This is a genomic window from Segatella copri, assembly GCF_026015295.1.
Classification (GTDB): domain Bacteria; phylum Bacteroidota; class Bacteroidia; order Bacteroidales; family Bacteroidaceae; genus Prevotella; species Prevotella copri_C.
The window spans coordinates 865,071-922,741 of the sequence record NZ_JAPDUW010000001.1; the positions used below are offsets into that span (position 1 = coordinate 865,071).

Annotated in this window: 48 protein-coding genes (2 of these 48 cut by a window edge); 33 read left to right on the plus strand and 15 right to left on the minus strand. The window is 46.8% G+C overall.

The features are described from left to right. The 6 genes from ONT18_RS03550 to ONT18_RS03575 all read left to right on the plus strand — a co-directional run. On the plus strand, window positions 1-1,101 hold the 3' portion of the coding sequence (locus ONT18_RS03550; protein WP_264904038.1) for an outer membrane beta-barrel protein. Its footprint begins 993 nt before the window's first position; 1,101 of the gene's 2,094 nt are visible here — the last part of the coding sequence; its start codon lies beyond the left edge, outside the window; the stop codon is at window positions 1,099-1,101. Between the two features lie 179 nt (window positions 1,102-1,280). Beyond that, window positions 1,281-1,436: a hypothetical protein gene (locus tag ONT18_RS03555; protein ID WP_264904040.1), complete on the plus strand. Its 156-nt coding sequence runs from the start codon at window positions 1,281-1,283 to the stop codon at window positions 1,434-1,436. Window positions 1,437-1,831: 395 nt separating this feature from the next. Next, the gene (locus ONT18_RS03560; protein WP_264904041.1) at window positions 1,832-2,434 is read left to right on the plus strand and encodes a hypothetical protein; all 603 of its coding nucleotides are present in this window, start codon (window positions 1,832-1,834) and stop codon (window positions 2,432-2,434) included. A gap of 137 nt (window positions 2,435-2,571) precedes the next feature. Next, window positions 2,572-2,961 carry a hypothetical protein gene (locus ONT18_RS03565; protein WP_264904043.1) on the plus strand — a complete coding sequence of 130 codons (390 nt, stop codon included), beginning with the start codon at window positions 2,572-2,574 and terminating at the stop codon, window positions 2,959-2,961. A 121-nt stretch (window positions 2,962-3,082) separates the two neighbouring features. Continuing rightward, complete coding sequence (locus ONT18_RS03570) at window positions 3,083-5,641, plus strand: hypothetical protein (RefSeq protein ID WP_264904044.1); 2,559 nt, start codon at window positions 3,083-3,085, stop codon at window positions 5,639-5,641. A gap of 24 nt (window positions 5,642-5,665) precedes the next feature. Next, the gene (locus ONT18_RS03575; protein ID WP_264904046.1) at window positions 5,666-6,226 is read left to right on the plus strand and encodes a DUF5675 family protein; all 561 of its coding nucleotides are present in this window, start codon (window positions 5,666-5,668) and stop codon (window positions 6,224-6,226) included. Between the two features lie 68 nt (window positions 6,227-6,294). Here the strand turns inward: ONT18_RS03575 and ONT18_RS03580 are convergent, their stop codons facing one another. Genes ONT18_RS03580 through rsmG form a run of 5 tightly spaced genes read right to left on the minus strand, consistent with a single transcriptional unit; the run spans window position 6,295 to window position 10,249 of the window. After that, the gene (locus tag ONT18_RS03580; protein ID WP_119229470.1) at window positions 6,295-6,804 is read right to left on the minus strand and encodes a hypothetical protein; all 510 of its coding nucleotides are present in this window, start codon (window positions 6,802-6,804) and stop codon (window positions 6,295-6,297) included. A gap of 30 nt (window positions 6,805-6,834) precedes the next feature. After that, window positions 6,835-8,325: an ATP-binding cassette domain-containing protein gene (locus tag ONT18_RS03585; protein WP_264904048.1), complete on the minus strand. Its 1,491-nt coding sequence runs from the start codon at window positions 8,323-8,325 to the stop codon at window positions 6,835-6,837. Window positions 8,326-8,330: 5 nt separating this feature from the next. Beyond that, window positions 8,331-8,906: a crossover junction endodeoxyribonuclease RuvC gene (gene ruvC, locus ONT18_RS03590; protein ID WP_006846693.1), complete on the minus strand. Its 576-nt coding sequence runs from the start codon at window positions 8,904-8,906 to the stop codon at window positions 8,331-8,333. 35 nt (window positions 8,907-8,941) lie between these two features. Then, entirely contained in the window at window positions 8,942-9,586 is a 645-nt protein-coding gene (locus tag ONT18_RS03595) for an MBL fold metallo-hydrolase (RefSeq protein ID WP_264904049.1), read from the minus strand. 36 nt (window positions 9,587-9,622) lie between these two features. Beyond that, complete coding sequence (rsmG, locus tag ONT18_RS03600; RefSeq protein ID WP_040552760.1) at window positions 9,623-10,249, minus strand: 16S rRNA (guanine(527)-N(7))-methyltransferase RsmG; 627 nt, start codon at window positions 10,247-10,249, stop codon at window positions 9,623-9,625. Between the two features lie 185 nt (window positions 10,250-10,434). Here rsmG and ONT18_RS03605 point away from each other — a divergent pair, with 185 nt between their 5' ends. The 14 genes from ONT18_RS03605 (at window position 10,435) to ONT18_RS03670 (ending at window position 28,338) form a co-directional block, all read left to right on the plus strand. Then, the gene (locus ONT18_RS03605) at window positions 10,435-11,118 is read left to right on the plus strand and encodes an HAD family hydrolase (protein ID WP_264904051.1); all 684 of its coding nucleotides are present in this window, start codon (window positions 10,435-10,437) and stop codon (window positions 11,116-11,118) included. A gap of 37 nt (window positions 11,119-11,155) precedes the next feature. Then, entirely contained in the window at window positions 11,156-11,974 is an 819-nt protein-coding gene (gene panB / locus ONT18_RS03610; protein WP_022120572.1) for a 3-methyl-2-oxobutanoate hydroxymethyltransferase, read from the plus strand. A gap of 68 nt (window positions 11,975-12,042) precedes the next feature. Continuing rightward, a complete protein-coding gene (locus tag ONT18_RS03615; RefSeq protein ID WP_264904053.1) occupies window positions 12,043-13,263 on the plus strand; it encodes an MFS transporter in 1,221 nt (406 codons plus the stop codon). Between the two features lie 188 nt (window positions 13,264-13,451). Then, window positions 13,452-14,447 (plus strand): AAA family ATPase, encoded by a 996-nt coding sequence (locus tag ONT18_RS03620; RefSeq protein WP_264904055.1) that lies wholly within the window; start codon window positions 13,452-13,454, stop codon window positions 14,445-14,447. 97 nt (window positions 14,448-14,544) lie between these two features. Further along, entirely contained in the window at window positions 14,545-15,414 is an 870-nt protein-coding gene (locus ONT18_RS03625) for a DUF58 domain-containing protein (RefSeq protein WP_006846686.1), read from the plus strand. Between the two features lie 28 nt (window positions 15,415-15,442). Then, complete coding sequence (locus tag ONT18_RS03630) at window positions 15,443-16,519, plus strand: BatD family protein (RefSeq protein ID WP_264904058.1); 1,077 nt, start codon at window positions 15,443-15,445, stop codon at window positions 16,517-16,519. Between the two features lie 86 nt (window positions 16,520-16,605). Next, on the plus strand, window positions 16,606-17,604 hold the full coding sequence (locus tag ONT18_RS03635; protein ID WP_006846684.1) for a vWA domain-containing protein: 999 nt from the start codon (window positions 16,606-16,608) through the stop codon (window positions 17,602-17,604). Between the two features lie 147 nt (window positions 17,605-17,751). Continuing rightward, on the plus strand, window positions 17,752-18,789 hold the full coding sequence (locus ONT18_RS03640) for a vWA domain-containing protein (protein ID WP_264904060.1): 1,038 nt from the start codon (window positions 17,752-17,754) through the stop codon (window positions 18,787-18,789). Between the two features lie 30 nt (window positions 18,790-18,819). Next, on the plus strand, window positions 18,820-19,557 hold the full coding sequence (locus tag ONT18_RS03645) for a tetratricopeptide repeat protein (RefSeq protein WP_118152850.1): 738 nt from the start codon (window positions 18,820-18,822) through the stop codon (window positions 19,555-19,557). 38 nt (window positions 19,558-19,595) lie between these two features. Then, entirely contained in the window at window positions 19,596-22,196 is a 2,601-nt protein-coding gene (locus ONT18_RS03650) for a BatD family protein (protein WP_264904062.1), read from the plus strand. A gap of 30 nt (window positions 22,197-22,226) precedes the next feature. Then, on the plus strand, window positions 22,227-22,931 hold the full coding sequence (locus ONT18_RS03655) for a phosphatase PAP2 family protein (RefSeq protein WP_118080385.1): 705 nt from the start codon (window positions 22,227-22,229) through the stop codon (window positions 22,929-22,931). 33 nt (window positions 22,932-22,964) lie between these two features. After that, the gene (locus ONT18_RS03660) at window positions 22,965-24,239 is read left to right on the plus strand and encodes an S-adenosylmethionine:tRNA ribosyltransferase-isomerase (RefSeq protein ID WP_264904065.1); all 1,275 of its coding nucleotides are present in this window, start codon (window positions 22,965-22,967) and stop codon (window positions 24,237-24,239) included. 52 nt (window positions 24,240-24,291) lie between these two features. Next, window positions 24,292-26,274, plus strand: a complete 1,983-nt coding sequence (locus ONT18_RS03665; protein ID WP_264904067.1) for an ABC-F family ATP-binding cassette domain-containing protein — start codon at window positions 24,292-24,294, stop codon at window positions 26,272-26,274. A gap of 30 nt (window positions 26,275-26,304) precedes the next feature. After that, window positions 26,305-28,338, plus strand: a complete 2,034-nt coding sequence (locus ONT18_RS03670; protein ID WP_264904069.1) for a M13 family metallopeptidase — start codon at window positions 26,305-26,307, stop codon at window positions 28,336-28,338. 154 nt (window positions 28,339-28,492) lie between these two features. On the opposite strand, the gene ONT18_RS03675 is transcribed toward ONT18_RS03670, so the two are convergent. The 3 genes from ONT18_RS03675 to ONT18_RS03685 all read right to left on the minus strand — a co-directional run bounded on the left by ONT18_RS03675 (window position 28,493) and on the right by ONT18_RS03685 (window position 35,818). After that, window positions 28,493-30,130 (minus strand): ABC-F family ATP-binding cassette domain-containing protein, encoded by a 1,638-nt coding sequence (locus ONT18_RS03675; RefSeq protein WP_022121988.1) that lies wholly within the window; start codon window positions 30,128-30,130, stop codon window positions 28,493-28,495. Between the two features lie 745 nt (window positions 30,131-30,875). Beyond that, window positions 30,876-34,454, minus strand: coding sequence for a pyruvate:ferredoxin (flavodoxin) oxidoreductase (gene nifJ / locus ONT18_RS03680; protein WP_118190767.1), 3,579 nt, complete (start codon window positions 34,452-34,454; stop codon window positions 30,876-30,878). Between the two features lie 173 nt (window positions 34,455-34,627). Next, window positions 34,628-35,818, minus strand: coding sequence for an ATP-binding protein (locus ONT18_RS03685; protein ID WP_117727939.1), 1,191 nt, complete (start codon window positions 35,816-35,818; stop codon window positions 34,628-34,630). Window positions 35,819-35,986: 168 nt separating this feature from the next. Here ONT18_RS03685 and ONT18_RS03690 point away from each other — a divergent pair, with 168 nt between their 5' ends. Then, complete coding sequence (locus ONT18_RS03690) at window positions 35,987-37,147, plus strand: hypothetical protein (protein WP_264904073.1); 1,161 nt, start codon at window positions 35,987-35,989, stop codon at window positions 37,145-37,147. Window positions 37,148-37,348: 201 nt separating this feature from the next. Further along, window positions 37,349-38,641, plus strand: coding sequence for a serpin family protein (locus ONT18_RS03695; protein WP_264904075.1), 1,293 nt, complete (start codon window positions 37,349-37,351; stop codon window positions 38,639-38,641). Between the two features lie 88 nt (window positions 38,642-38,729). Here ONT18_RS03695 and ligA read toward each other — a convergent pair whose 3' ends face one another. From ligA to ONT18_RS03710, 3 genes are all read right to left on the minus strand, one after another. After that, the gene (gene ligA / locus ONT18_RS03700; RefSeq protein ID WP_264904076.1) at window positions 38,730-40,712 is read right to left on the minus strand and encodes an NAD-dependent DNA ligase LigA; all 1,983 of its coding nucleotides are present in this window, start codon (window positions 40,710-40,712) and stop codon (window positions 38,730-38,732) included. 52 nt (window positions 40,713-40,764) lie between these two features. Beyond that, window positions 40,765-41,295: a GNAT family N-acetyltransferase gene (locus tag ONT18_RS03705; RefSeq protein WP_006846667.1), complete on the minus strand. Its 531-nt coding sequence runs from the start codon at window positions 41,293-41,295 to the stop codon at window positions 40,765-40,767. A 173-nt stretch (window positions 41,296-41,468) separates the two neighbouring features. Then, the gene (locus ONT18_RS03710) at window positions 41,469-42,767 is read right to left on the minus strand and encodes a CobW family GTP-binding protein (RefSeq protein WP_022120195.1); all 1,299 of its coding nucleotides are present in this window, start codon (window positions 42,765-42,767) and stop codon (window positions 41,469-41,471) included. A gap of 314 nt (window positions 42,768-43,081) precedes the next feature. On the opposite strand from ONT18_RS03710, the gene ONT18_RS03715 reads away from it, so the two are divergent. The 4 genes from ONT18_RS03715 (at window position 43,082) to ONT18_RS03730 (ending at window position 46,704) form a co-directional block, all read left to right on the plus strand. Next, window positions 43,082-43,978 carry a M48 family metallopeptidase gene (locus ONT18_RS03715; protein WP_264904077.1) on the plus strand — a complete coding sequence of 299 codons (897 nt, stop codon included), beginning with the start codon at window positions 43,082-43,084 and terminating at the stop codon, window positions 43,976-43,978. A gap of 51 nt (window positions 43,979-44,029) precedes the next feature. After that, window positions 44,030-44,479 carry an NfeD family protein gene (locus ONT18_RS03720; RefSeq protein WP_264904078.1) on the plus strand — a complete coding sequence of 150 codons (450 nt, stop codon included), beginning with the start codon at window positions 44,030-44,032 and terminating at the stop codon, window positions 44,477-44,479. A 48-nt stretch (window positions 44,480-44,527) separates the two neighbouring features. Further along, window positions 44,528-45,478 (plus strand): SPFH domain-containing protein, encoded by a 951-nt coding sequence (locus tag ONT18_RS03725; RefSeq protein ID WP_022120199.1) that lies wholly within the window; start codon window positions 44,528-44,530, stop codon window positions 45,476-45,478. Between the two features lie 116 nt (window positions 45,479-45,594). After that, the gene (locus ONT18_RS03730; RefSeq protein ID WP_264904079.1) at window positions 45,595-46,704 is read left to right on the plus strand and encodes a UDP-N-acetyl glucosamine 2-epimerase; all 1,110 of its coding nucleotides are present in this window, start codon (window positions 45,595-45,597) and stop codon (window positions 46,702-46,704) included. 191 nt (window positions 46,705-46,895) lie between these two features. On the opposite strand, the gene ONT18_RS03735 is transcribed toward ONT18_RS03730, so the two are convergent. Continuing rightward, window positions 46,896-47,804 carry a hypothetical protein gene (locus tag ONT18_RS03735; RefSeq protein WP_254971049.1) on the minus strand — a complete coding sequence of 303 codons (909 nt, stop codon included), beginning with the start codon at window positions 47,802-47,804 and terminating at the stop codon, window positions 46,896-46,898. A 148-nt stretch (window positions 47,805-47,952) separates the two neighbouring features. Here ONT18_RS03735 and ONT18_RS03740 point away from each other — a divergent pair, with 148 nt between their 5' ends. From ONT18_RS03740 to ONT18_RS03755, 4 genes are all read left to right on the plus strand, one after another. Next, window positions 47,953-48,729, plus strand: coding sequence for a peptidylprolyl isomerase (locus ONT18_RS03740; protein ID WP_118415364.1), 777 nt, complete (start codon window positions 47,953-47,955; stop codon window positions 48,727-48,729). 85 nt (window positions 48,730-48,814) lie between these two features. Further along, window positions 48,815-50,029 (plus strand): L-serine ammonia-lyase, encoded by a 1,215-nt coding sequence (locus ONT18_RS03745; RefSeq protein ID WP_264904080.1) that lies wholly within the window; start codon window positions 48,815-48,817, stop codon window positions 50,027-50,029. 142 nt (window positions 50,030-50,171) lie between these two features. Further along, window positions 50,172-52,229, plus strand: a complete 2,058-nt coding sequence (gene htpG, locus ONT18_RS03750) for a molecular chaperone HtpG (protein ID WP_153085526.1) — start codon at window positions 50,172-50,174, stop codon at window positions 52,227-52,229. A 205-nt stretch (window positions 52,230-52,434) separates the two neighbouring features. Next, entirely contained in the window at window positions 52,435-52,959 is a 525-nt protein-coding gene (locus ONT18_RS03755) for an RNA polymerase sigma factor (protein WP_118254759.1), read from the plus strand. Between the two features lie 65 nt (window positions 52,960-53,024). Here the strand turns inward: ONT18_RS03755 and ONT18_RS03760 are convergent, their stop codons facing one another. Then, window positions 53,025-53,411 (minus strand): hypothetical protein, encoded by a 387-nt coding sequence (locus ONT18_RS03760; RefSeq protein WP_203054858.1) that lies wholly within the window; start codon window positions 53,409-53,411, stop codon window positions 53,025-53,027. 67 nt (window positions 53,412-53,478) lie between these two features. Next, complete coding sequence (locus tag ONT18_RS03765) at window positions 53,479-54,939, minus strand: aminoacyl-histidine dipeptidase (protein WP_264904081.1); 1,461 nt, start codon at window positions 54,937-54,939, stop codon at window positions 53,479-53,481. A gap of 120 nt (window positions 54,940-55,059) precedes the next feature. Here ONT18_RS03765 and ONT18_RS03770 point away from each other — a divergent pair, with 120 nt between their 5' ends. From ONT18_RS03770 to nth, 3 genes are read left to right on the plus strand one after another with little or no spacing between them, the layout of a single operon-like run. Continuing rightward, window positions 55,060-55,254, plus strand: a complete 195-nt coding sequence (locus ONT18_RS03770) for a hypothetical protein (RefSeq protein WP_117586554.1) — start codon at window positions 55,060-55,062, stop codon at window positions 55,252-55,254. A 31-nt stretch (window positions 55,255-55,285) separates the two neighbouring features. Beyond that, a complete protein-coding gene (locus tag ONT18_RS03775) occupies window positions 55,286-55,897 on the plus strand; it encodes an OmpH family outer membrane protein (protein WP_264904083.1) in 612 nt (203 codons plus the stop codon). A gap of 5 nt (window positions 55,898-55,902) precedes the next feature. Continuing rightward, on the plus strand, window positions 55,903-56,550 hold the full coding sequence (gene nth / locus ONT18_RS03780) for an endonuclease III (RefSeq protein WP_006846651.1): 648 nt from the start codon (window positions 55,903-55,905) through the stop codon (window positions 56,548-56,550). A 68-nt stretch (window positions 56,551-56,618) separates the two neighbouring features. Here nth and aroC read toward each other — a convergent pair whose 3' ends face one another. Then, a protein-coding gene (aroC, locus tag ONT18_RS03785; RefSeq protein WP_153085524.1) for a chorismate synthase crosses the window boundary here: on the minus strand, window positions 56,619-57,671 show its 3' portion. It continues 72 nt past the right edge of the window; the window shows 1,053 of its 1,125 coding nt (coding positions 73-1,125); the start codon falls outside the window, past its right edge — the gene reads right to left on this strand; the stop codon is at window positions 56,619-56,621.

Sequence of the window (57,671 nt, forward strand, 5' to 3'; positions counted from 1 at the left end):
AGTGAGCAGACCATCAACAAATGGATGTTCACAGCCGATCAAACCCATTTGTTGGCACACGGCTGGGGATTGTCGTATGGTGTGAAAGGGCAATTCACAAGCAACAAGAGTTATCAGACCACAATAGATAAGGATGGAACCATCCAGCCCAATGGAACAAGTAGCGTGGACAACAATGAGCGGATATGGAACATATATGCTGGTTTCAGCAAGCAGATAAACAAGGTCCTTAGTCTTGAAGCATCCGTTGCCGCCGAGCAATACCACTCGCCGATTTGGGATAAGTGGCGCATCTATCCAACGCTTAATGCTTTGTGGCACGTCAACGATAACCACCTGCTCAATCTATCATTCAGTTCCAATTCGGAGTTCCCGAGTTATTGGTCGACCATGAGTAACGTTTTCTATTCTTCAACATACTCAGAGATACATGGCAATCCCGACTTGAAACCGTACTCTTATTATAACGTCAACCTGATGTGGCAGATAAAGAGACGTTATACGCTGATGGCTTTTGCAAGTCTGAAACCAGATTATTTTGTGCAGTTACCGTACCAACCAACAGATCGCATGGCGGTAATTTTGAAGGAAACCAACTTTAACTATGAAAACAGCTTTGGATTGCAAGCCTCTGCAATATTCAGCGCAGGCAAATGGCTCGATGGCAATGTGTATGTTGTTGGAATCTATAAACACAGCAAAAGTGACCATTTCTTCGATTTGTCATTCAACCGCAAGAAACTGACGGCTGTTCTTGGAGGTACTGCATCTATTAAATTTTGCCAAACACAAGGCTTGCGCCTCATACTCAACCCTTTCTTTCAGTCGAAAGTCATACAAGGAGTTTATGACGTAAGTCCAATCTTTAAGATGAACGCCAAATTACAATGGACTTCACATGATGGAAAATGGGGATTGCGCATCAATGGCAACAACATCTTCAACAATAAATACGAAACCCGTTCCGTGCAAGGCAACCAAGACTACCGTATGAAAATCAACTACAACTGGGCATCTGTCACCTTCGCAGTTATCTATAAGTTTGGTGGCTACAAGGAGAAGAAGGTCAAGGAGGTAGATACCTCGCGCATGGGACACTGAGGATGGTATAACTTTTAGCATGTAAATATAGAAATAAAAAGTGCTTCTCCAAGAAGTTCAAGTCTCTTGGAAAATAGGGAAGAACAGATGAAAGCCGAAAATAGGGAAGTAATAAGTTTACACCGCAAGGGGATATCTGCTACGTCATTGGCTACTATCTCTACAAGGAAATAGAGGCGGTGGAGAACTATAAGAAATATGTAAGGGAAAGGGAATCCAAGCTTACCATGCTGTATGAGATGAAAGAAAGATATAAGAAAATTTACGGAATGCAAGCCGCAGTGGTTCTCAACCTCATGCATAAGGGAAAGGACTTGCTGGCTTTTATGAAGTAAATATAAGTGAGTTTTTCCGCCTCACTATGTGTTAGCGAACTCATTTTGAGGCTAATTCTAATCTATAAATAAATACCTAAAAAAAAGAAAGTAAAAGATGATGAAATCGGAGACCAACTGTCCCCTAAGGGTGTATTCCCTTATAGTTCTCCTGGCATTTGCTTGTACCAGCAAAATTGTTAGCGCAAACAAATTCTAACGTCCTCTACTAAGGAACGAGCGACAAAGAACTTAATTACTGACTATTATAAATTTCGAATTATGGGGAGATTTATTATCAAGCTCGTGCGCTTGATACTGAAGTATGGGCGATTCGGCCTTTTTTGCGTGGTCATTCAATTAGATGGCAACAGCAAGTATATTGAGTATACTTACAATTTGAGGCGTTCCCTCCTATGGATATGAGCATACACGCACAATTACTGGTAGATGTTGCCATGCAGGAAAGAGATTATCATGATGCGCTCGTATTACGTCGATACTTGGAGACCTTTAACAGAATAGACAATCATTTGGTTGAAGCTGAACTTCCTAGGCTTGATGCCTATATCGCCACTCTGGATGGCTATTATGAATACCTGGAGCAAAGGAATAGAAAACCATTGAAAAATGGTACCAGAATCGGCCGAAAAAAAGAATACCTTTTTGTGTCTGATGAAGCATCTTCTGTAAAAGATGAAGAGACGACCGCCGAGCAAGCCTCTTTATTTATAGAATTTCTCACCCTAAATGGCCTAAATTCTATGTCTACCAGTGCGAGCAAGTCTTCACCAATGAATATCGCAATATTTGCGTTTATCAGATATTGGAGAAGAAGGGGTATCTTGGCACCGCAGCACATCGTTAGTGCCAATGCCATTTATCGATTTCTTACCGATGATTGCCATATACGAAAAGAAGTTACGATAAAATCGTTCTACAATGTCTTCAATCATTGTGAGGACATGAAAAATCAAGAAATGGATGATAAAGTGGCTGATTTCTTTGCCCATAGATGATTTTTTTATGGGACAAATATTAATCCTATTTTTCCTATTTTTCCCATAGGTGTTTTTGCCCTATCTTTGCACCCGTAATCAGACAAGTAAAGTCTGGTTGCGGGCATTATTCATCTTTTAAACAAGTTGTTACGATTATGAAACAAGCAGCAAAGAAGCAGCTCCTCAACGCCCAGAAGGTGGACGGAGCCATTATCAGTGAAGAAAACGGTACCATCGCCTTCCGCAAGGCGCCATGGAACGATACCGAGGTTATCAGCGAACAGCCTAAGGTGATACCGGGCAGAATGGTATGCTCTGGCGAGAAGGGAGGCGACGAGTTCGACTTCAAGCCTTATGAACGTACGGGCGAGAAGATCTTCGAGGAGATTTTCAAGACCAAGCATGCCGTGGTGCGCACCACCAAGCGCACGGTGCAGGTAAACTATACCTTCAGCCGTGACCTGGACAAACAGGACATGCTGCGCTACCTCAAGGTAGAGCACAAGGAACTGATTGCCGGATTTAAGGAGAATGTTGAATGTTGAGTGTTGAATGTTGAATTAGGCTAGCGCCTTTGCGACCGTTAGGCAATTCAACATTCAACATTAAATTCAACATTCAACATTAAATTCAACATTCAACACTCAACATTCAACATTCAAAAAAATGGAACATATTATAGCATATAATCCGTACAAGAATGGCAATAAGGGGAGCGTAAGCTCCCAGCCACTCTCGGTCTACGACAAGACCATCGCTTATCCCTGGATGGCAGACCTGGTAGCTGCCATCCGTGGGGGTAACGATGAACTGAAGAAGCAGTTGCCTTTCCGCTGCGCTCACTACTACCAGTTCCGAGACAACAGGCGCTCGCAGAAAAATGCCGTGCCCGAAAGCTTCCTCTTCCAGACCACCATCGATGTGGACGACAAGGAATATGTGGATAAGGCGATAGAGAAGGCACGAGAGCTGAACTGCGACGATACCATCTGGAACGGAGCCCTGCTGCACCTGGAGTACTCAGCCCGCAAGAAGTTGCACATCGACATCCGCATGCCCATCGGTATGACTATCGAGGAGACACAGCGAGCCTATTGCGAGGCGCTGGGCGTGCCCTACGACGAGAGCTGTATCACGCCAGAACGCATGCTCTTCATCACCGACAAGGCGTCGGAAATCTATCGCTCGCCCCACTGGTACGAGGTGCTGCCACAGGAAGAACTGAAAAAGCGCAGACAAGCCTACATGGACCGTGGGCTCACCATTGACGGAAGACAGCAACAGGGCACTCAGCCCCAACCATTCAACATTCAACACTCAACATTCAACACTCAACAAAATGTTCAAGACCATCGACTTCCGGGCTCTGACAGCCATCACGCTGTTTCTTCTGGCTCTGCTATTCAGCCTGCCCAACCTTGTGATAGCAATGCTGCTCATGCTGCTCATCTCAGCCCTGCTGGAGCTCATCAGGATGCTGGCACTGTGGCAACCGGCAAGAACCTAGCAGCCTTCGACCTCTTCCGCAATGCGGCTGGACTGAAGGATGTAGACATCAACACTCCAGGCTCCCGTCACTCATCGCTCCTGGCGATTATGAGCGCAGGCGCATCGAGAGTGATGCCCGAAGACGAACTGAAGGCGGTGGTGGCGCAGAAGATGCCTGCCTTCTCGCAGGAGCGTGACTGCCAGCAGCTCATCCACGACTTCTATGCGAAATATGGTGACAGTTCGAAGCCGATGTCGCAAGCCGTGATCCGCATCAATGCCCAGGCAGAGAAGTCCTCCCAGAAGGAAGCCGTGACATTCAAATCCGCAAGTTCCGTGGGTTCCGAGGGCGGCACGGATTCCAATGCGGAAGATGATAAATTAGCTCCACCTCCGATGCCCGAACATCTTCCCAAACTCGTGGAGCTGCTGTTATCGAAGACACCGGACGTATACAAGCCAGCCGTGGCACACGCCATCTTCCCGCCACTTGCTACACACCTCTGTAAGACCACCTTCAAGTATATCGACAATGTGGAGCACGAGGCTACCCTGATGTGCTGTCTGCTGGCGGGTACGGGCGCAGGCAAGAACTGTGTGCAGATGCCTATCAACATGATTATGGAGGACATCAGACAGCGCGACCGTGAGAACCTGCAACGGGAGAAGGAATGGAAAGAAGAGGTGACACGCAAGGGCGCCAACAAGGATAAGCGCAAGCGCCCGGAAAACCTCATCATACAGGAGATAGACGCCGATATGACCAATCCGGCATTCGTCATGCGCACGGCTGAGGCTCAGGAACATTTTCTCTATACATCGCTTAATGAGATAGACCAGTTCGACGCCCTCAAGGGGCAGGGCAACCAGCAGTTCAAGATCATGTGCCTTGCCTTTGATCCGGGCAACCAATACGGTCAGACTCGCGTGGGCACATCGAGTATCACCGAGCGCATCACCATCCGGTTCAACTGGAATGCATCGACCACCGTCCAGCTGGGGCAGCGATATTTCTCCAAGGTGCTCACCGACGGACCTATCAGCCGCATCAACTTCTGTACCATCCCGGAGCGGGAAATCGGTGCCGAAATGCCAGTATACGGCGAATACGACGATGCCTTCAGAGAGGCGCTCAGACCGTACATAGAGAATCTGTGCAAGGCGTCGGGCAGGATAGACTGCACTGAGGCTTCTGTCCTGGCAGAAAAGTTGAAGGATGAGAACGCCGACTTTTCGCGCATGTCGCAAAACAGGGTGTTCGAGAATCTCTCCTTCCGTGGCAACGTAATTGCCTTTCTCAAGGCTTGCGTGCTATACGTGGCAAACGGCTGCAAATGGGAACCCGAAATAGAAGAGTTCATCAGATGGAGCGAGAGCTACGACCTGTGGTGCAAGATGATTTTCTTTGGTGCAAGCATAGCCAAGGCTAATGAGGTAGGAGAGAAATCGAGCAAGCGAGGACCTGCCAACCTGCTGCAGCAATTGCCTGACACCTTCACCTACACGCAGGCTGAAATGGTACGTCTGCATAACGACTTCGGCAAGAAGGGTACGGCGACGATGCTGAGAAACTGGGTGAACCGTCATTATATCGAGAAAATTCCTCCGAAGGGAGTAAATGCCGACGGAGCTGACGGAAAGCAGGGCGGAAAGGTGTTCAGTATTCAGTTATTCAGTTTTAAGAAGCTATTATTCCGTTCTGACGGACTCGACCTGAGATGTTTCAACGCAAAATAGTTTAACACTTAACATTCAAACAAAATGGAAATAGTATTAAAGCGTATAGCTAAAAAGGGAACTTATACCATCGGCAGGCTCTATCTGCTGACCGATGCAAGTGTAAGTCGTAACTCGCTGCCGGGCAAGAAGAAAGACGACAAGTGCAAATTGATTCATACCTTTGACAGCCAGCTGTTGTCCAAAGATACATATCTCTGCGATACCATGGAGCCTACATGGCGCAATCTGCTGGGTATCAAGCTAAAGCCAGAGGAAGTGGATGCCCGCTATAGCCGCAAGAGCGGCGTGAAGGCTCGTAAGGTACCTGGTCATACTGCCATTCCTGAGGGTACTTATCCTGTGGTCATATCGTATTCTCCAAGATTCAAGCGTTGGTTGCCATTGCTGGTGGGTGTGCCGAATTTCGAGGGCATCCGCATCCATGCAGGCAATTATCCTGACGATACACAAGGCTGCATCCTTGTTGGAGAGAACAAGTTCGAGGGCATGGTGGTGAACTCCCGCATCTGGCTGCAGCGGCTCATCAACGCCATGACAGCGGCGCGCGACCGAGACGAAAGTATCTGGATAACCATCCTATAGACAAACAGCATCCCTGCATAAGGGATGCTGCTAATCTGTTTTTATATATTTTCTGACTGAAAACGTTCTTAAAGCTTTGACCAGTCGATGCTGCGGATAAATGCCAAGGTTGAAACCCAATCGCAGTCGAGGCAGAATGGAGTAGGAACATCCGGGGTGTTGTAATAAGCCAGGGTAAACTCTGTATCTGCATCCTTAAATGCCTTGTGGTCGATGGTTGCCTGCTTGAAAAACTGGGTTACGAGCGGCTTGTTCTTGTTTGAAGCCTCCTTCAGTCGCCTCTGATAGAGCGTAATATAAACGCTCATGGCGTAGGCCTGCTCGTTGAGATAGCGAACCTTGATGTTCAAGGTGTCCTTGCTCAGATTCTTGTCGAGCATTACATACGGTGGCAGAATCTTGCTGCGCATGTAGGTCATTGCGTCAAACTTGAAGAGGGCTGTACGGCGCTCGTCCATGCTCTTCGTGGTGTCGTTGATGATTGCATCAGAAGTGCGGAGCACCTCGTTTAATACATCCTGGGCGCTTGCCTTAGCTATGCTGAGGGTGAGCGCAAATAATAATATTATGTATCTCATCTTTCTGAAATTATTAATTATCAATTTTTTTTAATCGTTGGTGTGGCGCAAGAGGAAGATGCTGTGGTCGATGCACGCTGGCAATTCTTCCTTATAATGCGTTACCATGATCATGGTTTTGTTCTGGCGGCGACAGAAGGCTTCGATGACGTCTTTTACAAGACGGCGGTTGCGGTTGTCGAGTCCGTGGAGCGGTTCATCGAGAATCAGCAGTTCCGGATCCTTGACAAAGGCTCGTGCCAGGAGAACGAGGCGCTGTTCGCCGCTGGAGAGCTTCAGGAAACCACGGTCTTCAAGACCTTCCAGTCCGAAGACTTTCATCCAGAAGCGGCACTTGTCCATATCTTCTTCCTTCGGCTTTACATAGAGACCTACGGAATCCATCAGGCCGCTTGCTACGATGCGGATGGCTGGCAGGTCGCGCTGGTAAGAGCGGTGAAGCTCAGGCGATACGTAGCCGATGTGTTTCTTGATGTCCCAGATGCTTTCGCCGCTGCCTCGAGGATTGTCGAAGAGGGTGATGTCGCAGGCATAACTCTGCGGATTATCGGCACAGACCAGACTGAGGAGCGTACTCTTTCCGGCTCCGTTCTGTCCGCTCAAAGCCCATCGCTCGCCGTTCATCACGGTCCAGTCGAGGTCCTTGAGGATGATTCGCTCGCCATACTGTATGCGTACCTTGTTCATCTTCACCACTTCCTGGGTGTGATATTCGCGGTCGCTGTAAGGCTGGTCTACGATGGCCTGTACCATCTCCGGGCTCAGCACATGGGCAGGCACGGATTCTCTGCCGGCAAGATATTCGGCGAGGGTTACCTTAGGCTGAACCTTCATATCCTTCACTTCTACCACGTGGGTGATGAAATCGGGAATATCATCGCTCTTGCTCAGTACGAGGATAATCTGCAGGGCTCGTTCTGAAGAGAGGGTCTTGAGCAGTTCCTTGAGCTGGTCACGGGTTTCAGCATCGAGTCCGATAAACGGATTGTCCATGATGAGCACGCGAGGCTCTGAGAAGAGGGTAGAGGCAAGTTTGAACTTGCGGAGCTCGCCACTTGAGAGCAGGATGGTGTATTTGTCCATCAGGTGCTGCATGTGGAAGAGTTTGTAGATGTGCTGCTGCAGGGCTCTGCGCTCCGGAGTGTCTTCACCGGCCATCTGGTAGGCTTCTTCCAACTTGTCCTTTACGACAGGCGTGTTCTCGTCTATCTCGAGCTGGTTCCAGCGCTGCTGCAGGAAATAAGTGCGGTCGTTATCGCCTCCGTAGCTGTCGCGGAAGGTAATATACTTGATGTTGTCGCTCACCATTGTTTTCTGACTAGGTGAGAAATCGTAATCAGGGTCGTGCATCAGGAGTGGGTGGCGACCTACGATGATGTCGACAAACATTGATTTTCCTCCACCGTTCGGACCTACGATAGCGATGTGCTCACCATCGCACGCCTCGAAGTTTACGGGTTCTGCCATACGCCAGTCGGGCATACGGGTAACACCATTTTTAATGCTAATAATCTTTTGCATCTCTCTTATTTTTTTATTCTACTCTGATTCTTTGTTGCAAAGTCTTTCCAGCTGCTGTAGTGCTTGGCGTCGGTCTCCGGGCGGTTCATCTGCAGAAAGTGGCAGTAGGCTGCCCCCAGCGCATCGGTAGCGTCCATGAACTTCGGCATTTCATCTTGCTGAATATGGAGCAGTCGCTGCAGCATTCCTGCCACCTGTTCCTTCGAAGCCTGTCCCTGTCCCGTAATGGCCATCTTGATTTTGAGCGGCGCATATTCGTGGATAGGAACGCTGTGATGAATGGCGGCTGCGATGGCTACTCCCTGCGCTCTGCCCAGTTTGAGCATCGACTGCACGTTCTTGCCGAAGAAGGGGGCTTCGATGGCCATCTCATCGGGCAGATAGCTGTCGATGATGCCGGTTACGCGGTCGAAGATCTTGCCCAGCCGGAGATAGGGATCGCTCTCTTTGCGCATGTCGATAACGCCCATCACCACCAGTTCTGCCTTGTTGCCGATGATGCGGATTACGCCATAGCCCATCACGTTGGTTCCGGGGTCAATGCCGAGTATAATCTTCTCTGTATTCGATTTCTTGATCATCGCTGATAAATCTCCTGACTTTTAAAAATGCTGTTTTAACGGTCCATATAAGGATTGTGAGCAAGCTCTTCGCCTATGCTGGTGTATTCGCCATGACCCGGGAGAACCTGGGTTTCGTCAGGCAACTGACCGAGATGGCGCAGACTGTTGATGATGCGGAACATGCTGCCTCCAGGGAAATCGGTTCTGCCGATAGAGTTGTGGAAGAGGGTGTCGCCGGTGAAGGCTACGTGCTCTGCCTCGCAATAGAAGGTGACGGAACCGCTGCTGTGGCCCGGAGTGGCGATGACCTGGAACTCGTGGTTACCGAACTTGATGACCTCTTCATCTTCGAAGAATCTGCCTATCGGCGGAAACTGGTAATCGAGTTGCATCTGATAGAAGGTTTCTGCCTGCTTGGCGAGTCCCTTCATCAGGTTTTCATCTGCTGCCGATACTTCCGGTTTCAGTCCGAACTCCTGATAGATGGTGTTGTTGCCGAAGTTATGGTCAAGATGGCCATGGGTTACGAGCAGGTGAACGGGCTTGAACTGGTTCTCCTTAATATATTGTGTAATAGCCGTGCGCTCTTCCGGATAGAAGGCGCCGCAATCGATGATGACGCATTCCTTGGTCTCATCGCTCACCACGTAGCAGTTTTCCTGCAACATGTTTACTTGAAATCTTTCTATATGTAACATTTCTTACTTTGAACTTTATGATTACTTTTCACTCTTCTAAGCCGGAACGTAAACCAGTTGCTTGTCCTGACTGAACCATTCTTCATCGAAGAAAGTGCTGAGCGGAGTGATTTCTGAAATCTTGAAGTATTGCTTCAGTTCTTCTTTCAGATTACCGCCCTTCAGACACAGAAGTCCGTTAGGCAGAGCGTTTTGTCCCTTCTGCTTAAAGTTTTTCTTGATAATCTTCATCAGGTCAGGAAGCTGCATTACCGCACGGCTTACCACGAAATCGTACTTGCCTTTTTCGTCCTCTCCGCGCAGATGCTCTGCCTTGAGATTCTGCAGATTGATGGCCGTAGCCACCTCGTTGCAGACTCTGATTTTCTTGCCCGTTCCATCTATCAGCTTGAACTTGCATTCAGGGAAAAGGATGGCGAGCGGAATGCCCGGGAAACCTCCGCCGCAGCCGAAATCGAGAATCTCCGTGCCCGGACGGAAATGGATGGCTTTGGCTATTGCCAGAGAATGGAGCACGTGGTGCTCGTACAGATTATCGATGTCCTTGCGGCTGATGACATTGATCTTGCTGTTCCAGTCGCGGTATAATGCATCGAGTGCCTCGAACTGCTTTTTCTGCTCTTCCGTGAGGTTCGGGAAGTATTTCTCTATTATTTCTATCATATAATTATATGTATTCTTCTTTATTTCTACTGATTTTTCTGCAAAGGTAGTGTAAAAAATCGGAAAACACGTAATAAAAACATCAAAATCTGTCAGATTATGCTCGTATATTAAGTTTTTTGCGTAACTTTGCACCCGTTTTCAATATAATTTAAGCAAAAATAGATAAAAACAGACAAGAAAATATGATAAAAGCAGCACTCTTCGATCTGGATGGCGTGGTATTCGATACAGAATCACAGTACTCCATCTTCTGGGGAATGATAGGCAGGGAGTATCATCCGGAAATGCCCGATTTCGAATATCGCATCAAAGGACAGACTCTGGTTCAGATTTACGACAAGTATTTCACCGATGAAGCCGTCTTCGCCCACATCGAAGGTTTTACAGGCGCAAAGGAGGAACAGGCTAAGATTACAGCCCGACTGGATGAGTTTGAAAAGACCATGCAGTATGAATATATTGCAGGGTTCGAAGACTTCATCAGCGACTTGAAGGAGCATGGCGTAAAATGCGCTGTGGTAACGAGCAGCAACATTCAGAAGATGCTGAATGTTTATGAACGTCACCCGGAATTCAAGGCTTATTTCGACCGCGTGCTGACCAGCGAGGATTTCGCTGAGAGCAAGCCTCATCCTGACTGCTATCTGAAAGGTGCAGCCTATTTCGGTGTAGAACCGGAGGACTGTGTAGGGCTGGAAGACAGCTTTAACGGACTGAAGGCGGTGAGAGCCTCAGGAGCCTTTACCTTAGGTCTTGCCACAACGAACAGCAGAGAAGCCATCCAACCGCTATCCGACTATGTGATAGATGATTACAGAGGTTTCAGCTTTGCTGACTTGCAGCGCATCGTGGAGAATGCGAAATAGATTCAACGCAGAACAATAAATAAATCAAAATAAAAAAATGGGATATTTATCTACTGACAAGAAGAAAATTACCACCAAGACCTTCGCAGAAATGAAGAAGGCTGGCGAGAAAGTAACCATGCTGACAGCATACGACTTTACAACAGCCGGAATTATAGATGCTGCAGGAATTGACTCTATATTAATAGGTGATTCGGCCAGCAATGTGATGGCAGGAAATGCAGACACATTGCCGATTACCGTAGACCAGATGATTTATCACGCCCGCAGCGTGGCACGTGCCTGCCAGCATGCTTTCGTGGTTTGCGACATGCCTTTCGGCAGCTATCAGATCAGCAAGGAAGAGGCGCTTCGCAATGCTTGCCGCATGATGAAGGAAACGGGTGTAGACGCTCTGAAACTGGAAGGCGGCGTAGAAATCTGCGACACGGTTAAGGCGCTGGTTAATGCCGGAATCCCGGTTCATGGTCATCTCGGACTTACCCCGCAGAGCGTGAACAAGTTTGGCGGTTATGGCATTCGTGCCAAGGAAGAGGCTGAGGCACAGAAACTTATCAGCGACGCCATTGCGCTGGACGAAGCAGGCTGCTTTGCCATCGTGCTGGAGAAGGTTCCTGCTAAGCTCGCTGCTGAAGTAAGCAAGAAGGTAAAGGCTGTAACAATCGGAATCGGTGCAGGTAACGGCTGCGACGGACAGGTTCTGGTTTATGCTGATGCACTCGGAATGACACAGGGCTTCAAGCCTAAGTTCCTGCGCCACTTTGCTCAGGTAGGCGAGGAAATGACCAAGGGTGTGAAGGCTTATATTGATGCGGTGAAGACCGTAGATTATCCTAGCGCTGAAGAGAGTTATTAACATTAACTCTCTTTTTAGCGAAGTGTAAGAGAGTATAAATACGATAGATACATAAAAGAGTTAGAATAATGGATACACAAAATACTCCAGTACATATCAAACTGTGGCACAAGGACTTCTGGCGATTATGCTTTGCCAACCTCTTGCTGATGTCGAGTGTGTACATGCTCGTTTTTGCCATTCCTTATTTCCTGCTTCAGGAGAAGTTTCAGATGTGGCAGATAGGGTGTGTGCTTCTTGCATACGGCTTTGGACTGTTTCTGTTTGGCGGCTTCTGCTCTTATCTGGTGCAGCGCTACCGCAGGAATATGGTCTGCCAGCTTTCCATTTTAAGTGTGGTTGTTTGTCATTCGGTTCTTTACTATCTGGATACGTTCTGGAACATCCGGTTTTCTTTTGAGATTCTCTTGGCGGTCCGTTTCCTGTTGGGAGCATTTCTGGGGTTGGCTCAGATGACGCTTGCCAGTACGCTGGTTATTGATTCCTGCGAGTCGTTCCAGCGCACCGAGGCTAATTACATTACCTCTTGGTTTGCCCGTTTTTCGATAGCCGTAGGACCCTTGGTGGCATGTTTTGTTTACAACTATTTCGGCATGGGCTATGTTTTCCCTACGGCTTCGTTGCTGGCTTTGGGAGCCTTCGTGCTGGTTTCTCGCGCCAAGTTTCCTTTCAAGGCGCCTGCCGAAGGAATCAAGGTTTTCAGCCTCGACCGCTTCTATCTGCCACAGGGAACTCCGCTGTTTGTCAATATCATCCTGATTACTTTTTCTGCGGGATTATACTTTTCTGTGCCTCATTCTACTGGTAACTTTCTGATGATTTTCGGAGGGTTGGTCTTGGCGTTTCTGGCAGAAAAGTTTGTCTTTGCTGATGCAGATCTGAAGAGTCAGATAATCGTAGGTCTGATATTGTTGGCTTCTGCTGAACTGATTTCGTTCGGAAGTCAGGAGTTTGCTGTAGAAATCGTGGTTCCAACCTTGCTGGGTTTCAGCTTGGGAATCATCGGAAGCCGTTTCCTGCTCTTCTATATCAAGCTTGCCAAACATTGCCAGCGCGGCACGAGCGTGAATTCGTTCTTCCTGGCTTGGGAATTGGGATTGAGCTTGGGACTCGGTCTCGGATTCCTGTTCCATAATCTTCCGGCGAGAGCGCATTTTGACGTAGATCATCCTGTATATAATATGATTGAATCAGGGATGTTGCACTATGCGCTTTTTACAACAATCGTATCGTTGCTGGTGTACAATTTCTTGGTTCATCCTTGGTACATGAAGCATAAAAACAGATAAAATATTTGAAATCTCGTTTGTTTCATAAAAGCTATTCTTTAAAAGAACCTAAAAATAGCTTTTATGAAACATTTTTAATATTATTTAGATAGGTTTTTTCGCTTTTGTGGCTTAATTTGAGTACTTTTGCGTTTAGTTTTGGAAATATATTGTTTGAATTAAGAAATTAAACGTAAAAATATAGAATTATGGCAGAAGCTATTGATATCCGCGAATTGAATATCCGGATAGAACAACAAAGTCAGTTTGTTACCAACCTGGTAATGGGCATGAATAAGGTAATCGTAGGTCAGAAACACCTTGTAGATTGCCTTCTTATCGGTCTTCTCTCTGATGGTCATATCCTGCTTGAGGGTGTACCTGGACTGGCGAAGACACTTGCAATCAAGACATTGTCACAGCTTATCAGCTCCGACTATAGCCGCATTCAGTTTACTCCTGACCTGTTGCCTGCCGATGTGGTGGGTACTCAGATTTATTCACAGAAAGACGAGGCTTTCCATGTAAAGCGCGGTCCTGTCTTCGCCAATTTCGTTTTGGCAGATGAGATTAACCGTGCCCCAGCCAAGGTGCAGAGTGCGCTGCTCGAAGCCATGCAGGAACACCAGGTTACCATTGGTGATGAAACCTTCAAACTGCCTAGTCCGTTCCTGGTAATGGCTACACAGAACCCTATCGAGCAGGAAGGAACCTATCAGTTGCCTGAAGCTCAGGTAGACCGTTTCCTGCTGAAGGTAATCATCGATTATCCTACACTGGAAGAGGAGAAACTCATCATCCGCGAGAATATTCAGGGCGGACTTCCTGAGGTCACACCTGTAACATCAGCAGAGGAGATTCTGAAGGCTCGCAAGATTGTAAACGAGGTTTATCTCGATGAGAAGATTGAGCAGTATATTGCCGATATCGTCTTTGCTTCTCGTTATCCAGACCGCTATGGACTGGGCGAACTGAAAGACATGATTACCTTCGGCGGCAGTCCTCGTGCCAGCATCTCTCTTGCCAAGGCAGCCAGAGCCTATGCATTTATCAAGCATCGCGGCTATGTGATTCCTGAGGATGTAAGAGCTGTGGCCCACGACGTATTGCGCCATCGTATCGGCCTTTCTTACGAGGCCGAGGCAAGCAATGTGACAAGCGAGGAAATCGTAAGCCGCATCATCAATAAGGTGGAAGTGCCTTGATTCGGTAAGTGAAGAGTGAAGAACGAAGAGTGAAAAATTCGCTTGCTTCACTAATCATAAAGTTCAATGTTCAAAATTCAAAGTTCAAAGTAATAAGTTGGATACACAAGATATCTTAAAAAAGGTTCGGAAGATAGAAATCAAGACTCGCGGACTGAGTCAGAACATCTTCGCTGGTCAGTATCATTCTGCCTTCAAGGGTAGGGGAATGGCCTTTGCCGAGGTGCGCGAATATCAGTACGGCGATGATGTGAGAGACATCGACTGGAACGTGACCGCCCGCTTTCATAAACCTTATGTCAAGGTGTTTGAAGAGGAAAGGGAACTTACCGTGATGCTGCTCGTAGACGTCAGCGGGTCGCTCGATTTCGGTACGATGAAGCAGATGAAGCGCGATCTGGCTACTGAGATTGCTGCCACACTCGCCTTCAGTGCCATTCAGAACAATGACAAGATAGGTGTCATCTTCTTCTCTGACCGTATCGAGAAGTACATTCCGCCTAAGAAAGGAAGAAAGCATATTCTCTATATCATCAGAGAAATGCTCAACTTCCAGCCGCAAAGCCAGCGTACCGACATCGGCTGCGCCCTGGAATATTTCACCCGCGTGATGAAACGCCACTGCACAGCTTTCGTAATCAGCGACTTCTACGATCATAAGGATTTCCAGCATCAGCTGCAGATTGCCAACCAGAAACATGATGTAGTAGCCATCCAGGTTTACGACCCGCGTGCCAAGGTGCTGCCTGATGTAGGATTGCTCAAGGTGATGGACGCAGAAACCGGACACGAAATGTATATTGATACAAGTTCGAAGAAACTGCGAATGGCTCATACCCAGCAATGGCTGATGCAGCAGGAGAATCTGAAAACCGACTTTGCCAAAAGCAAGGTCGACTGGACTTCGATTGCCACTAACGAGGACTTCTCGAAGGCGCTCCTGATGCTTTTCAAGCAGAGGGGCTGATAAACCGAAAGCTCAAAGTAAAGAAACTATGTTTAAAGTAAAGAATATCATATTGTCGCTCGCTCTCCTGGGGTGCTCAGGCTTGGCTCAAGCCCAGCAGGTAGAGCAACGCATCGACTCGCTGCAGATACTGATAGGACAGCAGACCGTGCTGCATCTGAAGGCTTCGGTAAAGCAGGGCGATAAGGTGCAACTGCCATCTTTCAAGCCGCAGCAGCAAATTACGCCGGGAGTGGAAGTGGTAGAGCAGAGTAAAGGCGACACTTCGCACATAGGCGACGACCGCATGGTGGTGAGCCGCGACTATACGCTGACATCGTTTGATGAAAAGGTGTACGTGATTCCTGCGCTCAATGTGAAGGTAAACGGCAAGAACTTTCATGGCAACCAGCTTGCGCTGAAGGTGCTCACCGTGCCCGTAGATACGGTTCATCCCAACCAGTTCTATCCGCCCAAGGATGTTCAGGACAATCCTTTCTCCTGGAGCGAATGGAGTGCGATTTTTTGGTTGAGCCTATTGCTGTTAATCCTCTGTGGCGCATGGCTTTATCTGCGCAACAGACTGAAAAACAACAAGCCGATTATCACCCATATCCGCATCGTAAAACGTGTTCCGGCTCACGAAAAGGCGCTGAATCAAATCAACGTCATCAAGCAGCAGCACGTAGAGAATCAGGAAACACAGAAGGCTTACTACACCCAGCTTACCAATACGCTGAGAGAATATATCGTGAGCCGTTTCGGATTCAATGCGATGGAAATGACCAGTATGGAAATCATCGAACGTTTGCGCGAAGCAGGCGACCAGAAGATGATAGATGAACTGAAGGAACTCTTCCAGACTGCCGATCTCGTGAAGTTTGCCAAATATGAAACCCTGGTGAATGAGAACGACGCAAACCTGGTGAATGCCATCAACTTCATCGACCAGACCAAGACAGATGAGAAACCTACTGAAGAAAAGGTGGTTCCACAACTGACCAACGAAGAGCAGAAGACGCAATCTCAGCGCCGCCTCATCAAGTCGCTCCTCTGGATAGGAGCCATCGTAGGTCTGGCTCTGTTGGGTTACATCATTTATCAGTCAGCCATGCTGCTGATGTAAAGCAGGGTGTTCTTATGAAACGTTTCGCCGGGCAAAGCGGTTTGTTCCGAAACTCTTAGCCTGGCTATAAATAGAAAAATATAGAAATGGAATTTGCAAGTAAAGGCTATTTTCTGTTGCTTCTGTTGCTGATACCTTATATATTATGGTATTTCCTCTACAGGAAGAAGAATGCGCCAACCATGCGCATGAGCGACACGAAAAAGTATCAATATGCTCCGAAGAGCCTGCGTGTGCGTCTCATCCATCTGCCAATGGTACTGAGATGCATCTGTTTCGTGCTCATCGTCTGTGCGATGGCTCGTCCGCAGACGCATACGGCTTGGGACAACAAGACGGTAGAAGGCATTGACATTATGTTGGCAATGGACGTTTCCACCTCTATGCTTGCCGAAGATTTGAGACCAAACCGTATGGAAGCGGCTAAGGATGTGGCTACAGAATTCATCTCGGGAAGACCGAACGACAACATCGGTCTGACTATCTTTGCCGGTGAAGCCTTCACCCAGTGCCCGATGACAACCGATCATGCCAGTCTGTTGCGCCTCTTGCAGGCAACCCGAACGGATATTGCCGCCCGGGGACTGATTGACGATGGAACTGCAGTGGGAATGGGACTGGCCAATGCCGTGAGCCGCCTGAAGGATTCTAAGTCAAAATCGAAGGTTGTGATTCTTCTTACCGACGGCAGTAACAACATGGGTGAAATCTCGCCTATGACCGCAGCAGAGATTGCCAAGAGCTACGGAATCCGCGTTTACACCATCGGTGTAGGAACCAACAAGGTGGCTCCTTATCCAATGCCTGTGGCAGGAGGAGTACAGTACGTCAACATTCCGGTAGAGATAGATACGAAGACGCTGAGCGATATTGCTCAGACAACCGATGGTAACTTCTATCGCGCTACGAACAATAATGAGCTGAAGAAGATTTACAGGGACATTGATAAACTGGAGAAAACCAAGTTTAATGTCAAGCACTTTGCTAAGCGCTATGAAGCTTATCAGCCATTCGCCTTGGCAGCTCTCCTGGTATTGCTGGTAGAAATCCTACTCCGCATCACCTGGTTCAGAAGAATTCCGTAATCCGGATACTGGGCCATTACTGATTATCGGAGATATTTCGCTATCTTTCGGAGATATTCTGCTATCTTTCGGAGATATTTTACCAGTTATCGGAGATATTTTACTGATTATCGGATAATCGAATAGAAGATATAATTAGAATAGAAAATGTTAAGATTTGAAGATCCTATATTTCTCTGGCTGTTGTGGATTATACCAGTACTGATTCTCATCAGACTGATAGGATGGAGAAGAAGAAAGGCTAAACTGAAGAAGCTCGGTGATCCGGAACTTCTGAAACAGCTCATGCCCAACATCTCCAAATATCGCCCTACAGTTAAGTTTGTGCTGATGCTCGCAGCCTTGGCGCTTCTTATCGTGATGGTAGCTCGCCCGCAGATGGGCAGCAAGATTTCTCACGATAAGCGACATGGTATTGAAACCATCATCTGCCTCGATATTTCAAATTCCATGCTCTGTCAGGACGTGGTTCCATCCCGTCTGGACAAGAGTAAGATGCTTATCGAAAATCTGGTCGACAACTTTAACAACGACAAAATCGGCCTCATCGTCTTTGCAGGCGATGCGTTCGTGCAGTTGCCAATCACCACCGATTATGTCTCGGCAAAGATGTTTCTTCAGAACATTACCCCAGGTCTTATCCAGACCCAGGGAACCAATATCGGAGCAGCCATCGATTTAGCTTCCAAGAGTTTCACCCAACAGGAGAATGTGGGCAGAGCCATCATCGTTATTACCGATGGCGAAAACCATGAGCCTGGCGCACAGGAGGCTGCAGCTGCTGCCAACAAGAAAGGAATCAATGTCTTTATCCTGGGCATAGGTAACACCAAGGGAGCACCAATCCCTATGGGCGACGGCTCTTATCTGAAGGACAATGCGGGCAACACCGTAATGACCGCCCTGAATGAGCAGATGTGTAAGGAACTTGCCCAGGCAGGCAAGGGTCAGTATATTCATGTAGATAATACCAGCGATGCGGAAAGAGCATTGAATGATGATATTGCCAAATTGCAGAAAGGCGATGTGACGAGCGTGATTTACAGCGCTTATGATGAACAGTTCCAGGCTGTAGGTATTCTTGTCATCCTGTTGCTTATCATCGAAATCTGTCTGCTTGAGGTAAAGAATCCTCTGCTCAGAAACATCAAGTTTTTTAAGAAAGACATCAAGAAGCCTTTCTGATAAACGTTTATACATTATTATATAATAAGAATGAGATATTTAAGATATATATTGGTTTTTGCCCTAATGGTGCTGGGCTTGGCGAAGGTGGGAGCGCAGAACGACCGCAACTTCATCCGCCAGGGAAACCGCGCCTATCATAAACAGAAGTGGGCTGCAGCCGAAACGCAATATCGCAAGGCTATCTCCAAGAACCAGAAGAATGCGCAGGCTGTCTATAATCTGGGTTGCGCCCTGATGATGCAGCAGAAGGATTCGATGGCAATGATACAGTTTGAGAATGCTTCGAAACTGGAAACGAACAAGATGCGACGCGCCAGAAGTTACCACAACATGGGTGTGGTCATGCAGCAGCATCAGCAATATGCGCAGGCCATAGGATGTTATGAGAACGCCCTGCGCTGCAATCCGCAGGACAATGCAACCCGATATAATCTTGCCCTCTGCAAGAAACTGCTCAAAAACCAGAAGCAGAACAAGCAGAACGATAAGAACAAGAACAACAAGAATAAAAACAAGGACAAGAACAAAGACAAGCAGAATAAGGATCAGAACAAAGATCAGAATAAAGACAAGAACAAGAACGATAAAAATAAGAACAACCAGAACAAGAACAATCAGCAGAATCAGAACAATCAGGACAAGATGAGCAAAGATAATGCTGAACAACTCTTGAACGCTGCCATCCAGCAGGAGAAGGATACGAAGCGCAAGATGCAGAAAGCGATGAGTCAGCCTCGCAGAAAGCAATATGAGAAAAACTGGTAAAAAGTAAAATAATACAACGAGCATAATTAATATAGAACATGAAACATATAGGTTGGTTTATTATTATATGGGCAATGCTTCTGGGCTTCAGTTTGCAGCTGAAAGCCCAGCATATCAGTGTGTCGGCACCAACACACGTGGCGGCGGGAGAAAACTTCCGTGTGGCCTATACCATCAATACACGTGATGTAGAGGAATTCCGCCTGGGCGGAGTAGGAGAAGGACTTGAGGTAATTGCAGGTCCTTACACCTCATCGCAGTCCAGTTATCAGATGATCAATGGCCATACTTCCTCTTCATCGTCGGTAACCATTACCTATACGCTCTACGCAGCTAAGAACGGAACCTTTGGCATTGGTGCCTCTCATGCCATCGTAAATGGTAAGAAACTCTCTTCCCATCCGGTTAAGATTACGGTTTCTGGCCATGCTGCACGCAACAACGGCGCTCCTTCCATGCACGGACAGAATGATTATAATGAACCACGTATGCGAACTGCCGGATCAAGAATATCAGGCCGCGACCTCTTCATCAAGGTTACAGCCAACAAGCGACGTGTTCACGAACAGGAACCGGTGCTCCTTACTTATAAGGTTTATACGCAGGTAGACCTTACCCAGTTGGAAGGCAAGATGCCTGACCTGAAGGGATTCCACAACCAGGAAGTTCCGCTGCCTCAGCAGAAGACTTTCCATACTGAAACCGTAAACGGCCGACCTTACCGATGTGTTACATGGAGCCAGTATGTCATGTATCCGCAGATGACGGGAAACCTTACCATTCCAGCCATTACCTTCAAGGGAATCGTAGTTCAGCAGAACAGAAACGTTGACCCGATGGAAGCTTTCTTCAATGGCGGCTCCGGCTATGTTGAAGTAAAGAAAGATATTATAGCTCCTAGTGTGAAAATTCAGGTTGATCCATTGCCTCAGCGCCCTGCCAACTTCTCGGGCGGTGTAGGTAAATTCAATATTACTGCTTCCATCGACAAGAAGGAAGTAAAGGCTGGTGAACCTATCACCATTCGTGTAGTGGTAGGAGGAATCGGAAACCTGAAGTTGCTCAAGCAGCCTGTCATTACCTTCCCTAAGGATTTTGACAAGTACGATGCGAAGGTGACAGACAAGACCCGCCTTACAGCCAATGGCGTAGAAGGCAATATGATTTATGACTTCCTGGCTGTGCCTCGTAATCAGGGAAATTATACCATTCCTGCGGTAGAATTCACCTATTATGATACTTCGGCTAACAAGTATAAGACAATCAAGACCCAGCCGTTCACGCTGAATGTAGATAAGGGCGATGGAACTTCAGACAATGAAACATCAGATTTCAGCAACAAGGATAAGGACATTCATGCGCTGAAACTGGGCAAGTCTAAGCTCCATGATATTGACGATATGTTCTACGGAAGCTTCGGCTACTGGACCAGTCTGCTGGTTCCATTGGCAGCCTTCTTTGCCCTGCTCATTGTTTTCCGCCGCCGTGCCCTCGAGAATGCCGACCTTGTAAAGGTCCGTTCCAACAAGGCAAACAAGATAGCAACCAAGCGCCTGAAGAAGGCTCATCTGCTGATGCTCGGTGGCAAGCAGGAAGAATTCTACGATGAAGTGCTCCGTGCTTTGTGGGGCTATGTAAGCTACAAGCTCAACATGCCAGCCGAAAAGCTCTCACGTGAAAACATTCAGGCTATGCTCGAAAAACATTGTGTAGAGGAGAGAACTATCGAGAAGTTTACAACTGCGCTCGATGAATGTGAGTTTGAACGCTATGCGCCGGGCGACCCTGCCGGCAATATGAACCGTACATTCGAATCAGCAATGACTGCTATTATGGATATAGAAAATGCTATCAATGCAACGCGTAAGCAGCGCAAGAAGAGTGCAACCGGATATTCGTTCGTCTTGATGATCATGGTAATGTTGGGCTGCTCGGTTTCTGCAGGCGCTGTAACCAAGAACAATGCTGATACGGAATATCAGAAAGGTAACTATCAGCAGGCCATACGCGACTATGAGGAAATATTGAACAACTATGGTGTTTCAGCCGAAGTTTACTATAACTTGGGCAATGCCTATTACCGTACAGACAATATTACCAAGGCTGTGCTCAATTATGAGCGTGCCCATCTGCTCTCGCCAGGCGATGAAGACATCAGCTTCAACCTGCAGTTTGCACGTAGCAAGACCATCGATAAGATTACGCCGGAAAGCGAGATGTTCTTCGTGACCTGGTGGAAGGCGCTGGTTAACTTTACGAGTGTTGACTGTTGGGCTAAGACAGGCATCATAGCCATCATCATGGCGCTGGTTCTGGTCTTGGTTTATCTCTTCGGTTCGCATATCGTTTTGCGCAAGATTGGTTTCTTCGGTGGAATCTTCTTCGTGGCAGTCTTCCTGCTGAGCAATCTCTTTGCTTACCAGCAGCGGCAGATGCTTATCAACCGTACGGGAGCCATCATCATCGCTCCTTCTGTCAATGTGAAGAAGACTCCAGCCAAGACGAGCGTTGACCTCTTCCTGCTGCATGAAGGAACCCGCGTTGACATTACCGATAAGGCGATGAAAGGCTGGCGTGAAATCAAGGTAGGAGACGGCAGAGAAGGCTGGATTGAAACCAAGGCAATTGAGGAAATCTGATTAAGATAAAATCTGATTAAAATAAAGAGAATGGATTTTAGTAGGATACAAGATTTTGACATGCAGCTGTTGCATGTGTTTAACGGCAGCGAGAATGTCTGGCTCGATCAGATGGCGATGGCGCTTACATCGGGCTGGACATGGATTCCGCTTTATATCGTCCTCTTCGTTGTTGTGATAAGAAACAACGAGATGATGGGCCAGATTGCGCTTGTGGTTGGAGGAGCATTGCTCTGTATCTTTCTGGCTGATGGACTGGTGGATGGAATCATTAAACCGCTGGCTGAAAGATGCAGACCTTCCAGCGACCCGATGTTCAAGTATACGGTTCAGGTGGTTGACAATATGCGCCTCAAGAGTTTCAGCTTCTGTTCGGCTCATGCAGCCAATACGCTTTCGTTAGCCATCTTCTTCTCGTTGCTCATCCGCAGCAAACTGGTTACGTGGACCCTGTTATTATGGTCGCTCGTAAACTGTTGGACCCGTCTTTACCTGGGTGTTCATTATCCGGTCGACATTCTTTGCGGTCTGGCTATCGGAGCTGTGGTGGGAGTTGTCGTTTATCTTATCTACATCAGGATGTATTACCGCATCTCCCCAAAGATTAAGTATATTTCCAACCAGTATACGAGTACGGGTTACGACTATGATGATGTAGATAAAATCATGACCGTAGTGATATTTACCCTTATCATGGTTGTGTTTTATGCCACCTGTCAGATGGCTTATCTTTAGTACAGAAATAAAAGTTCAAAAGTAAAATAAATAATGGATACAAAACACATTAAAATTAGTGATTATAACTATGATTTACCGGATGAGCGCATCGCAAAATTCCCTATCGCCCAGCGCGACCATAGTAAACTGCTGGTCTATAAGCACGGCGAGGTAAGCGATGATGTTTTCCATCATCTTCCCACATATCTCCCTCAAGGAGCCTTGATGATATTCAACAATACCAAGGTGATACAAGCGCGTCTGCACTTCCGCAAGGAAACAGGTGCGCTTATTGAGGTTTTCTTGATGGAGCCTGCAGAACCTACTGATTATGAACTCATGTTCCAGACCACCGGACATTGTTCCTGGCTCTGCATGATCGGTAATCTGAAGAAATGGAAAGAGGGCACCCTGAAGCGTGATTTCGAAATCAAGGGCCACAAGCTTACGCTCAGCGCTACCATGCGACGCGGAGATGCTCTCGGTTCTGAAGCGCAGAAAATGGTTGCCAAAGGCGGAGGAACCAACTACTGGGTTGATTTTGATTGGGACAACGACAAGGTGTCTTTCGCTGAGATTCTTGAAGCAGTAGGCGAGTTGCCTATTCCTCCATATCTCAACCGCAAGACAGAGGAGAGCGACAAGACCACCTATCAGACGGTTTATTCTAAAATCAAGGGAAGTGTGGCTGCTCCAACTGCCGGACTTCACTTTACCGATGCTGTTCTCAAGGATCTTGATGCGCATGGAATCGACCGCGAAGAAGTAACCCTGCATGTAGGAGCCGGCACATTCAAACCGGTGAAGAGCCTTGAAATCGAAGGTCATCAGATGCATACGGAATACATTGTTGTTCATCGTCGCAGTCTGGAAAAACTCATCAAGCACGAGTGCCGGGTCATTGCCGTAGGAACCACCAGCGTCCGTACCATCGAGAGTCTCTATTACATGGGCGTTCATCTGCTGAAGCATCCTGAGGCAAATGAAGAAGATCTGCACGTAAAACAGTGGGATCCTTACGAGCTTTCTGAAGATGGCAATCTGGTAGATGGAATCACTCCGATGCAGGCTATCCAGGCAATCATCGATTATTTGGACCGCAACGGTTTGGAGGCTCTCCATTCCAGCACGCAGATTATCATTGCTCCTGGCTATCAGTATAAGATTGTGAAGATGCTGGTCACCAATTTCCATCAGCCTCAGAGCACACTCCTGCTTCTGGTGAGTGCTTTCCTCAAGGGCGACTGGAAGAAGGTTTACGATTATGCTCTTTCGCATGATTTCCGTTTCCTGAGCTATGGAGATTCATCCCTGCTCATTCCGTAAAAGGAGTTAGGAAAACTATAAATTATTAATTGTAAATTATAAATTAAAATAGATGATTTCAGTAGAAGGACTGAAAGTAGAGTTTGGCGTCAAGCCTCTCTTTCATGATGTAAGTTTCGTCATCAACGACCGCGACCGCATTGCCCTGGTGGGTAAGAATGGTGCGGGAAAATCTACGATGCTCAAGATTCTCTGCGGTTTACAGAAACCTACTGCTGGCGTTGTGGCTATTCCTAACGAAACCACTATCGGCTATCTGCCACAGGTGATGAAACTGCAGGACGATACGACCGTGAAGGAGGAAACCCGCAAGGCTTTCGCCCATAATACCGAGATGAAGGCGCGTCTGGACAAGATGCAGCAGGAAATGGCCGACCGCACCGACTATGAGAGCGAAAGCTATGCTCAGCTCGTAGAGAAGTTTACCCAGGAACATGAACGCTACATGATGATGGGTGGCGAAAACTATGAGGCTGAGATAGAGCGCACCTTGACCGGTCTTGGCTTTACGCGCGATGATTTCGAGCGCCCTACCAAGGAGTTTTCCGGCGGTTGGCGAATGCGTATCGAACTAGCCAAGATTCTGTTGCAGAAGCCTGATGTACTGCTCCTCGATGAGCCTACCAACCACCTTGATATTGAAAGTATCCAGTGGTTGGAGCAGTTCCTGGCGCAGAGTGCCAAGGCTGTGGTTCTGGTGAGCCACGACCGTGCTTTCATCAACAATGTAACTAATCGTACCCTCGAAATTACTTGTGGAAGGGTAGAAGACTATAAGGTGAAATACGATGAGTATGTTGTGTTGCGTGCCGAACGCCGCGAGCAGCAGCTCCGTGCCTACGAAAACCAGCAGAAGGAAATTGCCGACATCAAGGATTTCATCGAGCGATTCCGCTACAAACCTACCAAGGCGGTTCAGGTGCAGAGCAGAATCAAGCAGCTCGAGAAAATCGTGCCTATCGAGGTGGATGAGGTTGACAACAAGCAGATGCACCTCAAATTCCCTCCTTGTCTCAGAAGTGGCGATTATCCAATCATCTGCGATGAGGTGCGTAAAGATTACGGCGCACACACCGTCTTCGACCATGTTACCTTTACCATCAAGCGTGGCGAGAAGGTGGCTTTCGTGGGTAAGAACGGCGAGGGTAAGTCTACCCTGGTAAAATGTATCATGGGTGAGATTCCTTTCACCGGAACTCTCAAGATTGGTCATAATGTGCAGATTGGTTATTTCGCCCAGAATCAGGCGCAGCTCTTGGATGAGAATCTTACCATCTTCCAGACTATTGACAATGTGGCAACAGGCGAAATGCGTCTGAAGGTGAACGATCTCCTGGGCGCCTTCATGTTTGGCGGCGAGACTTCTGAGAAGTTTGTCAAGGTTCTGAGTGGAGGAGAACGCAGCCGACTGGCTATGATCAAGCTCCTGCTCGAACCGGTGAATCTCCTCATTCTCGATGAGCCTACCAATCACCTCGACATGCAGTCGAAGGATGTGCTGAAAGAAGCCATCAAGGCTTTCGATGGAACAGCCATCATCGTGAGCCACGACCGTGAATTCCTCGATGGTCTGGTAGATAAGGTCTATGAGTTTGGCGGCGGCAAGGTTCGTGAGCATCTCGGTGGTATTTACGATTATCTCCGTGCCCATAATGCCGAGAACATCAATCAGGCTCTTGCCAACCAGAGCATGGCTTCTGCCGGTTCGCCTTCTGCCAATACTTCCGGCTCTTCTGTCGCATCAGGTTCTACAGCCGACAGTCTTGCCTCTGCCACATCCGGCAAGCAGAGCTACGCTGAACATAAGGAACAGCAGAAGAAAATCCGCAAGGCTGAGAAAGCCGTGAAGGAATGTGAGGCGAAGATAGAGAAGCTGGAAGCGAGAAAGAAGGAGATTGATGAACTTCTGATGAAACCGGAAAATGCAACCAACATGGAACTCGTTACTGAATACACCGAACTCATGAAGGGTCTCGATGAGGAGAACGAGCGCTGGATGCTCCTTTCGGAAGAATTGGAAGAAGTTTCGAAATAACAGTAACATTAATATAAAAAAGAGAAGAAAATGAAAATGAAAATGATCTTACCGATGATGCTGATCGCAGCTCTGCCATTAGGCGCTGATGCTCAGAATAAATCGGGTCTTGTCATGAGCAATCTCGACCAGACAGTGAAGCCAGCAGACAGTTTCTATCAGTTTGCTACAGGCGGATGGCAGAAGAACAATCCTCTTCCTGCCGCTTATAGCCGTTATGGCAGTTTTGACCAGCTGGCTGAGAACAACAACAAGCGCATCAACACCATTCTTTCTGAACTCCAGAAGAAGACTTACAAGGCTGGAACCATTGAGCAGAAATTGTCTGATTTCTACAAGCTCTCTATGGATGTTGACAGCCGCAACAAGGCTGGAATCGCTCCAGTAAAGCCTCTGTTGGATGAGATTGAAGCTGCCAAGACCAAGGACGAGCTTCAGAAGCTTCAGGTTAAGTATGCATGGATGGGTCTCGGTTTGGGCTATGTCTCAGGTTTCGATGCCGATGAGAAGAACGTAACCATGAACATCTACATCCTGATGCAGGGCGGTCTTACTCTCGGTGCCAAGGATTATTACCTCAACAACGATGCTGCAACTGTAGCTATCCGTGAGGCTTATAAGACTTACCTCAGCAAGATGTTCCAGCTCTATGGCTTCTCTGCTGATGAAGCTGCCAAGAAGGCTTCTGCCGTATTCCTTCACGAAACAACGCTCGCTACTTTCTCAAAGAGCCGTACCGAACTTCGTGATCCTCAGGCCAACTACAACAAGATGACCTTGGCAGAATTCAAGGAGAATTATCCTAACATTCCTCTCGAGGCACTTGCCAACGCCGAGGGAATCAAGAGCGAAAATCTCAAGGAGATGATCGTAGGTCAGCCTGCTTTCTTCGCCGGTTATGACAAGGTGGCAGCTGCAGAATGTGCAGGCACATTGAAGGCTTTGATGGAGTGGGACATCATCAGTAGTTCTGCTTCTTACCTCAGCGATGAGATTCGCGAAGCCCGTTTCGAATTCTTCGGCAAGACTATGAGTGGCCGTAAGGAGGATTATCCTCTTTGGAAGCGCGCTACTACTCAGGTAGAGGCTCAGTTGGGCGAGGCACTCGGTCGCATCTACTGCAAGCGCTATTTCCCAGAAAGCTCTAAGAAGATGATGGAGACACTCGTGAAGAATCTTCAGATCAGCCTCGGTCAGCGTATCGATGCTCAGACCTGGATGAGCGATGCTACAAAGAAAGCTGCTCACAACAAGCTCGACAAGTTCTATGTAAAGATTGGTTATCCTAACAAGTGGACTGATTTCAGCAAGCTCAGCATCGACCCATCCAAGAGCTATTATGAGAACGTATTGGCTTGCCGCAAGTTTGCCAACGATAAGGAGATTGCAAAGAAGGCAGGAAAGCCAGTAGATAAGGATGAGTGGTACATGACTCCTCAGACTGTGAACGCTTACTACAATCCTACTACCAATGAAATCTGTTTCCCAGCCGGTATTCTCCAGTATCCTTTCTTCGATCCTAAGGCTGATGCAGCATTCAACTATGGTGCTATCGGCGTAGTAATCGGCCATGAGATGACTCACGGATTCGATGATCAGGGTCGTCAGTATGATGCTAGCGGTAATCTGAAGGACTGGTGGACTCCTGCTGATGCAGAAGGTTTCAACAAGCGTGCTGATATGTATGCTGATTTCTTCAGCAACATCAAGGTGTTGCCTGATCTGAATGCCAACGGCCGTTTCACCCTCGGCGAGAACCTTGCCGACCACGGTGGTTTGATGGTTTCATACAATGCCTTCAAGAATGCTACAGCCAAGAAGCCATTGAAGAACAAGGATGGTTTCACTCCTGACCAGCGTTTCTTCCTCGCCTATGCAGGTGTTTGGGGACAGAACATTACTGATAAGGAAATCCGCAACCGCGTAAAGAATGATCCTCATTCTCTCGGCAAGTGGCGTGTTGATGGTGCGCTTCCTCACATCGATGCATGGTATGAGGCATTTGGTGTTAAGCAGGGCGATAAGCTGTTCATTCCTAAGAACCAGCGCCTGGAGCTTTGGTAATTCCGGAAGGAAGTTTTTACGAATAGAATTTTTCGGGAATGGTTTTCCGAATAGATAGAAAAAATAAAGTCCTGATGTTTCGTTTGTTTGAAACATCAGGACTTTTTGTTTTATGCTTGAAATATTTATTGATAAGAAAACAATAGAATAGGGGTTATTGCTTCTTCTCCAGTTCCTGAAGATTTTCCATCTTCTTCGATTCCAGGAATTCGTAAATGCCGCAGAGATGTTCGCGGACGCGACCATGACCGAACTCATAAACCTTGCTGACAAGACCATCGAGGAAATCACGGTCGTGACTAACCACGATGAGCGTTCCGTCGAAATCGAGCAAGGCCTGTTTCAGTACATCCTTGGTCTTCAGGTCGAGGTGGTTGGTAGGCTCATCGAGAATCAGCAGATTCACCGGCTCCAGCAGCAGTTTGAGAATGGCAAGGCGGGTGCGCTCACCTCCCGACAATACTTTCACCTTCTTGGTAGAATCCTCTCCGCCAAACATGAATGCTCCGAGCAAATCGCGTATCTTGTTGCGGATTTCACCTTTGGCAACATCATCAATGGTCTGGAATACGGTAAGTTCGCCATCGAGCAGAGAAGCCTGGTTCTGGGCGAAATAACCTATCTGCACATTATGTCCCAATTCCAACTTTCCTTCGTTCTGAAGCTGACCCATGATACATTTCACGAGCGTTGACTTACCCTCTCCGTTTCTTCCCACGAAGGCAATCTTGTCGCCTCTTTCTACGGTAAGATTCACGCCGCTGAAAATCTTCTTGCCATCAAACGACATCGCCACATCACTCATCTGAACCGGATAAGCACCGCTTCGTGGGCTCGGCGGGAACTTGAGTCGAAGGCGGCTTGTATCTTCTTCATCCACTTCGATAAGTTCCAGTTTCTCTAGCATCTTCACGCGGCTTTGCACCTGGAAGGTTTTAGAATAAGTGCCTTTGAAGCGTTCTATAAAGTCCTTGGTCTCGGCAATCATCTTCTGCTGTTCCTCATATTTCTTCATCTGCTGTTCGCGGCGTTCCTTGCGCAGTTCCAGATATTGGCTGTAAGTGGCTTTGTAGTCGTAGATGCGACCCATGGTTACTTCGATGGTTCTTGTTGTAATGTCGTCAACGAATTTTCGGTCGTGGCTGATGACAACTACCGCTTTCGAACTGTTGATGATGAAGTCTTCGAGCCAGCCGATAGATTCAATGTCGAGATGATTGGTTGGCTCATCAAGCAGCAGTACGTCTGGCGATTTCAAGAGCAGTTTTGCCAGCTCTATTCTCATTCTCCATCCTCCCGAAAACTCGCTTGTAGGGCGGTTGAAATCAGAGCGCTCGAAACCGAGACCGAGCAGCGTCTTCTCTACATCTTCCTCGAAATGAGTCATGTCGATAGCGTAGAATTTCTCTGAGAGAGACGATACTTTCTCTATGAGCTGCATGTAATCATCGCTGTCGTAATCGGTACGGGTGGTGAGCTCGTTGTTGATGCGGTCAATCTCAGCCTGCATTTCGTGCAGATGGGCAAACGCCTGACAGGTTTCCTCGAATACGGTTCTGCCGTCTTCGGTCATCAGATGCTGAGGCAGATAGGCGATGACGCAATCCTTGGGAGCGGAAACGGTGCCACGAGTAGCATTTCTCACACCGGCGATGATCTTAAGCAATGTGCTCTTTCCTGCGCCATTCTTTCCCATCAGGGCTATACGGTCCTTCTCGTTGATCTGGAAGGAAATGTCTTTGAATAGGGTGGTGCCGCCAAATTCTACGGTCAATCCATCAACTGTAATCATATTATTTTCTTCTTGTTCAAATTTTTGTTTCTTTAAGCAACTCCCCAGAATGTCCCGTTCCTGCCGTTTTCGGGGTCTTCATTGATGACCAGCGCCTGCCATCATTTATGACCCTTGCTGGTCTTAATAGAAGACCTTAGCAAGGCACAAAAGGCTGTTCTTTCGATTGCCGGTGCAAAGATACAACATTTTTGGGCAGAATGCAAGCTTTTACCCTGACTTTCTTTCGGAGAAGTAGTGTAAGTGTTTGATTGATATTGATTTCTATTGGCTTTCTAGCTGAACTTTATTGCAGGTTAACGGAAATGACCGGATTATAATATTTGAGACTATGTGAAATGATGAAAGGTGAGATATGCTAAAGTGTTAATTGTTAGCACTATACGGAATTTATATATAGAATTACTTCAATAGCATTGGTGTAACCTAATCTATATCTGTCACTATATGATTATGCCTTATTCGTACTCTAATGTCCTCTATTTACCTTTTGTTTCGCTTTTGTTTCGGTCAAAAATCTCTAAAATCGAAAGGGTTTTGAAGTCCGAGGATGGGCATTATTCACCCTTTGTAGAGGGGGTAAAACACCTTTCTAACCCTTTTATTTTGCGTTTTTCATTCGAAAAATCACTAAAAAGCACTGATTTTTGCCTCTTTTGGTTTTTTAAACAAAAAAGACCTTGATTGCAGAACGCAACCAAGGTCTTCGGAGATGATATATTTAACCTATTGAAATCTCGCTAGATTAGATCTGCTCGCTCCAGTCCTCCTGGCTCTTACGAACGTAAGTCTGGTAACGGAGCTTAGCCATCTTCTCTGCCTGAGAGAAGAGCTCATCAGCCTCCTTAGGGAATGCCTTCTGTACAGAGAGGTAACGAACCTCACCGAGCAGGAAGTCGCGGAAGTTCTCCCAGTTAGGAGCCTTAGAGTCGAGTGTGAATGGGTTCTTACCCTCATCAGCCAACAGTGGGTTGTAACGCCACAAGTGCCAGTAACCGCACTCAACAGCCAACTCTTCCTCGTGCTGTGAACGACCCATACCGCCCTTACGCTTCAAACCGTGGTTGATACATGGTGCGTAAGCGATGATGAGTGATGGACCTGGATAAGCCTCAGCCTCGCGGATAGCCTTCAATGTCTGAGCATTGTCAGCACCCATAGCTACCTGAGCTACGTAGATGTAACCGTATGTAGTCTGCATCAAACCGAGATCCTTCTTACGGATACGCTTACCCTGAGCAGCGAACTGTGCGATAGCACCGAGTGGAGTAGACTTAGAAGACTGACCACCAGTGTTAGAGTAAACCTCAGTATCGAGTACCAGGATGTTAACATCCTCACCAGAAGCCAATACGTGGTCAAGACCACCGTAACCGATATCATAAGAAGCACCGTCACCACCGATGATCCACTGTGAACGCTTAACGAGGTAGTGATCCAAAGTCTTGAGCTCCTTGCAGATAGGGCAACCCTTCTCAGCGCCGGCAGCGATGAGAGGCTTCAACTCTGCAGCAGCCTCCTTAGAACCCTCTGAATCGTTCATGTTAGCCATCCACTTGTCAGCAGCTGCTACGAACTCAGCAGGAACATGCTCCTGAGCCTTAGCCTCCTCAAGCAAGTGAGCGATGCGCTCCTTCATCTTCTTGTTACCCATTACCATACCGAGACCGAACTCGCAGAAGTCCTCGAACAATGAGTTGTCGAATGCAGGACCCTGACCCTTAGCGTTCTTTGTATATGGAGTAGATGGGATAGAAGCTGAGTAGATAGAAGAACAACCAGTAGCGTTAGCAATCATCTGACGATCACCGAAGAGCTGAGAAATCAACTTAACGTATGGAGTCTCACCACAACCAGAGCAAGCACCAGAGAACTCGAACAATGGCTGAGCGAACTGAGAGTTCTTAGGGCTCTGCTTGATGTCTACGAGATCCTGCTTAGAAGCTACCTTGTGTACGAGGTACTCCCAATTAGCTGCTTCCTTGACCATATCCTCTGCGTCTACGTTGAATGGAACCATTGTCAACGCCTTCTCACCCTTCTTACCTGGGCAGACGTCAGCACAGTTACCACAACCAAGACAGTCGAGTACTGAAGTCTCGATGCGGAAATGCATTCCAGCCAAAGCCTTAGGTGCCTTAACATCCTGAGTCTGGAGACCCTCGATGCCTGCGAGCTCCTCATCGGTCAATACGAATGGACGGATAGCTGCGTGAGGACAAACGAATGAACACTTGTTACACTGGATACAGTTCTCTACGTTCCATACTGGTACGAATGCCTCAACACCACGCTTCTCGAATGCTGCAGTACCGTTCTGCCATGTACCGTCAACTGTGTTGTGCTTAACGAAGTCAGAAACCTTCAAGAGGTCACCTGCCTGGCCGTTGATAGGACGAACGAGTTCCTTAACGAATGCTGGAGCGTTATCCTCCTTAGCCTCATCGTCAGCGAGGTTAGCCCAAGCTGGATCTACTGCCAACTGCTTGTACTCACCACCGCGGTCAACTGCGCCGAAGTTCTTGTCAACAACGTCCTGACCCTTCTTAGAGTAAGACTTAACGATGAATGCCTTCATCTGCTCTACAGCGAGATCCAAAGGAATAACCTTTGTGATACGGAAGAATGCAGACTGGAGGATGGTGTTGGTACGGTTACCGAGACCAATCTCCTGAGCAATCTTAGTTGCGTTGATATAGTAAACAGTGATGTTGTTCTGAGCGAAGTAACGCTTTACCTTGTTAGGGATGAAGTTAACCAACTCCTCGCCATCGAAGATAGTGTTCAACAGGAAGAAACCATTCTTACGCAAACCACGAGTTACATCGTACATGTGGAGATAAGCCTGTACGTGGCAAGCTACGAAGTTAGGAGTATTTACCTGATAAGCACTGTGGATAGGGCTGTCGCCGAAACGCAAGTGAGAGCAGGTGAAACCACCAGACTTCTTAGAGTCGTAAGAGAAGTATGCCTGGCAATACTTGTTGGTATTGTTACCGATAATCTGAACTGAGTTCTTGTTAGCACCAACAGTACCGTCAGCACCCAAACCGTAGAACTTAGCCTCGAACAAATCGTCGCCACCCATTGGGATTTCCTCCTCTTCTGGGAGAGAAGTGAATGTAACGTCATCAACGATACCTACAGTGAAGTGGTTCTTTGGCTGTGGCAACTCGAGGTTCTTGAATACAGCAACGATCTTAGCTGGAGTTGTATCAGAAGAACCGAGACCGTAGCGACCGCCAACGATCAATGGCTTGCGCTCGTCATCGTAGAGAGCTGACTTAACGTCGAGGTACAATGGCTCACCCTCTGCACCTGGCTCCTTGGTACGGTCGAGAACAGCGATGCGCTTAACTGTAGCTGGGATAGTCTTCTTCAAGAAGTCAACAGAGAATGGACGGAAGAGGTGAACTGCAACCATACCAACCTTCTTGCCCTGCTTGTTCAAGTAGTCGATAGCCTCGCGAGCTGGCTCTGTAGCAGAACCCATCAGGATGATGATGTTCTCAGCATCCTCAGCACCATAGTAGTTGAAGAGGTGGTACTCACGGCCAGTAATCTTAGTCATCTCCTGGCAGTACTTCTCTACTACCTCAGGGATTGCATCGTAGTAAGTGTTGCAAGCCTCACGGTGAGTAAAGAATGTCTCTGGGTTCTCAGCGGTACCGCGAGTAACAGGACGCTCAGGAGTCAAAGCACGGTTACGGAAGTCCTCGATGAACTCTTCCTTAACCAATGGACGGATGTCTTCCATATCCATCTCCTCGATCTTGTGGTACTCGTGAGAAGTACGGAAACCGTCGAAGAAGTTAATGAAAGGAACCTTTGTCTCCAATGTAGCCAAGTGAGGAACTGCAGAGAGGTCCATAACCTCCTGAACAGAACCTGAGCAGAACATAGCGAAACCTGTCTGGCGGCAAGCCATTACGTCCTGGTGGTCACCGAAGATACAAAGTGAGTGAGAAGCCAATGTACGAGCTGATACGTTGAACACGCAAGGGAGCAACTCACCAGCAATCTTGTACATGTTAGGAATCATCAGCAACAAACCCTGAGAAGCAGTGTAAGTTGAAGTCAAGGCACCAGCCTGGAGAGAACCGTGAACTGCACCGGCAGCACCAGCCTCTGATTCCATTTCCTGGATAGAAACTCGCTGACCGAAAAGGTTCTTACGACCTTTGGCAGCCCATTCATCTACATGCTCCGCCATTGGTGATGATGGAGTAATAGGGTAGATAGCAGCAACCTCAGTAAACATGTAGCTTACGTGTGCGGCAGCTGTGTTACCATCACAAGTGATAAATTTTTTCTCTTTAGCCATTTTACTTTTAGATAAAATATTAAAAATGTTTTGTATTTAATTCATTCTTATTCTAACATTATTCTAATGTTGAGTGTTGAATGTTGAGTGTTGAATTAGGCTTGCGCCCTTATGTGTCTTCATGCTGATGCCGTTAGGCAATTCAACATTCAACACTCCACATTCAACATTCCCTAATATAGGAAACCCAGAAGCCATAACGGAATCCTGTTGTCCTTGCCTACCTCGGTATTGTATCGGGCGTAGATGATGTCGGGATTGTTGCGCACCTTGTTTGGAGATTGCGCATCGCAGATTCTGAACTTCTTCTCACCATCTACAATGAAGTAGTGGTCCTTGCCGGTCTGGCTTACCTTGTGGTCTTTCCAGACCGAGTTGACGAAGAATGTTTCCATTACCTCCTGCTTGTCTATCTTGATAGGATAGATGGCGTACATCAGGTTGGAGTTGTGCATCATCACCTTGGATGGTTTCTTTGGGAACTCCTGCCCGGTAGGGTAAATCATGTTGATGAGTCGCGCATCAGCAAGATACTTGATGTAGTTCATTACCGTAGCTCTACTGGTGTTGATCTCTTCGGCAAGCTGGCTCACGTTGGGAGCCTTGGCACCTTCTACAGCTAGCTGATAGAAGAGCCGCTTGATCTTGGTGAGATATTTCAGTTCGATTTGCTTGATGAGGAGGATGTCTACCTCGGTCATCATGTTCATTGTCTTTAGTAGATTCTCTGTGAAGTTGCGATTCTCCAGGAAGAATGGATAGAATCCATGATGCAAGTAGTCCTGGAAGTATTTCATCGGGCTCACCTTAGGCAGTATCTGCTTGATGATGTGCTCGTGATTGCGCAAGATTTCATCGAGTGTATAAGGCTGGAAACTGTTGCCAGTCTGCAGGTTGATAAACTCTCTGAAAGAGAAGCCTCGCAAATTATAGCTTTTCACGATTCCATTGAGCTCAGGATTCTCTTCCTTCAGTCTCATCACGCTGGAACCTGTGAACACGATTCTTAACTCTGGATAGAGGTCGTAGCATTTGCGCAGCTCCTTGCTCCAGTCCGACTGCTTGAAGACCTGGTCGATGAGAAGGGTTCTGCCGCCGTGGCGAACAAAGTCACCTGCAAAATCTGCGATTCCTCTGCTTTGAAAATAGAAATTGTTCATATTCACATACAGGCACTTGCGGTCAGTAGGGCCAAAGTGCTCCTTGGCATATTGAAGGAGGAATGTAGACTTTCCTACACCGCGTGTTCCCTTTATGCCAATCAAACGGTCGCTCCAGTCGATTTCGTCCATCAGAGTGCGTCTTACTGGTGCGTCCGTATGCTCTACGAGGTATGTATGTGTTCTGAAGAATGCTTCTTCCATGAGTTTATATCGTTTCTAATTGTTTTTACGATGCAAAGGTAATTAATTATTTCTAATTTGCAAACTCTAGATAGCAAAAAGTAACTTTTTTTTCATTATTTAGCACTTGTCTAAGTAAAAATGGTGATTTTCTGCCCTTTTTTGCACTTTTCTTTATATCTTTGCACCATGAAGTTACATATTTTCAATCCAGAACATGATTTGGCTTTGGCTGCAAATCTGAAACAGTTCACCGCGCCTCATGCGGGTAGACAACTTAGAAGTGATCTTGCTTTCATTCCGGCTCTTTGGGCGGAAGAGGGCGACCTCGTACTTGTGGATGATATTGATTTTGCGAAGAACAGGGTGCGCCATTTTGGGGCTGAACTGAACAGCAAGGTTGAATTCATCACCAAGCCTCAGCTGAAGCATCTGCTCAAGACTGAATTTCTGGACAGTGTTCATCCCTGGGGATGGAACCTGTCGCTGAAAGGTGAGTTGGAGCGTTTGGGAATTCCGGAGATTATGTTGCCGACTGATGCTGTATTAAACAAGGTGCGCGAGGTGAGCAGCAGGCAATGGGCTGCCCTTCATCTGCAGCGAGGCGTGGAATATGTTACTGAGACGGCCCGTGTCAAAGAACTCATTCTCCAGCACGGCAAAGCTGTTGTCAAGGCTCCCTGGAGCAGCAGCGGGAGGGGAGTAAAATATGTAAGTGCTGAGGATTTCAAGACAGCCGGAGATTATCCTATCTTCGAAAGATGGGTGGCAAACATGATTTATCATCAGGGCGGCGTAACCGTAGAACCCCTATATAATAAGGTGAGAGATTTCGCCATGGAGTTTGAAATGAAAGATGGTAAGGCGCACTATCGCGGTCTTTCGCTCTTCGATACAATTAAGAATGCCTATTCGGGCAATGTGCTCTACTCTGAAGATGATAAGGTGGAAATGATGAAACCGCTCATTAGCGAGGCGCAGCTTGCCGGAATCAGACAGCGCATCATCGAGATAATGGAGCCGGCGCTGAAGGAAATTTACAGTGGTCCGTTCGGCGTAGACATGATGATCTGCACGAAAGGGGAGAAGGATGAATTCTGCGAGGCTGTGCTGAATCAGGAAGGTGAGGACGTAAACAGAACAGGACTGGGCGTGGTTCCTTGCATCGAAATCAATCTGCGCAGAACGATGGGTCATGTGGCAATAGATCTATACGAACATCTTGTAGCTAATTCGAGTGATGAAATGAAGACTAACAGGACGAACATCATGCGCGTGGAATATGATGGAAACAGATATCATCTCAGAATAAAGCCTGGCAGACCTTCGGAAGAGGCACCGCTGCATTGATTTTTTTTGTAAAGAACATAGATATTTTTTGTTAAGAAATAGTAAAATCGGCTTTTCCCGTGCAAGGATTAGCCGATTTTTCATTTTATCTTCAGAACTCACGATTCAGATTCCGATTCGGGAAATGCCTTTTAAAGAGAAACAGTCCCTATGGGTTCAGGAGCGTTGAGTCATTAAAATGAACTAATAAATTAGAGAAATATGAACAAGAAAGTATTTAGTGCAGCTATTTTAGCTTCAGCTGCAATGGCAATGACTTCTTGCAGCTCTAGCAAGAATGCACAGAATGAGAACGCAACAAAGGCTGAGAAGATAACGGAGGCAGAGGCTACCCGTCCGTCAGCAGATGAGGAAATGGACGAGAGTTATCTTGTCCTCTCAGAGGCTCAGCAGAACATCGTGAAGAAGAATAATGATTTCGCTTTCAAACTCTATCAGCAGATCAGCGGCATGGATTCTGAGGTGGTTTCGCCAATGAGCATCGCCTATCTGATGGGAATGCTTGCAAATGGTGCCGACGGCATGACTCAGCAGGAGATTCTGAAGGCAATCGGTTGCGAGGGCATGAGCGTGAAGGAACTCAACGACTGTTATAAGGCGCTGATGCTTTCGGCTGGCAAGCTCGACAAGCAGACAACCGTAAATATTGCCAACTTTATCGCTATCAACAAGAATTTCACATTGAACAGCGATTTCGCTCGTACCGTAGCCGATTCTTATCAGGCGGGCGTGGAGAGCATGGACTTTACCTCTCCTAAATCTGCCTCTCGCATTAATGACTGGTGCAAGAAGCAGACTAAAGGCATGATTCCTAGCATCATCGACCAGGTAGACCCAGCAGCCGTTTCTTACCTTCTGAATGCTATTTATTTTAATGGAATCTGGCAGGAGAAGTTTGATGCGAAGAATACCCGCCTCGAGAACTTCAGCGGTTACACCCGCGATATTAAGAAGGTGAACATGATGCACCTGAACAAGAAGTTTGCCTATACAGAAAATGATATGTTGCAGGCTGTAGAGCTGCCATACGGAAATGGAAGTTATCAGATGACCGTTCTTCTTCCTAAGGCTGGCAAGAGCATCAGCGAGGTGATGAAGGAGATGGATGCTGATAAACTTCAGAAGTTGAGTAATGACATGGACCGTTGCCAGGTAGATTTAAAATTCCCTAAGTTTACCACAGAGATGGATTTGTCGCTCAACCAGATTATCAGTAAATTGGGCGCTCCAAGCATCTTCCAGCCAGGCACGGCAGATTTCAGCCGTTTTGCCAATGGCAGCTTCTACGTATCGAAGATGTTGCAGAAGGCAAAGATTGAGGTAAGCGAGCGTGGAACAAAGGCTGCTGCCGTAACAGCTGCTGTGATGCTGACCTCACTGGGTCCTCACGAGATGAAGCGTGTAGAATTTCATGCCAACCGCCCATTCGTTTATTTCATTACAGAACGTAACAGTGGCGCCATTCTCTTCATGGGTCAGTTCCTGGGAGAATAATAACAGAGAATTTGCAGGTTCTTAAAACTAGAAAAGCGAAAGCTAAGTCCGTAATCCGGAATCTGGCTTTCGCTTTTTCTATTTTGTTTTATTCGCTTGCTTGCTCCTGAAACTTTTCAATGAACTCATCCTCAGTAATAATTGGAATATTGAGTTCATGGGCTTTCTTGTTCTTCGAACTCTGCGAAGCAGCATCGTTGTTAATCAGGAAGTTAGTACTCTTGCTCACGCTTCCCGTAACCTTGCCGCCCTGGCTTTCAATATAAGCTTTCAGCTCGTTGCGGTTCTTGTAATGATGCACATCTCCGGTTACGACGAAAGTCAGTCCCTGGCATTTATTTCCCGTTTCTACAGGCTCCTGCTCCTCGATAATCAGCTCGGACAACAGATGCTGCACATGCTGGAAATGAACATCATCCTTGAACCAGGCGATAAACTTGGCACTCTTTTCCGGTCCAATGCCATCAATGCTTGCAAACTCATCATCAAACATGCTCAGACGCGCCGTTTCTATCAGTTCCTTCACCTTGTAACGGCTGAGCAGTTTTTTAGCCACATCGCCGCCGCAGAGCGGAATGTTCAAGGCGTAGAGCAGATGACGGCCATCAGTATGGCGGCTCTTCTCTACACTCTCCAGAAGATTGCTTACGCTCTTCTTGCCAAATCCTTCGAAACAGGAAATCTCGAACGCATAATTCTTCAGTTTGTAGAAATCTGCATATTCCTTGATAAAACCATGATTGATGAATTTCCAGACAGTCTGTTCTGAGATTCCATCAATATTGATTCCTTCCTTGCTGACGAAGCGGGCAAATTTCTTGAGCTGTTTGGCAGGGCAGGCTGCATTGGTGCAATGGAGAGTCTTGGTGCCGCTCTCGCTCTCGCGCACTACAGCTGGCGCATGGCAAACCGGACATTCGGCGGGAATGACAAAACTTCCCACAACCTCTGTAATATTGATTACCTTCGGGATAATCTTATTGGCCTTGATGACCTGCAGTCTGGTTCCCTTGTCGCCAATGCCCAGACGCTCGCATTCGCTTACATTGCAGAGCGAGGCACGCTGCACGGTGGTTCCTTCAAGTTCTACCGGTTTGAAAACTGCTACAGGCGTGATGGTGCTGGCTGCGCACGACCATTCGATGTGGTCGAGTACGGTGTCAGCATGTTCATCTTGCCATTTAAAGGCAAATCCTGCCCTCGTAGCGTGGTGCCCTGTAACGGACCCCGTAGCTGCATAAGCCGTATCATCGTAGCAAATCACCAGTCCGTCTACCGGGAAAGGATTCTTCTTGCTTGTCACCTTCTCCGTAAACTTGTCTATTTCCTGCTGGATATTTTCTGTGGTAGGGTGGTCAATACGCTCACGTTCTACAGGATTCATTCCCAGGTCTTTCAGCATCTGCATGCGTTCGCCCCATGAGGTAAGTTCCCGCTCAGTATAAACCAGGGTGAACGGAATCCATTGGATGTGGCGCTGCTTCACCTCATCAATATCCTTCAGCGTGAGTGAGCCTGAAGCGAGGTTTCGCGGATTGGCGTAATCGCCTTCGCTTTCGATGATGAACTGTTCGAAATCAGCATACGAAATGACGGCTTCTCCTCTTACTACAAGATGTCCTTTCTCTGAAATGGTAGCAGGAATGCCTGAAATGGCTGGAGCCAAGTGGGTAATGTTGGTGCCGATGTGTCCGTTACCGCGGGTAACGATTTTGGTGAGTTTTCCGCCGTCATAGGTTACTACGAGGGTCAGTCCGTCCAGTTTCCATGAAATCCAGATAGGGCGGTCTTCTGCCCATTTTACAAGATCACTTACCTGTTTGGTCTTTGCCAGAGAGAGGGCGGCAAATTCATGCTTCTCTTTCTTTCCTACGATAGAATCTTCTGACACGCGATTAGTAGGGGAGTCAGGCAGAATTTCGCCTGTTTCCTCTTCCAATCTCTTGAGCTGGTCGAAAAGGGCGTCCCACTCATAGTCGGTCATGAGTTCGCCTTTTCCGTTATAATAACTATCCGAAGCTTGGTTGAGTCTTTCAACCAAGCTCTTCATCTGCAATAGTTTCTCTTCCATAATGAATGTTTGAGGATATTAATCAAATGTTGTGTTTTTCGATGGCCAGAAATTATTCTGCAGGTTCCATGGCTATGGAGAGTTTTTCAAAGGCGAAACGCTGACCTCTGTTTCCTCCATAGTTTACACGTCCGCAGATGCAGAAACCCATCGAAGACAGAAGGTTAATCATCGGCGTATTGTCAAAGTTGGTGTCAACCTTGATGCTAGGTATTTTTTCTACCTCGCACATGCTGTTCACCTTACTGATGAAAATACGCGCCAAACCTTCACGCTGGAAACTAGGCAACGTGGCAAAGCGATGTATTACATAATAATCGCCATCGGTAATCCAGTTGCCTACTAATTTCTTATATTTGGGTTCACCATTCAATATGACTGCTCCATAGACAACAACCTCTTCGTTTACTGTCAGAACGAAGGCGTTGCCATTTTCTATGTCTTTTCTGATGTCTTTTTCTGATGGATATTCCTCAGTCCATTGGTGACGTCCCGATTCTATCATACTTTGGCGAGCCTGGTCGATGACTTTCCAGCAAGCAGCAAAGTCCTTTATATACGCCGGTCTGAAGTTTGTCTTCATATTAATTACGCTTTTATTATTCGGGTGCAAAATTAACAAAAAAAAACGAATTAAACTAAAAAACGGAGGAAAAACTTCACTTTTTTGTTCGTTTTCCTCCGTTTTTCTTGTTTTCTGCTCATTTTGAGCTATTTTTCCTTTGCTTTATGCTAGGAAGCCGGGTGAATAAGCTTCTACGCCAAGCACTTGTCGAGCTCAGCAATGATAGCATCTTTCTGTTCCTTGATATGCTGACCGATGAATACGATTTTTATCATGCGGTCGCCCAATTCCTGATCCCATTCCTTCTGCAGCTGTGGGTTATTCATCAAGACCTGGGCGAGTTCGTCTTTCGGCATGGTAGCCAACCATTGGCCAGCCTGCTTTACAGTCTTCTGCTTGCCAGCCTGCTCGAACACGTAGCACATGTCGCGCTCATCATCGAAATAGCAGATTCCCTTGGCGCGAACCACGTCTCTAGGCCATTTTCTTGCTACGAAATCATCGAAGAGACCCAGGTCGAAAGGTTTGCGACGATAGTAAACGAAGGTGCCGATTCCGTATTCCTCAACTTCTCCGCCTTCATGATCATGGTCATGATCGTGGTGATGATGATGGTGATGGTGCTCATGCTCATCGTGGTCGTGGTCATGGTCATCGTGGTCGTGATGATGATGCTCATGTTCGTCTTCCTCGTCATGATCGTGATGATGTTCATGTGCTTCTTCTTCATCATCTTCTTCATGCTCTTCGTTTCTTTCTGATTCAATCTCCTGAATCCAACCGGCTGAAGTGGATACGGTTTCCCAATCAAACTTCTTGGTGTTGACGATCAGATTCAAGTCAACGTCACCATAGTTGCATTCAAAGATTTCTGCCTTAGGCTGGATGGCGCGGATAATCTGCTTCAGGTGCTCCAGCTCCTTAGGCTCAACCTCAGCTGCTTTGTTCAGGAGAATGATGTTGCAGAACTCAATCTGCTGGATGACGAGCGAAGCCAGATCTTCCTCATCCATATTCTTCTTCATCAGGTCGCTGCCGTTGGAGAATTCATCCTTCATGCGCAAAGCATCTACTACGGTAACGATGCTGTCAAGGCGCAGAATGCCATTCTCGATGTACTGAGGACCGAGGGATGGGATAGAGCAGATGGTCTGTGCAATAGGAGCAGGCTCGCAGATTCCGGAAGCCTCGATGACAATGTAATCGAAACGCTTCATGTCTACGATTTCCTTGAGCTGTTCTACCAGGTCCATCTTCAATGTGCAGCAGATGCAACCATTCTGGAGAGAAACGAGCGAATCATCTTTCTGACCTACTACGCCACCTTTTTCTATCAGGGCTGCATCAATGTTGACTTCACCAATATCGTTGACGATGACGGCAAACTTAATACCTTTTTCGTTAGCTAAAATCTTGTTGAGAAGGGTTGTCTTTCCACTACCCAGGTAGCCTGTCAAGAGCAATACAGGCACTTCCTTCTTTGCGTTCATATTAAAATATTTTAATGTTATACTTCTTAAACCAAGTCTGCTGATAATGCTGCTTTCTCGGGCAGCTGTCATCTGGCAGTCTGACGGTTTTGCGAAACTGCAAAGATTGTGCCACACCTTATTTTTTTGCCATCTTTTTTTCGTACACCCCTTTTTTGTCAGTTATCTTGTGTTATTTTTAGGTTATATTTCATGTTTTTCTCATTTTTCTTTGGTGGTTTCAACTAGAAATAGTATATTTGCAGAGAAAATGTGTTTTAAACAGCACATAAACTTAATGAATAAACATATTTTATATACATAAGTAAGTTAAGATGAAAAAGTTTAAGGTTTTAGTTTTGACGGTTGTGGCAGTCCTTGCGCTGTCATCTTGCGGCACTACTCAGACGGTGCCTCTGACCGGTCGCACTCATCGCATCTCTGTATCCGATGAGCAGGTTCTCAGTCTGTCTAATCAGGAATACACAAAGTACATGGCTTCTGCCAAGAAGTCGACCAATGCAGCCAATACGGCGATGGTTCAGCGGGTAGGAAAAAGACTTGCCAATGCTGTTGAACTCTATTTGAAGCAGAACGGATTTGAAGCCGACGTGAAGAATTATTCATGGGAATTCAATCTGGTACAAGATAAGTCTGCCAATGCATTCTGTATGCCTGGCGGTAAAATCGTGGTTTATGAAGGACTTTTGCCTTACACTCAGAATGAAACCGGTTTGGCAATCGTTTTGGGTCACGAAATAGCTCATGCTGTGGCTAAACATAGTGCTGAGCAGCTCACCAAACAGCAGAATCAGCAAACCGGTACAAGTATCCTGGGAACTGTATTGAACCAGACAGTAGGTAATGGTGTAGGTAATGTGGCAAGTGCAGTTGCCGGACAGTATTTCTCATTCCGCAATCTGAAGTATTCCCGTGATAATGAAACCGAGGCAGATTACATGGGGCTTATCTTCGCTGCCATGGCAGGTTACGATCCTCAGCAGGCCATTCCTTTCTGGAAGAGAATGTCACAGGGCTCAAGCAGCAATCAGAGTGATATTTTCAGTGATCACCCTTCAGACGCCAAGCGTATTGCAGCCTTGCAGAAGGAAATGCCTACTGCGCTGAAGTATTATAAACCTCAGACAACTTATAAGGTAGGTTCTACGAGCAAGACTTCTACAACCAAGAAGACCAGTAGAAAAAAGAAGACTACAACCCGCAGAAGATAAGGAATTTTCCGAATCTCTCGAATCTGAAGAATCAAATTAAAATAGTTAAGTATGGAGTATTTATCTCATAACCTTTGGCTGGTATGGACGTCGGTGATGTTCATCTGCCTCATCTTAGAGTTGTCTTCTGGCGATTTCTATGTTACTTGTTTTGCCATTGGTGCGCTCATCAGCATTCCTGTGGCATTAGTAGGAGCACCTTTCTGGGTGCAGGTAGTGGTTTGGGCTATCTGCTCTATGCTTAGCATCTGGTTGGTTCGTCCGCATCTGCTGAAATCGCTACACAAGGGTGGGGAAGACCGCCGCAGTAACGCCGATGCGCTGGCAGGACAGATAGGGGAAGTGACCGAGATGATTCCTGCCGGAGGATATGGTAGAGTGAAGCTGGATGGAGATGATTGGAAAGCGGAAGTTCCGCATCTTGCCGAACCGCTTGCTGTAGGCGATAAGGTTCGAATCTTAGGTCACGAATCTATCATCCTCAAGGTAGAAAAAGTTTAGGTAGGAAAAGTTTAAATTCAACATTATTCACTTAATCGTATAAACATCATGAACATAGGAATTTATGTGCTGGTGGCTCTAGTAGCACTTGCACTCGTAGTAGTTAAGAAAACCATCGTCATCATCCCTCAGAGTGAGACGAAAATCATAGAGCGTCTCGGACGATATTTTGCTACGCTCAAGCCGGGTATTAATATCATCATTCCTTTCATTGACCATGCCAAGGATATTGTGGCGATGAGAAACGGAAGATACCTTTATACAAACAGCATCGACCTTCGTGAACAGGTCTACGATTTCGACCGTCAGAATGTAATCACTAAGGATAATATCCAGATGCAGATAAATGCGTTGCTCTATTTCCAGATTGTGGACCCATTCAAGAGTGTGTATGAAATCAACAATCTGCCAAACGCCATAGAGAAACTGACCCAAACTACCTTGCGTAATATAATAGGTGAGATGGAACTTGACCAGACTCTTACCTCCCGCGATACGATTAACACCAAACTCCGTGCAGTTTTGGATGATGCAACCAATAAGTGGGGAATCAAGGTAAACCGAGTAGAATTGCAGGATATTACACCTCCAGAGAGTGTGCTCCAGGCGATGGAAAAGCAGATGCAGGCTGAACGCAACAAGCGTGCTACTATCCTGACTTCTGAAGGTGAGAAGGAAAAGCAGCGCCTGCTCTCAGAAGGTGAGAAGGCTGCCATCGTGAACAAGGCTGAGGCTGCCAAACAGCAGGCTATCCTGAATGCAGAAGGTGAGGCTACTGCCCGCATCCGTAAGGCTGAGGCCGAGGCTATTGCCATTCAGAAGATTACGGAAGCTGTAGGACAGAGTACGAATCCTGCCAACTATCTCTTGGCCCAGAAATACATCAGCATGATGCAGGAAGTGGCTCAGGGTAAGGATAATAAGGTGGTTTATCTGCCATACGAGGCAACCAATCTCTTGGGCTCTATCGGAGGAATCAAAGACCTTTTTAAGGGATAAAGACCTCTGAGTCAATGGATAATGCCATTTGGCTCAAGATTGGCTCAAAAAAATAAAGCACTCTGAATATCAGTAAACTGTAACTTCAGTAAGTAAAAATATAAAACAGGATAAAAATGAAGAAAATCTGTATCGTTGCAGGTGCAAGACCTAACTTTATCAAGGTTGCGCCCGTAATTAGAGCAATTCGTAATGCTCAGGAAGTTGGTAACGAAATCAGCTATCAGTTGGTTTACACAGGAAAAGAGGATGACCCGACTTTGGAATCTTCTCTTTTCGATGACTTAGGCATTCAGAAACCGGATGCTTATCTCGGCGTAGACTGTCCAAACATGAACGAACTTACCGGACAGGTGATGGGTCAGTTTGAGCGCTATCTGCAGCAGAATGCTACAGATGTTGTCATTGTGGTTGATGATCTGGCTTCAACCATGGCTGTGGCTATTGTTACCAAGAAGCAGGGTGTGCAGCTTGCTCATATTGCAGCCGGAACCCGCAGTTTTGACATTACCATGCCAAAGGAAATCAACCGTCTGGTGATTGATGGCTTGTCAGATATTCTCTTTACCGCTGGCATTTCAAACAACAGCATCGCCAACAAGGAAGGTGCAGAATTGTCTAAGGTTTACATGGTAGGAAATGTGCTTATCGACAACATCCGCTTCCTTCAGTCTAAAATGCAGCGTCCTGAAGTCATGGACGAGTTTCATCTGAAAGAAGGTGAATATATGGTTTTGACCTTGAACCGCAAGGCCATCGTCAATAACATTGATGAGATGAAATCACTCATTTCTGTCATAGATGAAGAGGCGCGCCAGGCTGGAGTGAAGGTGATTGCTCCGCTTCGAGGCAAAGCCTTGGGCTTCGTGCTCGCATTCAAGGCTTATCAGGAAGAGAGTAATCATCAGAGTGGAATCCAGGTGGTTCAGCCGCTCAATTATCTGTCGTTTGCTTATCTTACAGCTCACGCCAAAGGTGTGATTACCGATTCGGGTAATGTGGCTGAAGAAGCTACCTTCAATGGGGTTCCTTGCATTACGCTCAACAGCTATACTGAGCATATTGAAACCGTAAAGGTGGGTACAAACGAACTGGTTGCTGAAGATCCGGAGTTACTGAAGCAATCTATGCAGAAACTTCTGAAGGGTGAATGGAAGAAAGCGGGCATTCCTGACAGATGGGATGGCCGCTCAGCAGAAAGAATAGTCCAGATTCTCGCTGAATAGAATCTAAACTCATAGGTATAATCTCATGGAGAGAGATGATTCTATGTAAACTGATTCTTTTCAGAATAAACTTAGAGGTTCACTTCAATATCGTTATATTGAATAGTGAACCTCTTTCTTTTTATGCTTTATCTTTTTCTTAAGCCAAAGCTACCTTTTATCTTTTTCTTAACTTAAAACCATCCTTTTCCTTAATCCTTTTCAGGCGCCTTTGGCACAGGATAGTCGTATTGCTTGAAATAGGACGGCGTCTTATTATCATACCATACTCCTTCTACGTTTAAGCCGATAGAGAAAGTCTTTTTGGAGTTGGTGTATCTTACACCGGCGCCTAAAACGTTGGCGCCCGGTACTCCCATTCCGTAGCCACCCGGCATGATTCCTCTGCCCATTCCCCAAGGATACATTCCGTAGCCCCAAGGTGAATAGCCGTATGGACCATAGCCATAACCGCCATAACGGCCGTAGAGAGAATTGTAATTGTTGGCTACACTAAGCTGACCGTAAACGTAAGCCTCCCAATGCTCATTAAACTGGTAGCCCAGAATGCCGTAGACTCCGCCGTCATGATAACTGTCTCCACCATAGTTTACGTTGTTGATATAAGTGCCCAGAGCCAACCAAAGTTTGTTGTCTTTGGTGAGTGGCGTTAGGTAGGTTGCATCGATGGTCTGAGTGAAACCGCCTCTGTGAGGCACATTCTTGCCGAATGTGGCAAAGGCAGAAAGATCTACCGAGAGATTCAATCCCTTGTGCAGCCCCCAGCCATAGCCCAACGGATAACTCAAGCTGTTGGTAAGGTTGGAGATGGGATTATTATAATAGGTGCTGTCTAGCGAAGCATCACCTAGCAATCCGTTTTTGCCGAGAGTTTCTTTCTTATCTGATAGTCGGGCAGGAGTCATATAAGCATTCTTCACTGGTTTTCCCTGATAAATCATAGGTTTTCCTGCCTGGTAAACCGTATCGCCAGGCAGCAACCATTCTTCGCGCGGACTGTCCGGACTGTGCAATGGTCCGAAGCTTACCTGTTGCTGTGCACTTGCTTCTGTAGTGAGGAAAGTGCAAAAAGCGATGATAATATATATTTTTTTCTTCATAATTGATTGCATTTTCTGTCTTCTGCTGCAAAGATATGAAGAATGTATGAAACAAAGTAACTTTTCCCGCATAAAAAATTATTTTTTTAGAATAAAATCATTATCTTTGCATCCGATAACATAAATAGATGTAAAATTATACAAAAATATGAAGAAGATTATCAGATTATTGACACTCGCTCTTCTTACGGTGCCTGTTACGACATTCGCTCAGAGTGAAGGCAATCAGAACACATCAGAACCAGCCGGAAAAGTTGTGGCGTCTAAGCCCGATTCTCTGCTCGACTGGGAAACACCGCACGATCCAACTTGCCCTCAGGTGTTGCTGGAAACTTCGATGGGCAACATTCTCGTGGCTCTCTACAACGATACTCCCAAGCATCGGGATAATTTCCTGAAACTTGTCAATTCGGGCTATTATGACGGTTGCATCTTTCAGCGTGTCATCAAGAATTTCATGATTCAGGGTGGCGATTATTCATGCAGAAAGGTGAACATGGAAAAGCCGCAGAAGTTTGATGTAAACTATACGGTTCCGGCAGAAATCATCTATCCTAAATATTATCATAAGCGCGGACAGCTCTGTGCTGCTCGCGAAGGAGATGATGAAAATCCGACCAAAGCTTCGGCGTCTACTGATTTCTACATCACCTGGGGCAGAAATTTTTCTCCACGGCAGATGGAATATTATGTAGAAAAACTGAAACGGGACGGCAAGTATTACGCCATTCCTTCAGAACAGTTGCAGAAGGGCTACATCAAGCATGGTGGTGTTCCTCACCTTGACAACGGCTACACTGTATTCGGAGAGGTGCTTGAAGGCATGGATGTGGTTGATAAGATTCAGAATGTGGCTACCGATAAGGCGAACAACGACAGACCTCTCACGGATGTCATCATCCTGAAAGCCAAGCAGATGAAGTAACTTCCGGATCGTAAACTGAAGAAATAAGTAACTGAGCCCATTAAAAGGGAAAAAACAATAAGTAAAAATATTAAATACGAGAAAAATGAAGTCATTAAAGGAATTATATAGAATAGGTAAGGGACCATCGAGCAGTCATACGATGGGGCCTCAGCGTGCTGCCAAACTTTTTCTGGAGCGTTGCCCTAACGCTTCTTATTATGAAGTAACCCTCTATGGAAGTCTGGCTGCTACAGGTAAGGGACACATGACTGATGTGGCAATAGAAGAAGTGCTCAGACCTCATAAAACTGTGAATATTATCTGGCAGCCACAGACTTTCCTGCCTTATCATCCCAACGGAATGAAATTTGTGGGCAAGGATCTGAACGGCGATATTATCGATGAATGGACCGTTTACAGTATTGGTGGTGGAGCCATATCAGATGGTACTGCCGGCAACGAAGAGCTGGGCGCCAAGGATGTCTATGATCTGAACAAGCTCGCCGACATCAAGCAATGGTGCTATGATAACGGACGCTCATTCTGGGAGTATGTTGAGAAATGCGAATCGGAAGATATCTGGGATTATCTCGACATGGTTTGGCAAACGATGAAGCAGAGCATCAGAAATGGTTTGAACCATGAAGGTGTTTTGCCGGGTCCGCTGAAGCTACAGCGTAAGGCTGCCACCTATTATATAAAGGCGAAGGGTTACCGTGCTTCCCTGCAGAGCCGCGGCTTGGTTTATGCTTATGCGCTGGCTGTGAGCGAAGAGAATGCTTCGGGTGGTACCATCGTTACAGCTCCTACCTGTGGCGCCTGTGGTGTATTGCCAGCTGTACTCTACCACATGTTTACTTCTCATGATATGAGTGAACAGCGCATCTTGAGAGCCTTGGCTACAGCCGGATTGGTGGGCAACATCGTAAAGCAGAATGCTTCTATCAGTGGTGCTGATGTAGGTTGCCAGGGCGAGGTAGGTGTTGCCTGCGCCATGGCTTCGGCTGCAGCCTGCCAGCTTTTCGGAGGCAGTCCGGCTCAGGTAGAATATGCTGCCGAAATGGGATTGGAGCATCATCTCGGAATGACCTGCGACCCGGTTTGCGGACTGGTTCAGATTCCTTGCATCGAGCGAAATGCCTTTGCTGCCGCCCGAGCTTTGGATGCAGACCTCTACGCTTCCTTCTCTGATGGCCATCATACCGTATCTTTCGACCGTGTAGTTGAAGTAATGCGACAGACGGGGCATGACCTACCTTCGCTTTACAAGGAAACAAGCGAAGGCGGTTTGGCAAAGGGATTTCCAAGAGACATTTAGTCATAAAATGCTTCGCTGAATCATAAAATGTTTTTCAGCTATTTTATTCTGTTTGGTAAGAGGGCTTTTATTTTGGCACGCTATTTGTAAGTCCCCTTGCCAAACAATAATAAAGTAAATACGAATAAAAACATTTTATATTATGGCACAGAAAGGTAATATTGGTGTAACGACAGAGAACATTTTCCCTGTCATCAAGAAATTCTTATATTCAGATCACGACATCTTCCTCCGCGAGATGGTTTCAAACGCCGTAGATGCTACACAGAAGTTGAAGACTCTTGCAGCTCAGGGCGATTTCAAGGGCGAGATAGGCGACACAACCGTTCGTGTCTCTCTCGATGAGAAGGCTGGAACCTTGACTATCAGCGACCATGGTATAGGTATGACAGAGGAGGAAATCGATAAATATATCAACCAGATTGCATTCTCAGGCGTAACTGACTTCCTCGACAAGTATAAGGAGAATGCCAACGCCATCATCGGCCACTTCGGTCTCGGCTTCTATTCTTCTTTCATGGTAGCCAGCAAGGTAGAAATCATCACTAAGAGCTACAAAGAGGGAAGCAAGGCTGTAAAGTGGAGCTGCGATGGTTCACCTGCTTTCGAAATCGAAGATGCAGACAAGGCTGAGCGTGGTTCAGACATCATCCTCCATATTGCTGATGATTGCAAGGAATTCCTGCAGAAGAACAAGATTGAGGAACTTCTGAACAAGTACTGCAAGTTTATGGCAGTGCCTGTTGCTTTCGGCAAGAAGACCGAATGGAAGGACGGCAAGAATGTGGAGACTGATGAGGATAACATTATTAATAATGTGGAGCCTCTCTGGACCAAGGCTCCTAGCACACTGAAGGATGAGGACTACAAGAAGTTCTATCACACCCTTTATCCGATGCAGGACGACCCGTTGTTCTGGATTCATCTGAATGTAGACTTCCCATTCAATCTCACGGGTATTCTCTACTTCCCACGCATCAAGAGCAGCATCGACATGCAGCGCAACAAGATTCAGCTCTATTGCAACCAGGTGTTCGTAACCGACCAGGTAGAAGGCATTGTACCAGAATTCCTCACATTGCTTCATGGTGTAATCGATTCACCGGACATTCCGCTGAACGTAAGCCGCAGCTACCTGCAGAGCGACAGCAACGTGAAGAAGATTTCTACCTACATCACCAAGAAGGTAGCCGATCGTCTGAACTCTATCTTCAAGGAGAACCGCAAGGAGTTTGAAGAGAAATGGGATGATCTCAAGATCTTCATCAACTACGGAATGCTCTCTCAGGAAGATTTCTACGAGCGCGCAAAGGACTTCGCACTTCTGAAAGATGTTGAGGGCAAGTACTTTACTTTCGAGGAGTACAAGACGCTGATTAAGGACAATCAGACCGATAAGGACGGCAACCTGGTTTATCTCTATGCCAACAATAAGGAAGAGCAGTATTCTTATATCGAGGCTGCCAAGCAGAAGGGTTATTCTGTACTCCTGATGGAAGGTCAGCTCGATACGCCGATGGTAAACATGCTGGAGCAGAAGCTGGAGAAGAGCCGCTTTACACGTGTTGACGCCGACATCATCGACCGCCTCATCGTGAAGGAAGATGCTAAGAAGACCGATTTGAGCAAAGAGCAGTCTGACAACTTGACAGAAGTATTCCGTTCTCAGATGCCTCAGCTTGACAAGGCAGAATTCTTTGTTGAAATTCAGGCTTTGGGCGAACAGAACCAGCCAGTGCTCATCACTCAGAACGAGTACATGCGCCGTATGAAGGCGATGAGCCAGTTCCAGGCAGGCATGAACTTCTACGGTCAGATGCCAGACAGCTACAACATCGTACTGAACTCAGACCATGCTCTGGTAAAGAAGGTATTGGAAGATGCTGAGGCCAACACTGCTGAAACATTGAAGCCAATCCTTGCAGAAATCAAGGGTCAGGAAGCTCGCCTTGCCGTACTCCATCAGGAGCAGAACAAGAAGAAGCCTGAAGAGATTACCCAGCAGGAGAAGGATGATGTTCACAATACAGAGAAGGCCATCAGCGATGAGAAGGCTAAGCGCAACGAAATCATCTCGGGCTATGCTAAGAACAACAACATTGTTCACCAGCTCATCGACCTTGCCCTGCTTCAGAACGGTATGTTGAAGGGTGCTTCGCTCGACGCATTCCTCAAGAGAAGCGTTGACATGATTAAGTAATCCAACCTGTAAAAAGGTTTGAATTAAGAAATAAAACTTTGCGATGCGTAACATTTCATGTTACAAATTGTTTCTATCATATGTGCTAAATGTTTCAAAACGAACATTTAGCACATTTTTTTTCGCTTTCCTTTGGTGGCTTTCCTTTTTTTTATTACCTTTGCAATATCGATAAACGAAAAACATGATTAAAAAAATCGCCATCATGGAACAAACAAATTCAAATTACAGCATTATTGCTGATTATTACTCTGAACACTACAACGAGCTGAAGTTGTATGTCATGTCCCGTTCGCTTCCGGCAGACGAGGCTGAAGACATCGTGCAGAATACTTTTGTGCGATTACTTCGAGGCGATAAGATGATTACGCCTGTTACTTTACCTTGTTTTGTATACACCATTGCCAAGAATCTGATTATCGATTATTACCGGCGCAAGCATAAGATTGAGGAGTATGAACACTTCCTGGGAGCTAGTGACTGGATGGGAAGATATGATGTTGATGGCGAATCTGTTTTCTCTGCCCAGCAGACCAACGAGATTCTGGAGCGTGGCATTGCCCGGCTCACAGAGAAGAGAAGCAAGGTTTACCGCCTGAATCTCTTCGAAGGAATGCAGGTGAGCGAGATTGCTCAAAGTCTGAACCTCGGATATAAAGCGGCTGAGAATCGTCTGACTCTGGCTAGAAAAGAAATAAGAGATTATATGAAAAAAGAGTTGGCTAGTTAAAATGCTAGTCAACTCTTTCTGTTTATTCTTACTGCCTTGCTGAAAGGCAATTCTTAACTATTTTTTTAGTTTTCCTTAAACCCGATTACTCTTGTCAAACCTTTATCAAGATAAAAGGTTTGGGTTACTTCCTGCTTCTCGCCCTGATGGTTGGTCAGCTTGTATGTAGCCCTTAAATATAATAAGGTGTCGGGATAAGCTGCATCATCATAATTAATATTCTTCTTGACGTAAGGCAGTTTGCTGACATTTTGTCGCATCACCTTCATCTGGTCGAAACTGATCATGGCGGTAGGAGTGAGGCGGGAGAACCGCTCATAGCTGCAGTCCTGCTCAACGAGGTTTTCATTAAGAAAATCCTTGACCAGAGATTGAGCCTTGTGCTGATCGCCACACGAGGTGAACATCAGCACAAGTCCTGAAACCATGAAAAACATCATTTTCTTTATCATAGACATCTTCTTTTTTATTAAGCCGCACTGCTTTTATTAAGCTCGTTGTTTTATTTAGCGAGCTTGCTTATTTAGCCACGCTGCGGAGAATCTCCAGCAAGTGATCCCAAACCATCTCTACAGTAGGAATGAGAAGAGCCTCGTCTGGGGTGTGAACATTGCGAAGGGTAGGACCGAAACTTACCATATCGAGCTCAGGATAACGCTCTGAGAAAAGACCACACTCCAAACCGGCATGAATACCCTTTACCAATGGCTTTTTGCCGAAGAGCTTTTCATAAGCCTTCACAGCCAGGTCGGTAAGCTCGCTGTTGGCGCGCATCTTCCAAGCTGGATACTTGTCGCCTACAGTTACCTCGGCGCCAGCCAGAAGGAAGGCTGCCTTTACGGTGTTGGTCATGTTCTCCAGATTGCTCATCACGTTACTTCGCTGAGAAGCTACGATGTTGATGCTGTTTTCATCGGTCATCACGCTTGCCACATTGCTTGAGGTTTCTACCATCCAGGCAATCGCCTCATCCTGACAGGTAGTAAGCGGACCGTTGTCTACAGCCTGGAGAGCCATTACGAACTTGTCAGCTACAGCTTTCTCGATGACAGGTGCAGCATCGGTGCTGCTCATATTGAACAGCATAGCCTGTTCGGTTACGTGGAATTCATCTTCTACTTCTGATGCAAAGATGTTCCAGTCGGCACGAACCTGTTCCTTATCAGCATTCTTGACGGCGAAAACAATCTTTCCGTCGCGAGGAATCGCATTGTGCATTTTGCCGCTATTGAAGCTTACGAGGCGCAGACTTCCATCCAGTTTCTCATTTTCGAGGAAGAGGAAGCGGGCAAGAATCTTGATGGCATTGGCGCGCTTCTTGTTGATGTCATCGCCCGAGTGACCACCGTTGAGACCCTTCAGCGAAGTTTCCATGAAGAAATAACCCGCAGGAGCCTCTTCGCGTGAGAAGTGGAAAGTGGCATGGGTTGTCTGACCACCGGCGCAGGATACGAAGATTTCGCCCTCATCCTCTGAGTCAAGATTGATGAGCATCTTTCCGGTCATAAAGCCCGCCTTCATGCCGTGAGCACCGGTCAGTCCGGTTTCTTCATCACGTGTAAAGACGCACTCGATAGGACCATGCTCAATATCGTTGCTTGCCAGGATAGCCAGCTCGATGGCGCAGCCTATACCGTCGTCAGCACCCAATGTAGTGCCTTTTGCCTTAAGCCATTCTCCGTCTACGTAAGTCTGGATGGCGTCTTTGTGGAAATCGAAATCAACATCTACCAGTTTATCGCAAACCATGTCCATGTGGCTCTGCAGGATGATGGTTTCAGCATGCTCGTAGCCTGGAGTGGCAGCTTTACGGATGAGCACATTACCGGTTTCATCTACCAGCGTTTCGAGCTGATGAGCCTCTCCGAAAGATTTCAAAAACTCAATCATGTTCTCCTCGTGCTTGGAAGGACGAGGTATTTCGTTGATTTTTGCGAACTGCTCGAACACGAGAGCAGGCTTCAATTCACTTTTATTCATTTATTTTCTATTATTTTGTTTTGATAAAACATTTATTTCTGCTATTTTGTTTTGGTTATTCCCAAAAAAATAGTACCTTTGCACCCAAAAGTGCACTAAGGCACTGCAAAGGTAATAAAAATGATAAAATTAATGTTATTAAGCGTGTTAATAATTGCTATCTGCATGGCATTATTTTGCGTAAAGGTGATTTTTAAGAAGAACGGCAAGTTCTCTTCCCAGCATGTGCACGACAATCCGGGCTTGCGCAAGCAGGGCATTCATTGTGTGGTGGATCAGGACCGCGAGGCAAGGGAAGCCAACAAGGCTTATTAGAAAATAGTAATAATATAATATGATAGAAAAAATGAGAAAGAACATTTTGAGTTCAGTGGCAATTGCAGCTGTTGCTGCCCTGTCATTGGCATCATGCAACAAATCTCAGCCTCAGGTAGAGGCTAAGTCAGAGAGCAAGGCTCCTTCTGAATTGAAGATTGCTTATGTAGAGGTAGACTCTATCATGACTCAGTATGCCTTTGCTAAGGAGTATTCTTCTATCTTGGAGAAGAAGGGTCAGAACATTCAGGCTACTATTGCGCAGAAGGGCCAGCAGCTTCAGGCAGCAGCAGCCAACTTCCAGCAGAAGATTCAGCAGAATGCTTACACCCGCGAGCAGGCTGAGGCTATCCAGGCTGGACTGCAGAAGCAGAACAACGACCTGCAGGGCTTGCAGCAGCGCTTGAGCAACGAGTTTGCTGCTGAGCAGGAGAAGTACAACAAGGCGCTCCACGACAGCATTGCCAACTATCTTGCCCGCTATAACAAGGACAAGAAGTACAGCATCATCTTCTCTAAGAGCGGCGATAATCTGCTCTATGCTGACAAGGCTTACGATATTACAAAAGAGGTGATTTCCGGCTTGAACAAGGCTTACAAGGGAAAGCTGAAGAAAGAGGAGGCTGCTCCTGCTAAAAAGTAAGAGAAATGCTTCGTAAGGAAAGATACGATTTTATATTGAATCATTTCAGAAGTGCGCTGCCGAATGTAACTACCGAGTTGCAGTTCGGTAGCGCATTTCAGCTTCTGGTGGCTACCTTGCTTTCTGCGCAATGCACCGACAAACGCATCAACATGGTTACGCCTGCTCTCTTTGCCCGTTATCCTGATGCGCAGCACATGGCACAGGCGAGCGAGGAAGATATTTATGAGTTGATCAGTTCGGTGAGTTATCCGAATGCCAAGGCGAAGCATCTTGCTGAAATGTCTCGCCAGCTGGTTGAGATGTTCGGAGGTGAGGTGCCTGAGGCTGCGGATGATTTGGAGAAGTTGGCAGGAGTGGGGCGCAAGACTGCGAATGTGATTCGTGCCGTATGGTTCGGTCATGCTACGATGGCGGTGGATACGCATGTTTACCGTGTGAGTCATCGTATGGGGTTGGTGCCGAAAACGGCAGATACGCCCCGAAAAGTAGAAGATTATCTGATGAAACACATTCCGGCTGAGGATATTCCGAATGCGCATCATTGGATTCTGCTGCATGGCAGATATATTTGCAAGAGTACGAAGCCGCTCTGCGATAAATGCTTTTTTAATGAATATTGCCCAAAACTATTAAAGGACAGTAAGCTTTAGGTACATATTAGTGATTAATTGGTAGTGATTAGTTTGTTAATCACTAATCACTACCAATTAATCACTAATTAAAGTTTTATTGTTTTATTCAAGAGATAGTTATCCAGAATCACCATGGCAGCCATGGCTTCAACCACTGGCACGGCTCTTGGCAAAACGCAAGGATCATGACGGCCGCGGGCAGTCAGCATGGTGGCATTTCCTTCCAAATCTACCGTATTCTGCTCCATCAGCAGAGTAGCAATTGGCTTAAAGGCAACACGGAAATAGATGTCCTGACCATTGCTCAAACCGCCCTGTATTCCTCCGCTATGATTGCTCTTTGTTGTAATACGGGCAGCAATATCCTGATTCACAGCAGCATCAGCTGGCGTCTCTGCAGCATCAGCCTTCGGGATAAAGACATCATTCTGCTCACTTCCGCGGGCAGTAACTCCGGCAAATCCCTCACCATATTCAAAACCCTTCACGGCGTTAATGCCAAGCATGGCAGCACCCAGTTGGGCATGAAGCTTGCCAAATTCAGGCTCGCCCAATCCTACCGGGCAACCCTTGATGACGCAAGTGATGATTCCACCAATCGTATCGCCGTCAGCCTTAACCTGGGCGATGAGATCTTCCATCTCCTTCGCCTTCCGCTGGTCAGGACAGCGCACCGGATTATCTTCTATGGTGTTAAGGTCATACAGATGATAATCTTTCTCCAGCGCGATGCTGCCCACCTGCGATGTATAGGCCGTGATGCTGATGCCCAACTGTCGCAAGGCAAGTTTAGCCAAAGCTCCGCCTACGCATCGGGCAATGGTGATGCGGGCTGAAGAACGGCCGCCGCCACGATGATCGCGTACGCCATACTTCTCGTGATAGGTGAAATCTGCGTGAGAAGGGCGGAAGAGACAGCGCATGTTCTCATAGTCCTGAGAATGCTGGTTCTGGTTACGCACCTCAAAACCGATAGGGGTTCCTGTTGATTTGCCTTCGAACACACCACTCAGAAACTCTACCTTGTCAGCTTCCTTTCTGGCCGTAGTGATGTGGCTCTGTCCTGGGCGTCGGCGGTTCAGCTCGCTCTGGATAAAGTCCATGTCGATTTCTATGCCTGCAGGAAATCCGTCAATAAC

Coding starts and splice junctions, on each gene's coding strand:
- ONT18_RS03560 (WP_264904041.1), top strand. CDS start 1,832: ATGGATATGAGCATACACGCACAATTACTGGTAGATGTTGCCATGCAG.
- ONT18_RS03565 (WP_264904043.1), top strand. CDS start 2,572: ATGAAACAAGCAGCAAAGAAGCAGCTCCTCAACGCCCAGAAGGTGGAC.
- ONT18_RS03570 (WP_264904044.1), top strand. CDS start 3,083: ATGGAACATATTATAGCATATAATCCGTACAAGAATGGCAATAAGGGG.
- ONT18_RS03575 (WP_264904046.1), top strand. CDS start 5,666: ATGGAAATAGTATTAAAGCGTATAGCTAAAAAGGGAACTTATACCATC.
- ONT18_RS03580 (WP_119229470.1), bottom strand. CDS start 6,804: ATGAGATACATAATATTATTATTTGCGCTCACCCTCAGCATAGCTAAG.
- ONT18_RS03585 (WP_264904048.1), bottom strand. CDS start 8,325: ATGCAAAAGATTATTAGCATTAAAAATGGTGTTACCCGTATGCCCGAC.
- ruvC (WP_006846693.1), bottom strand. CDS start 8,906: ATGATCAAGAAATCGAATACAGAGAAGATTATACTCGGCATTGACCCC.
- ONT18_RS03595 (WP_264904049.1), bottom strand. CDS start 9,586: ATGTTACATATAGAAAGATTTCAAGTAAACATGTTGCAGGAAAACTGC.
- rsmG (WP_040552760.1), bottom strand. CDS start 10,249: ATGATAGAAATAATAGAGAAATACTTCCCGAACCTCACGGAAGAGCAG.
- ONT18_RS03605 (WP_264904051.1), top strand. CDS start 10,435: ATGATAAAAGCAGCACTCTTCGATCTGGATGGCGTGGTATTCGATACA.
- panB (WP_022120572.1), top strand. CDS start 11,156: ATGGGATATTTATCTACTGACAAGAAGAAAATTACCACCAAGACCTTC.
- ONT18_RS03615 (WP_264904053.1), top strand. CDS start 12,043: ATGGATACACAAAATACTCCAGTACATATCAAACTGTGGCACAAGGAC.
- ONT18_RS03620 (WP_264904055.1), top strand. CDS start 13,452: ATGGCAGAAGCTATTGATATCCGCGAATTGAATATCCGGATAGAACAA.
- ONT18_RS03630 (WP_264904058.1), top strand. CDS start 15,443: ATGTTTAAAGTAAAGAATATCATATTGTCGCTCGCTCTCCTGGGGTGC.
- ONT18_RS03635 (WP_006846684.1), top strand. CDS start 16,606: ATGGAATTTGCAAGTAAAGGCTATTTTCTGTTGCTTCTGTTGCTGATA.
- ONT18_RS03640 (WP_264904060.1), top strand. CDS start 17,752: ATGTTAAGATTTGAAGATCCTATATTTCTCTGGCTGTTGTGGATTATA.
- ONT18_RS03645 (WP_118152850.1), top strand. CDS start 18,820: ATGAGATATTTAAGATATATATTGGTTTTTGCCCTAATGGTGCTGGGC.
- ONT18_RS03650 (WP_264904062.1), top strand. CDS start 19,596: ATGAAACATATAGGTTGGTTTATTATTATATGGGCAATGCTTCTGGGC.
- ONT18_RS03655 (WP_118080385.1), top strand. CDS start 22,227: ATGGATTTTAGTAGGATACAAGATTTTGACATGCAGCTGTTGCATGTG.
- ONT18_RS03660 (WP_264904065.1), top strand. CDS start 22,965: ATGGATACAAAACACATTAAAATTAGTGATTATAACTATGATTTACCG.
- ONT18_RS03665 (WP_264904067.1), top strand. CDS start 24,292: ATGATTTCAGTAGAAGGACTGAAAGTAGAGTTTGGCGTCAAGCCTCTC.
- ONT18_RS03670 (WP_264904069.1), top strand. CDS start 26,305: ATGAAAATGAAAATGATCTTACCGATGATGCTGATCGCAGCTCTGCCA.
- ONT18_RS03675 (WP_022121988.1), bottom strand. CDS start 30,130: ATGATTACAGTTGATGGATTGACCGTAGAATTTGGCGGCACCACCCTA.
- nifJ (WP_118190767.1), bottom strand. CDS start 34,454: ATGGCTAAAGAGAAAAAATTTATCACTTGTGATGGTAACACAGCTGCC.
- ONT18_RS03685 (WP_117727939.1), bottom strand. CDS start 35,818: ATGGAAGAAGCATTCTTCAGAACACATACATACCTCGTAGAGCATACG.
- ONT18_RS03690 (WP_264904073.1), top strand. CDS start 35,987: ATGAAGTTACATATTTTCAATCCAGAACATGATTTGGCTTTGGCTGCA.
- ONT18_RS03695 (WP_264904075.1), top strand. CDS start 37,349: ATGAACAAGAAAGTATTTAGTGCAGCTATTTTAGCTTCAGCTGCAATG.
- ligA (WP_264904076.1), bottom strand. CDS start 40,712: ATGGAAGAGAAACTATTGCAGATGAAGAGCTTGGTTGAAAGACTCAAC.
- ONT18_RS03705 (WP_006846667.1), bottom strand. CDS start 41,295: ATGAAGACAAACTTCAGACCGGCGTATATAAAGGACTTTGCTGCTTGC.
- ONT18_RS03710 (WP_022120195.1), bottom strand. CDS start 42,767: ATGAACGCAAAGAAGGAAGTGCCTGTATTGCTCTTGACAGGCTACCTG.
- ONT18_RS03715 (WP_264904077.1), top strand. CDS start 43,082: ATGAAAAAGTTTAAGGTTTTAGTTTTGACGGTTGTGGCAGTCCTTGCG.
- ONT18_RS03720 (WP_264904078.1), top strand. CDS start 44,030: ATGGAGTATTTATCTCATAACCTTTGGCTGGTATGGACGTCGGTGATG.
- ONT18_RS03725 (WP_022120199.1), top strand. CDS start 44,528: ATGAACATAGGAATTTATGTGCTGGTGGCTCTAGTAGCACTTGCACTC.
- ONT18_RS03730 (WP_264904079.1), top strand. CDS start 45,595: ATGAAGAAAATCTGTATCGTTGCAGGTGCAAGACCTAACTTTATCAAG.
- ONT18_RS03735 (WP_254971049.1), bottom strand. CDS start 47,804: ATGAAGAAAAAAATATATATTATCATCGCTTTTTGCACTTTCCTCACT.
- ONT18_RS03740 (WP_118415364.1), top strand. CDS start 47,953: ATGAAGAAGATTATCAGATTATTGACACTCGCTCTTCTTACGGTGCCT.
- ONT18_RS03745 (WP_264904080.1), top strand. CDS start 48,815: ATGAAGTCATTAAAGGAATTATATAGAATAGGTAAGGGACCATCGAGC.
- htpG (WP_153085526.1), top strand. CDS start 50,172: ATGGCACAGAAAGGTAATATTGGTGTAACGACAGAGAACATTTTCCCT.
- ONT18_RS03755 (WP_118254759.1), top strand. CDS start 52,435: ATGGAACAAACAAATTCAAATTACAGCATTATTGCTGATTATTACTCT.
- ONT18_RS03760 (WP_203054858.1), bottom strand. CDS start 53,411: ATGATAAAGAAAATGATGTTTTTCATGGTTTCAGGACTTGTGCTGATG.
- ONT18_RS03765 (WP_264904081.1), bottom strand. CDS start 54,939: ATGAATAAAAGTGAATTGAAGCCTGCTCTCGTGTTCGAGCAGTTCGCA.
- ONT18_RS03770 (WP_117586554.1), top strand. CDS start 55,060: ATGATAAAATTAATGTTATTAAGCGTGTTAATAATTGCTATCTGCATG.
- ONT18_RS03775 (WP_264904083.1), top strand. CDS start 55,286: ATGAGAAAGAACATTTTGAGTTCAGTGGCAATTGCAGCTGTTGCTGCC.
- nth (WP_006846651.1), top strand. CDS start 55,903: ATGCTTCGTAAGGAAAGATACGATTTTATATTGAATCATTTCAGAAGT.